The following is a 41,948-nucleotide window of genomic DNA, read 5'->3' as shown; positions in this document are numbered from 1 at the left end:
GTAATCCTATTGGTCAGTTTTTTATTTGTTCTATCTTTTTTAAGCATTTATCCACTGATGGTTAATATGGTCACGTCCTTTAAGTACTTGTGTCTTAATAGTTTTAAAGTAGGTTTATACAAAATTCATTTATCGATTTTTTGTATGATTATTCTTAGTGCATGGACCATTCTTTCATTACGCTTTTCCTTTTTAATTTTCTTTTTCTTTTTCAGTGTTTCTGCTTATCTGATTTACTGGATTGCTGATCTTAAATTTAAAAACTTAATACCACAGAAAGAATCGGGAAATCGGTTCAATAATACGCCTGCATAAAAAAGACAGATGGGAGCCCATCTGTCTTTTTCTGTGAATCTATCTAATTTACTAAATATATTGACAATTAAAAATTGATTTGTTATTTTAATGTTATCGATAACAATCAAATTACCAGTTAGGAGGGATAGGTATCAAAATCATTGATTCACACCAACACTTTTGGAAGCTGGAGCGAGGAGATTACGACTGGCTTACAAAAGATATGGGTATTCTTTATCAAGATTTTCTTCCAGAAGATTTAAAACCTTCATTAGAAAAATACTCGATCTCAGGAACGGTCCTTGAACAAATCGGTGAACTCCAGAAGCCGAACTGGTCGGCGCTGGATCGGGATTAGTTCCAGGCTTTACGAAGGTGGGTGGAAAAAGTGGAAGATGGCTTGATTACGTTACGGTTCCGCCTCTAAAAGGTCCTGGGGGTGTTCAAGTTGCTCCAGTTGCTCAAAGTGTCAAAGGCGGCTTTTACCTGATCACGAAATCATGTAAACACCCGGAAGTTGCATTCCGCCTGGCCGACTTGTTATATAACACGGAGATGACCCTCACTTCCATTTATGGGGAGAAAGAAAAGCGATGGACTTGGGCGAATGAATCCGAAATCGGAGTTAACGGCAAAAAGGCAATATGGGAAGTCCTCCCTAACCCGAATGAGGCTGCCGTACAAAACGACAGCTGGAAGCAGCTTGCTCCGACATTGCGCACGAACGAGCTGCGACTCGGAACAGCCACGGATCCGACAAAACCGTCGCTTGAAATCGTTTTGTATAAAGAGACAATTGAAAATTACGAAAAATATAAGCAGGATGCGGCGTCGATCATTCCTGAACTTTATATGACGAACGAACAGGCATCCGAGCTTGCTGATTTGGAGAAAACGATCGGAGACTTTGTTAAAGAAATGATTGCCCGGTTTGTGACGGGAGACGCAAGTCTCGATAAAGATTGGGATTCTTATATCCAAACGTTAGACGGCATGAATTTGAAGCGCTATCTGGAAATCTATCAAAGAGCATACGACGCGAAGATGTCCAAAAAGCAATAAATTCCGGATGAGTAGTTATGCTGGCCACAGAACCGTTAATAAGGATTCTGGGGCCAGTCTCAGGGAGGGGAACGATATGAAAAGTTTATTATACAGCAAGCCTGCGTTGCACTGGACGGAGGCATTGCCGCTTGGCAACGGAAGAATAGGTGCTATGCATTTTGGAGGCGTGGGGGAGGAGCGTTTTCAGCTGAACGAAGATACGCTGTGGTCTGGTCCCCCAAGTCGATATAAGCCGCATGACGATCGGGAATCGCTGCAGAAAGTGAGGCAGCTGCTTCGCGAGCATAAATATGGCGAGGCAGACGAGGAAACGAAAAATATGTTCGGCCCTTATGCGCAAGTGTATATGCCTCTTGGGAACTTGGGAATACGCTTTATGCACGGCGAGGAAGGCCAGCGGTATAAACGGTCGCTGGACCTGGAACGCGCTCTTTCTTCGGTAACGTACACGATTGGCCCGGTCGAATATACGCGCGAGGCTTTTATTTCAAGCCCTCATCAGGTGCTCGCAATACGGCTGACAAGTTCCATTCCCATGCAGCTTAACTTCGAGGTAACCTTGGACAGTCTGCATAAATCCTATGCGCTGCAGGACGATCATGCATTGTGTTTGCAAGGGATTTGTCCCGAATACTGTGCACCGGGTTATTATGAGGAGGATTTGCAGCCGATTGTATACGGAGATTTCGGCAATACGAAATCGATTCATTTTGAGGGAAGATTGGGTGCTTCGATCGAAGATGGCCAAGTTGTATATCGGAATGGCAAGTTATGTGTTCAAGACGCTACGAAAGTTGTTCTTTACTTTGCGGCCGCGACGTCCTTCAACGGCTACGATCAATTGCCAGGCACCGATTTTGGCCTATTGGCCCGACATAATGAGTCAATACTTTCGAAAGCGATGGAAATTTCTTACGATCAATTGAAAGAGGAGCATATACGCGATTATCGGGAGCTGTTTGATCGAGTCGATTTTACTCTAGAGGATGGTGCCCTGGAGGACGAAATGCTTGATACCGATAAGCGGATGCAGAAATATGGTGCTAACGACCCAGCAATGGTTGCCTTGTTGTTTCATTTCGGACGCTACTTGCTGATCGCCTCTTCCCGGGAAGGGACTCAGCCGACCAACCTGCAGGGGATATGGAACGATATGGTGCGGCCGCCTTGGGGATGCAATTATACGCTGAATATTAATACGGAAATGAATTATTGGCCTGCGGAAGTGACGAATTTATCCGAATGCCACCGTCCGCTGCTGAAGGCGATTCAGGAGCTTTCGGTAAACGGCAGGAAAATGGTCAAGGAGCGGTATGGGCTAAATGGCTGGGCGGCGCATCACAATTCGGATTTATGGAGACATGCACAGCCTGTAGGCGCCGAGCGGCACGGAGATCCGGCCTGGGCATTCTGGCCGATGTCCGGGGTTTGGCTGTGCCGCCACTTATGGGAGCATTACGAGTACACGCAGGATAAACAATTTCTTGCAGAAGAAGCGTATCAAATTATGAAAGGCGCGGCTGAATTTTGCTTGGATTGGCTCGTGGAGGATGAAAGTGGATATCTGATTACATCGCCTTCGACATCGCCGGAGCACCATTTTTATTCGAATGACGGTCAGCTGGGAGCGGTTTCACAAGGTGCGACGATGGATCTCCAACTTATCGGCGACTTATTTGAGAATTGTTTGAACATGGTTGACATTCTTGGAGTTGAAGATGAATGGGTGAAGCATATGGCTGCAGCCAAGGCACGTCTTCATCCGATGCAAATAGGGAAATACGGCCAGCTGCAAGAATGGCTCATTGATTACGAGGATGAATATCAGGATCATCGTCATGTGTCACACCTTTACGGCGCGTATCCAGGAAATCAACTGACGGAGGATGTGATGCTGGATGCCGTCCGGCTAACGTTGATCAGACGCGGCGATGCCGGATCAGGCTGGAGTCTCGGGTGGAAGGTTTGTTTATGGGCTCGTTTGAAGGATGGGGAACGCGCTTTTCTGCTGCTTCGGCGTATTTTTAACGTCGTTACAGCATATGGGGGAAAAGGCAGCGGCATATCTCCTAATCTACTTGGTTCCCATCCTCCTTTTCAAATTGACGGAAATTTCGGCTATACGGCGGGCATTGCAGAGATGATTGTTCAATCCCACAGAGGGTATGTCGAATTATTGCCTGCAATTCCATCCGCTTGGCAGAGCGGGGCGCTATCCGGCGTTCGCGTCCGTGGAGGGTTTGAAATTTCTCTTACATGGGAGCGTATGCAAGTCAGTCAGCTTGACTTCGCTTGCCGTGTCGACAATACGTTTCGAATGAAATCCGATAAATCGGCAATTGTCCGTGAAGAAGGAAAGGAAGACCGGACCCTTGAACCGACCGAGGGTTATCTGTCCCTGAAAGTTTGCAAGGATCAAAAAGTCACACTCCAGTTTTAATAAGAATCCCCCTTGCCATATGCGAGGGCACTGAAAAAGTCCCTTTAAAGTAAAAAAGGTATAATACCTCATAATCTGAGGGAATTATACCTTTTTTGCTGTATAATTATAGAATCAATTTTAAACGGGTGGGTACTATGATTCAAAATCAACTATCAATGATTTTCAGTCCATTTATGGCTATTTATGATTTAGTTGTTCCAAAGGATAATCTGTTGCGTAAAATTAACGAACTAATCGACTTCTCTTTTGTTTTTGATGAGCTTAAAGATAAATATTGCCTTGATAACGGTCGAAATGCCACCGACCCTATTCGTATGTTCAAATATTTATTGTTGAAGTCTATCTATGACTTGTCTGATGTCGATGTGGTTGAGCGTTCGAAATATGACATGTCATTTAAGTATTTTCTAAATATTGCACCAGAAGAGGCAGTGATTGAATCAAGCTCTCTTACGAAGTTCCGAAAACTTCGGTTAAAAGATGTAAACCTATTGGACATGCTTATCAATAAAACCGTTGGGATTGCCATCGAAAAGGAAATCATAAAAACTAAATCCATTATTGTGGATGCCACTCATACAAAAGCTCGCTACAATCAGAAATCGCCTAGAGAAATTCTCATGGACCGTTCCAAAAAGCTGAGAAAAGCCGTTTATAAGATAGATGAATCTATGAAAGATAAGTTCCCAGCCAAAAACACAGTTGATGTTTTAGAAGATGAAATAGATTATTGCCAGAATCTCATTGATGTAATTAAAACGCAGATAACCTTGCCCAATATCCAAAGGTAATGGAACAGTTAAATCTTCTTAAAGAAGCAGTCGCCGATGATATCGAACATTTACAGATTTATGAAGATAAGGATGCAAAAGTAGGTCATAAAACTGCTGATTCATCATTTTTTGGATATAAAACGCACATTGCCATGAGTGCCTTTTAAAGAGGGATGTTATAAGGTAGGTGCTAAAAGTAAGACTTACTCAGTAACTATAAAATCACATGTACATACCGAACAGGAGAAATTTCAAGAAAGTGATTTTTTCATAGAAAATTCAAAAGAACGGTACAAAATAGAGGCTAAAAATAGCGAATTAAAACACAGACACGGGTACGATGTTGCAAAATCCTTGGGTTTAATTGGCATGGAATTGCAAGGTGCTATGGCGATATTTACAGTAAATTTGAAAAGAATATTGAAACTGATTGATTAAAAAACGGAATAATCCCGGGTTAAAATTAAAAAAAGACGACTTTTATTCTAAAGCATGGAATAAAAGTCGTCTTTTTTGATAAGCCAATTGTATAACTGTGAAAAACTCTTAGCTCTTCAGTGCCCTCGCCATATGCAATGGGTTGACAGGTTATTAAACGTAATGTATATTCTAATTAATCGGAATTCTTTGTACAAATCAGACAATTAAATTAAAACCAGCGGTGGTAATTCAATTTTTCAACTTGTACCTACAACCCGACAATATAAATGAAACTCATCTGTAAAAAAATGGAATTACACTAAAAAATAATTATTATTTTCTTTCTATTTTTGATGTCCTAGTAAAGAAAGATCAAGTTAATACTTAAAAGGAGATTTACTAGTGATTAGACTTAAAGATATTGCTGAATATGTTGGTGTTTCTATTTCTACAGTTTCTAGAGTGATTCAAAATGATCCAACCCGAGCTGTGAAACCGGAAACGAAAAGAAAGATCTGGGAAGCAGTAAAAGAGCTGGGGTACGTACCGAATCAGGATGCTAGAAATTTAGTAGCCAATCATCATCAAAAAAATAAAACAAGAACAATGAAAATTGGTTGGGTTGCCCAACCATATTTAGTTGAAAGAACTCCTTACTATTCAATTGTTTTCGCAGGGATTAGTGACCATATTATGAATGCTGGCTATACCTTAATAAATATATATAAAGAGGAACTTCAGAATGAAACTCAACTTCTTAAGTTTGTACATGAATCGGGTATAGAAGGGCTAATTCTGGATGATAAAATTGATGACAGCACTTTGGAGTACATTTTGCAATATATGCCTGTCGTCAGTATTGATATTCACTATACAGATAAAAATATATCCTTCATCGATTTTGATCGAGAAGCAGCTGGAAAAATGGCTGTAGAGCATTTAATTCAACAGGGACATAAAAAAATAGGTTTTCTTGGCGGAGGTATTGGTGAGAAATACGAAAATTTAGAAGGAGAAAAACGATTTATAGGCTATCAAAAAACGATGAGTGAAGCTGGACTTATTATCCTTCCTGAATGGGTCGCCAATACAAAGTGGTCTATGGAAGTTAGTTATGAATGCATGTCAAGGCTGTTAAAGGATTGTGCTCATAATCTGCCAACAGCTATGTTTTGTGCAAGTGACATGATGGCACTCGCTGCAATGAGGGCAGTAGTTGAAAATAAATTGAGAATTCCAGAAGATATTGCATTTGTAGGTTTAGATAATCTTGAGATGTCCAAATACTCATCACCACCACTTACAACAATCGACATTCCAAAATATGAAATAGGTGAGCTGGCAGCTAAAACGATAATTGATCGGGTTGAAGAGAAAACAAAGCTGGATGTTAAGATTTTTGTTCCTTTCCAATTGGTTATGCGTGAATCATCAAAGATTCAATGAACATGGGCTGTCCCTCTTGTCCCTTTTAGGAAAATCAAAGAAAATTTCGGTATGTTTTTTTTTGGAATTTTGGAGAACGTTTGGACGGTTTTGCAGAGAACAGATGGGGTGAATTTAAGGAGGTGGTCACGGTGGTGCAGATCCGAAAATATGCAACGAATTTGTCGAGCTAGTCTTAAACAATAAGCAGCCTTTAACAACACCATATGCAGGAAGAATGAGTGTCGCGGTAGGATGTGCAGCAACTGAGTAGGGGGATAATTGTGTTTGTAAGGAAAATTATACCTTATCTACATATTATTTTATTTAGAAGCTCTTAGGGCTGAAAATTTTAAAGAATTCTCAATTTTTGCGCAAGTAAATAAGAATTGCACATCGGTATTCTGCATTAATGCGCACTTATCTGAAGTTTTGCTTATTTTTGCTCCATAAGGTTGCAGCTATGATGAATGTACTGGTTTTCCAGCAAGAAACATTACGGGAATCCGCAAACATCTAGTAGAGCTTAAAAGAAAGCGCAAACATCTAGTAGAGCTTAAAAGAAAGAGAGGTGTCTTGGAATGCAATTGGCACAAATGGAGATCGGTTCCGGTACGGCTGGCGGCTTTCGTTCGCGTAAGGAGTTCTTCCGACCAAGGGGATCGAGGGCAGCGAATGGTTGGACCCTAAACAGTTCGGTCGTTTCAAAAAAAGGGGATGAGGTGAGCTCTTGTCGACGACTATCGAAAAAATAACTCAATCGACGACTATCGAAAAGATATCTAAAAAGTCATTTATTTCTAAGTTAAATTACGACTGGAAATATAACCGCCTTCTATTGCTGATGTCGATTCCGGGGTTAATCATGATTGCCTTGTTTGCTTATTACCCCATGGTCGGTATCGTAACTGCTTTTCAAAATTACAGTTTGTTTTTAGGAATTCGTGGCTCTGAATGGATTGGCTTTGATAACTTTATTCGTTTTTTTAATGATCCCAACTTTTTTAGAATTATAAAAAACACGTTTGTTCTTGGTTCTGTTAACTTGTTGTGGGCTTTTCCCGCACCCATTATTCTGGCTTTGTTGATTAACGAAGTGGTGCATCCCAAAATGAAGAGATTTGTTCAAACCGCTACGTATTTACCTTACTTTGTTTCGGTTGTTGTCATTGTGGGCATTATGAAAACCATTTTTGGCGATACTGGTATTGTAAATGGATTGTTAGCAAATTTCGGTGTTGACCCGATCCAATTTTTTAACGAATCCGGATACTTTAGAAGCTTGTATGTTGGCTCAGGTATTTGGCAGGAAATTGGTTATGCCAGCATACTCTACTTGGCGGCCATTACAGGGATTGACCCAGAAATGTATGAAGCGGCTAAGATGGATGGCTGTTCTAAGTTTAAACAGATTTTTTACATCACCCTTCCCGCACTCCGCCCAACCATCATTGTTTTGTTAATCTTAGCCATTGGTGGTATTATCAGCGTTGGGTTCGATAAAATTCTGTTAATGTATAGCCCTGCTACCTATGATGTTGCCGATGTTATTTCTACCTATGTTTACCGTAAAGGTATTATCGACCAAGATTATGGATTTTCAAGTGCTATTGGGTTGTTTAACAGTTTGGTTTCCATTGTTTTTGTATTTGGAGCAAACTATTTATCCAGAAAATTTTTAAAGGAAAGTTTATGGTGATGTCATGAAAAAGAATCCTAACAAAATCAAAGAACCAATGGGAGATCGCGTCTTTCTTTCCTTCGTGTACATCATTTTGGCTATTCTTGTACTAGTTATGCTCTATCCCTTTGTATACGTTGTGTCTGTATCTATTAGCGATCCCGCAGAAGTAATTGCGGGGAAAGTTACCTTTTTTCCAAAAGGTTTTGACCTAGGTGCATTCAAGACCATGATAGACCATCCTATTTTTTTTACTGCATATAAAAACACAATTGTGTATACTGCGCTGGGAACGTCTTTCACCTTGTTTTTCACAGCCATAACTGCATATCCACTTTCCAAGGATAAGTTTCAAATGCGTCCATTTTTCTCCAAGGTGTACCTTATAACCATGTTTTTTGGTGGCGGTATGATTCCAACCTATTTGGCTTATAAGTCCCTGCATATGTTAGACACCATTTGGGTTATGGTTCTTCCGGGGGCATTGTCCGCATTTAACATTATTCTCATGAGATCCTTCTTTAGGAATATACCGGAAAGCCTAAGTGAATCTGCTTACATTGATGGGGCCACGGATTTTCAAATATTAGTAAAAGTCATTTTGCCACTCTCTAAGCCAATCCTGGCAACCATCGGCTTATTTACAGCTGTTGGCATTTGGAATGGATATTTCAATGCGTTGCTTTACTTAAATGACATTGATAAATACCCTTTGCAGATGATTTTAAGAAATATTCTGGTATCTGCAAGCTTTAATCCAGCCGAAAAAGACGCTTATTCTCAATTAAATCACTCGGCAACGGAATCTTTAAAAATGGCATCCATTGTCATCACTACCCTTCCTATTATGTGTAGTTATCCTTTTATACAAAAGTACATTGTCAAGGGTATGATGATCGGCTCAATAAAAGGATAATTTATAAAATTTATTAATAAGCCAGTGGTAATATGTCAAGCACTAAAAAATAAAGAATTGGAAATTAAGTAGACTACTAATATACGAGGAGAGATTTATCATGAAAAGATTATTGATCTTATTTGTAGCTACCATGATGTTGTTAGTTACAGCGTGTAGCAAGGAACCTGCCAAAACAACAACGTCACAGAAATCAGACAAGAATGCCGCCGGACAAAAAATTAGCGAAAAGCCCATTGAAGTTTCTTGGTTTTTTAGTGCTAATACCCCATACACTGGCGACGAGGAAATTTTTAAGACCATTCAAAAGTACACAAATATTAAAATCAAACCCGTTAGCGTAGCTCGTGCAGACTATACACAAAAATTGAGTACCACGTTAGCATCTGGATCACTACCCGATTTGATTACGTTATCAAGTAGTGAAGCGGACCGTTATGGTCCACAAGGAGCATTCTTAGATTTAACGCCTTATATGGAAGCAGGGAAGCTTGATCATTACAAAGCGATGTTGGAAAAATATTCACCTGCCATGGATCTGACTCGTTCGCCTAACGGCAAATATTATGGCTTCCCAAGAATTTATGATGTGCCATATCGTGCCGACGAAGTTATGTTGGGTAGGACTGATATTTTTGCAAAAAACAATCTATCCACGAAGTTCGAAACGTTTGACGATTTATACAAGACCTTAGTTCAACTAAAGAAACTTTACCCAGATTCTTATCCCTATTTTGTAAGATGGGGCTCGGGTCACCTAATAGGCAACCAAGCTTACTATAGAGGAACGAGTAGCACTTTCTATCTTGACCCAGAAAAAGAAAAGTATCTATTCGGTCCAACAAGCCAAGCCTACAAGGATACGTTGGTTTACTTGAATAAATTGTATTCCGAAGGCTTATTAAATCCCAACTTTGCTACGATTTCAGATGAAGAATGGAATGAACTCTTAGCTACAAACAAAGGTTTTGTTACCATTGACTACCCGCAAGTTGGCGACGAGATTGTTCAACAAATGGGAAGCAAAATTCCACAGGGCTTTGAATTTACGGCTATGCTTCAACCAGCTTACAAGAATAATAGAGTTGGTACCCCTGTTTTAAGTGGGTATTTCCAAAGCTACAAAGTGATTTCAAATCAAACGAAATACAAAGATGAATTGGTTAATTTGCTGAATTGGATGTACAGCCCAGAAGGTATCGATGCCATGCAATTTGGTATCGAAGGCGAATCTTATCAAAAGAATTCCGATGGTACTGTGAAATTTTTAAAGGATTTTCAAACTCCTGCTACACCAAATGGTTCCATCACGAATGCGGGGCTAAATACCCAAGAGCTTTTCACCGTTGTAAATCAAACTGCTATTAATACTTTTGAGTTAAATGGTGCTGCCATGAAAAAATCGGTATCATTTTTGGAAGAAAACCAAGCATTTGGCAAGGCGGTCCTTGATGCAAAATTCAGCGATACGAATGCGAAAAAAGAATATACCGACCTCAAAACGGCTATTGATACCTATGTAGAGGAAGCTTCGGTAAATGTGATTATCGGTAAGAAAAGCATTGATACCTGGGATTCTGAAGTTATTCCACAGGTTAAAAAACTTGGCTCTGACCGAGCTCTGAAGCTAATCAATAAAGCCTATGACGAGACTTTTAAGAAATAATGGATATAACTTGAGTTGAACGAAGGAGCGTGATATTCTCACGCTTCTTGTTGTAATTGGAGGAAAGTATGTTTAGCAAACTGACCTGTATCCACTTTCCTCGATATTACGTTTTCGGTTTAGATAAAAATTGATGATTTCTAAAAATGGAGGTCTACGAACAATGAAAAGAAATGTTACAGAAACTGCAAATGGATGGATTTCCGACAATGGAAATAGCACCTATACGAATCCAATCATGTGGGGGGACTATCCGGATAATGATGTGATCAGAGTTGGCGATACATATTATATGTCTTCAACAAGTATGCATGTTTTTCCAGGCTGTCCTATTATGAGCTCCAAGGACTTGGTGAATTGGGAATATGAAAGTTATGCCGTTGAAAGAATGGAAGGCGACGAGTACGACCTTATCAACGGCGATGTTTATGATGAAGGTCCATGGGCAACGAGTCTAAGATATCATAACGAAAAGTTTTACCTCATGTTTAATATTAATCGAGATGCTGCATATGTAAGTATTGCAGATCAAGCAAGCGGGCCTTGGTCACTCTATAAACTAGAAGATGAACTTTATGATCCGGGCTTATTGTTCGACGATAACGGAAAAATATATGTAGTCCATGGACAAGGAGAACTGTATCTTAGCGAGTTAGAGATCGTGGATGAAGAAACAGGCCAATTATCGATCATATCTAAGCGAGAACCCGGCGCCAAAAGAAACGGCAAAAAGATCTATTCTTACCCATGTCCGGGTCATCGTTACAATGGGTATAACGAGGGAGCCCATGTATATAAAATAAATGGCACCTACTATATTCTAACTACGCCGATTTGGAAGCATGGTTCAAAAAAAGAAGTGGCGGTTCGAACCAAAGATTTAGCGAACGGGCCTTATGAAGTCGAGGATATTATGGCAAGCTTTATGAATTTCTGGGGGAATGGAATTCATCAAGGGGGGATTGTCGATGTTCCTCAGGAAGACGGTACCTTGGAATGGTGGGCAATCATATTCCAAGATCGATCTAAACTTGGAAGAGTACCGACCCTGCAGCCAGTTATATGGAAGAATGGCTGGCCATACATGGGGCTGGTAGATGGCGAAAAAGCTGTTGTTACATATAAAAAGCCTAATATACCGAATCTGGAGCATATTGAACCGAAGGCACTTCCATCTTCTGATGACTTTATCACGAATAAGTTAGGGTTACAGTGGCAATGGAATCACAATCCGGATAACAGTAAATGGAGTCTTGAAGAAAGACCAGGATATATTAGACTTAAGACTTCAAGTGTAACGGATAACTTAACCTATGCGCGAAATACGCTTACGCAGAGGGTAGTTGGCCCAGACTGTATTGGAACTGTTAAGTTAGATGTGAGCCATGTGGCCGATGGTGATACGACTGGTCTATGCTTAATGCAAAGAGATTTTACCTTTATTGGGATCAAAAATGAAGAGGGCCATAAATCTATCGTTATTAATGATAATACGACTGAACATGTATCCGTGAATTTGTCTGCAGGTATTAAGGACGTATGGTTAAGAGCAGAGACTCCAAGGCACGAATATAGAATGGAGTTTTCATATAGTTTAGACGGTATCCGTTTTACACAGCTTGGTGGAAGATACGATATGCATTACGGTACCTACGTCGGAATGAGATTTGGAATTTTTAACTATGCAACAATAAAGCTTGGCGGATATGTAGATGTAGATTCCTTTGAACTGACAACCTCAGAAAATCAAGGCAATCTATTTGGGATAAATAGAAGAATCGATGCTGCACGCTACGATGATCAAACGTTTGTTTCGGATAAGGAACTCCAAATAAACCCAAAAACAGAATGGATAAGCGATGATCCAAACCGTGAATATGATCTATGTATATCGAATCTAAAAGACGGAGATTGGTTGCAATATGATCAAGTCGATTTTGGTGCCGGCGATGCGGCATGGTTCAATGCAAGAGTAGCAAGTTCATTAACCGGAGGAACGATTGAGGTAAGAATTGATCACATGGATGGTGAATTAATAAGTACACTTCATATTCCCAATACGGGTGATATAAATAAGTATGTAAATATGAAGAGTGACCTTGCAAAACAAGTTACTGGAAAGCAAAAAGTATATCTTGTGTTTAATGGTGCAAGTCAAAATATGTGTAAACTTAACTGGATTATGTTTGGTTCGGGAGAATTTCCTCAGATACCTTCTGTTCCGGAAAATTTGACTATTGTGAGCAAAAGCGAGTCCATTCTAAATATAAAATGGGACAATTCACCAGGAGCACTGCATTACGACATTATGTTTGATGACAGAGTAATAAGTAATGTTACTAGTGAATTTTCGCAGTTAGGTCTAGTACCACGCTCTAGTCATACTGTAAAGGTAAGAGCTAGCAACTTTGCAGGGTATAGTGAATGGAGCAATGAAGTTAAAGTTGAATCCGCAATGTATATTTCCTAAAGTTAACCAGTAAAAGATTCAAATCTAAAATAGGAGTGAATTACAAATGGAAACTGTAAGAATTGGTATCATCGGTGCAGGACTTCGAAGCGGAATCGCGAAGTACTGGCACAATCCTGGCGGGAAATCGGTGGTTGTCGCAGCTGCCGATGTTTCACTGGAAAGATTGAAGACATTTCAAGAAAAAATTAATGAACATGCCTACATTACTACAGATTATAAAGAGCTTTTAGCCCGTAAGGATGTTGACGCAGTGGCTATTCTTTCGCCCGATTATTTGCATGAGGAGCATGCCATCGCAGCCCTTCAAGCAGGAAAGCATGTCTATTGTGAAAAGCCGTTAGCAATCACAGTAGAAGGCTGCGATCGGATTATCGAACAAGCAGAAAAATCAGGAAAACATTTAATGGTTGGTTTCAATATGCGATATATGAGCATGTATCAGACGATGAAAGAGATTATCGACTCGGGTGTGATTGGTGATATTAAAGCCGTTTGGGTAAGGCATTTTGTCGGATTAGGAGGCTATTACTACTATCATGACTGGCATGGAACCGCAAAAAACACTACTTCACTATTGCTGCAAAAGGGTTCCCATGATCTCGACGTCATCCATTGGATTACAGGAAAATATACAAAACGAGTTTCTGCTTTTGGGAGCCTAGACTATTACGGAGGGGATAAACCTAATCACTTAACCTGCCCAGCTTGTGAATTAAAAGATACATGCCCGGAAGCTAGTCTACATACGTTAACACAATGTGCTTTCCGTGAAGAAATCGATGTTGAGGATAATAATATGCTAATCATGGAGTTAGAAGGCGGTATTAAAGCATCGTACTTACAATGTCATTTTACGCCAGAGTATTCTAGGAACTATACCTTTATTGGGACAAAAGGCAGAGTTGAAAATGATGATGTAAATGATAAGGTATACGTCAAGACAAGAAAATCCAACTCCTGGAACGAATTTAGCGATATTACCTATGACATGAAAAAAGAACAGGGCAGTCATGGCGGCGCCGATCCGAAAATCACGAATGATTTTGTTAATCTCGTGTTGTACAATAAACAGCCTTTAACTTCACCAATTGCAGGAAGAATGAGCGTTGCAGTTGGCTGTGCAGCAACTGAATCCATCCGCTCCGGTGGAAAAGTGGTAGAAATCAGTCAAGATCCAAGCATAACGATTGTATAAATTTCTATCCTTAAGAAAAGGAGAATGATAGTTGGAAAGTAATAGAATGATGGGGAAAATCAATCATTTTGCTGAAAAGGTCATGAGAATCGCACAATTTCAAATACTCTGGGTAGTATAAAAGCAATTAATAGCATTGAAAAAAATTTTACATTTTTAAATGGGAAAATGGAGTAATACGTTTTGAAACAGAGAAAAATTAGAGAAGTATTAAACTTTAATACGGAATGGTTATTTCATAAAGGTGAGTTTGAGAGTGCTTTGAATTTAGAATGCGATGATAGAAATTGGGAACGAGTTGCTTTACCGCATACGGTTCAACTAGAACCTAAAGAATGGGTAGATTCACCAAGCTATCAGGGGATTAGTTTTTATCGCAGATATTTTACTTTAGCACCAAAATATATGGGAAAAAAAATATTTATACGTTTTCAAGGTGTCATGATTAATTCAGAGGTTTGGATGAATGGTCAACTTCTTTGTACACATCAAGGTGGGTATCTTCCATTTACTGTTGATATTACGAAATCTGTTGTATTTGGAGAAAACAATGTAATTTCGATTAAAGTGGATACCAATGATGATTGGCAAACACCGCCAGGAAAACCACAAAAAGAGTTGGATTTTGTTTATTTTGGTGGATTATACAGAAGTGTCGAAATGATAATAACGGAGAATGTATACATTACAGATGCAATTCATGCAAATAAAATTGCAGATGGTGGTGTATTTATAACGTACCCTGAAGTAGGAACTGACAAAGCAGTGGTTCGAGTTCAAAGTAATATTCAAAACGATTTTAAAATGATGAAAAATGTAAGCGTAGAAACAATGATTATAGACGAAGAAGAGAATAAAATTGTGGCATCTGAAGAAAGTGTACCAATAGAAATAGAAGCCAATTCAGATCATACCTTTATACAAAAGGTAAATGTGAACTTGCCTAAATTATGGAGTATGCGTAATCCAAACTTGTATACCCTTAACATCAAAGTAAAAACAGGTAATCAAGTTGTTGATGACTATCAAACTCGGATTGGAATTAGGAAAATTGAATTTACCACAGATAGAGGTTTCTTCATCAATGATGAGAAGGTTTTATTAAATGGAGTAAATTCCCATGAGGATTATCTATATGTAGGTAATGCTGTTTCGGATTCTATGCTATACCGCGACGTAAAAAAAATAAAAGAGGCTGGATTTAATTTTATTCGTACAGGTCACTACCCACATAATCAGGCATTCATGAATGCTTGTGATGAGCTAGGGATTGCGACGATTGTACCTACCCCTGGATGGCAGTATTATACGCCTAAAGGTGAGTTTTCCGAACGTTCTTTTCAAATGACACGAGAAATGATTAGACTATTTAGGAATAATCCTTCCGTTATTCTATGGGAGCCTATTTTAAATGAAACATGGTATCCTGAAGAATTTGCGAAGGAAGCCTATAAAATTGTTCATGAAGAGTTTCCTACAAATCAGGCGTTTGCCACTTCCGACTTTGGAGCCCCTTTTGGAGACCAATTTGATGTAGTTTATAAAGAAGCTTATAGCGAGACAAAGCCTTTAATTACTAGAGAATGGGGCGATGCTAATCATAATCTTCAGGATGGAGAACGTTCTGCGAGAAAACATGGGGAGAGCGGCCTTGCAAATTCTAGTTACCATCGTCAAAACTCTTTAAAGGGGAATAAGTGGAAAGATGCAAATGAAGAAGATGGTTATTGGGATTGGTCGGGTTTAAATGCAAATCCACGGATTTCTGGATATGCACTTTGGAGCTATAATGATTATAATCGAGGTTCTGAAAGAGAAATTTCTTATTCTGGTATCGTAGACCGTGATCGATATCCTAAGTTCAATTATTATTGGTTTCAAAGTCAGTGTCCCCCAGAAGAAAATAACGGACCGACACTATTTATAGCAAATTATTGGACTAAATCTTCACCAAAAGATGTACATGTATATACAAATACTGAAAAAGTTAATTTATATGTAAACGAAAAGCTTGTGGATACAAGAAGTCCTGAAAAGGTAGAATATATAGCTCATCCAATTATTATCTTTCCAGAAGTTCCTTGGGAGCCCGGGGTGTTAAAGGCAGAGGGTTTAATTAATGACAAAGTAGTAATATCGAATACGGTTACAACACCTAGTGAAGCAACTCATTTATGCGTGGAATTCCAAATAAATGAAATGGAGGATTTTATCGCTAATAGTTCTGATATGGTAATGGCCTATATAACCATAAGAGATAAATTTGGAAACATTGTGCCAACAGCAAATCAATCTATATCCTTACATTTATCAGGGCCTGGTATTCTGATTGGAAATGCAGAGGAACGGACGAAGGCCAATCCCGTTATGGCGGAAGCTGGAATAGCTCCTGCATTAATCCGTTCAACCTCAATGGCAGGTGAGATAACACTAACAGCTACATCACCTGGTTTAGAACAAGGGAGTGCTAGTATAACAAATGTTCCCTATCACGGGGAGTTTGTACCGAAAATTACTAGCGATGAAATGAATATAATCAAAAATAATCATTTAGCATTACCTTATTCTATAGTGGGAAGCAGTGAGGATGCTGATTACAATGTCAATAATCTAAACGATGGAAACCCAAAGAGTTGTTGGAAACCTTGTAAAATAGATCAGCAACCATCGTTATTGCTAGATTTAGGAGAAAGCCTCAATGTTACAGGTTCAAAGCTGATTTGGAATTCAGAGGGATATCCGAAAGAATATAAAATGGAAGTCAGTAATAATAAAAGAGACTGGATCACTTTGGTGAATCGGCTCGATGTAGATTCTAGCAATCTAATAATGTATGAATATTTCGCATCAAATGCAAGATATATACGAATTCATTTTTCAAGCCCATTTATGAATGCTGGAATTGTTGATTTGCAAATTTTTGGGGCGAAAAAGGTTCATACACTGTCTACACAAAATATCCAAAATGAAAATATAGCATGCAATAAAATAGCGTATGCAAGTAGTTTTTCAGAAGGAAATGAGCCACTTATGGCTATTAATCAAGATCTGAAAACGATGTGGCAGGCAAATAGTTTTGATACTCCACAGTGGCTTCTTATTGATCTTGAGGATGAAAACCTAGTTGCAGGTGCAAAAGTAATATGGGGGAAGGACAGTACGCATTATTCATATAAGATTCAGGTCTCTAAAAATGGGCATGATTGGATAGATGCTATTGACCAAACGACAACAGGATCTTATTATAAACCAATTAATTTTAGTAGTTCTTGTTCGGTTAGATATGTTAGATTCTGGATTTATGATCTTATGGCCGGTGGCGGCTCTGAAAAGGTAGCAATTAAAGAAGTCGAAGTTTATTGTAATTAAGACTCTGGCTTCAAAGAGCAATACTAGTCAAGCTTTATCTGAAAGCAAATTTAAAAACCTGAAAAAGCATAAAAAGGGAGAGAAGTCATTTGTCTAATTTAACGGTAAAAGGAAAAGATTTATATTTGAATGGAGAGCCATTTCAGCTTATTTCTGGAGCAATTCATTACTTTCGAATCGTTCCAGAGTACTGGGAGGATCGGTTGCTAAAGCTGAAAGCATGTGGCTTTAATTGTGTAGAGACATATGTGGCATGGAATTTGCACGAGCCGAAAGAAGGGGAATTTAACTTTTCAGGAATCGCAGATATTGAAGAATTCATTCGGATTGCTGAAAAAGTGGGCTTGTATGTCATCGTCCGCCCAAGTCCTTATATTTGTGCGGAGTGGGAGTTTGGCGGTTTGCCAGCTTGGCTGCTTGCTGATCGAAATATGCGCGTTCGTTCATACTATGAGCCATTTTTAGAAAAAGTGGATCGTTATTATGATGTATTGTTAGAAAAAATGCGTCCGCTGTTATCGACAAATGGCGGCCCGATAATTGCGATGCAAGTAGAAAATGAGTATGGAAGTTTTGGTAATGACAAGGCATATTTAAGGCATTTGCGAGACGGTATGATTTCACGTGGCATTGATGTGCTATTGTTCACATCAGATGGTCCATTAGATTTAATGCTAAAGGGTGGAACAGTCGAAAATGTTTTGGCAACCGTAAACTTTGGTTCGAGGCCAGAACAGGCTTTTGGAAAATTGCAGGAACATTTCCCGGATACCCCTAATATTGTTATGGAATATTGGAATGGATGGTTTGACCATTGGGGTGAGGAGCATCATAAACGGGATCCTCATGAAACAGCTAAAACCTTTTTAGAAATGATTGAACAAGGAAATTCAGTTAATTTTTACATGTTCCATGGAGGAACGAACTTTGGTTTCTATAATGGTGCGAATTATGACGGCAAGCTTTTACCTACGGTTACCAGCTATGACTATGACTGTCCAATCAGTGAGGCAGGAGAGATTACTCCAAAATTTTATGCTGTCAGAGAGGCGCTTGCTAAAATTCACGACATTGGTGAACTTGTATTGCCGGCACCGATACCGAAAATCAGTTATGGTTCCGTAAAAATGGAAGAATCTATTAGTCTATTCGATGTACTAGAAAATATTTCTCAGCCAATTCACCGTGCAAATCCGGAAACAATGGAGGAATTGGGTCAGAATTACGGATTTACATTGTATCAGACTTTTATTAATGGACCACATGAAAAAACTCCATTAACTATTAAGGATGTGAAAGATAGAGCACTTGTATTCGTTAATAGACAATATATCGGTTTAATTGATCAGTGGGACAACCATTCGCTTGATATTGAGATTCCTAAAGAAGGGGCCACTTTGGAAATCCTCGTTGAAAATATGGGGCGAGTGAATTATGGACCGGAGTTATATGATAAGAAGGGGATTACCCGTGGTGTTCGATTCCATTACCAGTTCCTATTTGATTGGACAATTTATACATTGCCTCTCGATAATATTGAACAACTTGTCTTTAAGAAAAACGCCGTTAAGCATAATGGTCACCCGACCTTCTACCGTGGAAAGTTTGATGTTGAGGAGATTGGGGATACGTTTGTTGAGTTGCCTGGCTGGAAAAAAGGGGTTGTATTCATTAATGGATTTAATCTTGGGAGATATTGGGAAATAGGCCCACAGGAGACCTTATACTTACCTGGTCCACTGTTGAAAAAAGGTGAAAATGAATTAATTGTCTTTGAACTCCATGAACATGAAAATGATAGCATTTCACTCATTAATGAACATAAATTAGGCTAAACAAGAAACACTAAGAAATCGATTATTCATGTCGATTTCTTAGTGTTATTTTTGTGGATAATCACAGGGTTACTGCTCTAGTCCGTCAGATAGATTACAATAAAAGGAAAATGGTTTATTTTTGCTGCTTTTCTTAGTTATCTTGATAGTAGAGGTTTCGTTTAATACTATGAATTAATCTTGATTTCCTCGTATAAGTCACTATTCAATAGTTACGTTAACAACTGTTTCGGTTTTGATTTTTTCCCAATCCCAATCTATTCCTATCCCAGGCGTTTGGGGTGGGTATGCAAAACCATCTTTAATTGTTACCTTTGATTTTGTAATGTCATCTAACTGCGGAATATATTCTAGCCATTTACTATTATTGATTGCACAGCATAATGAAACATGCAGCTCCATTAAGAAGTGCGGGCATACTATTTTGTTAAAACACTCTGTCATATGCGCAACTTTTAGCCAAGGTGTAATTCCACCAATTCTTGCCACATCCACTTGAATGATATCAGCTGCATTACTTTGTAAATACTCTTTAAAATGCTGCATTGAATAAATGGATTCACCAACCGCAACAGGTATAGTTGTAGATTGACATAATTCTCTATGAGACGATACATCATGTGCTAAGAACGGCTCCTCAATCCAGGTTAAAACTACCTTTTCTAGCAGATTGGCTCGCTGCTTTGCATCTGCTAATGTAAAGGCTTGATTACAGTCTGTCATAATCATATAGTCTGATCCTACAGCTTCTCGTAAAGCACTTAATCTCTGCACATCACGTTCAGCGTTTAGTGAGCCAATTTTAACCTTAGAACCACCAAAGCCCTGCGCTTTTACTGCTAATGCATCATAGACCAGCTCTTCCTGACTCAGATGCAACCAACCACCTTCAGTTGTATAGAGACAGATTTTCTCCTTTGAGCCACCAGCAGCTTTATATAATGGTAAATTCATAGTTTTGCACTTCAAGTCCCATAATGCAGTGTCAATTGCTGCTAGCGCTAATGAAGTAATTGCCCCTACAGACGTTGCGTGTGTAGACATCAATAAGTCATGCCATATACTTTCAATCATGGTAGCATCACGTCCAATGAGTTTCGGCAATAAGTGATCCTTTAGTAAGGCTACAATTGAAGAACCGCCTGTTCCAATTGTATATGTATAGCCTTCACCAAATTGACCGGATTCTGTGGTTAGACGCACAATTGGAGTTTCTTGATTTTCAAAGGATTGAATAGCATCTGTTCTTTTTACCTTTGGTTTTAATACAATCATAAAAAGTTCTGCTTTAACAATTTTCATTTTCACTCATTACCTCTTTTATATTATTTTTTATTCCGATATCGACTTATTCCTTCAGAAGCGTAATCAATCCATCATTATCGTTTTCTTCATAAATGGTTAACAGGTTGGAGATAGGTAATAGTTTGAACTGTTTTTTTAAACATTATGTTCTTAACTTCATTAAGTAATAAGGCAATAATAATTGGCGCAGGGAATGCAAAAATTAAGCCCCAAAAATTGATCAAAAAGGTATTAACTAAATTCCTGACAAAATATTAACTTTTAAAGAAACGTTCGAAATTTCAAATCCTACCCATGGACTCCCTGAAATCCCTTTAAATAAGCTATAATCTTTAAAGGCAATCAGCAATCCATACAGCGGCTTGTAGGCAAATATTAAATACCAAAGAATAAAAGGGATCAACATTAAGTACAGGTATTTATCTCTCCAGGATTTAGTTTAGTAGTATCAGTATGTCCAAGTTTAAGAGTTTACTTGCAGATATTTTGAAGTTTTTGCACCAGAACCATAAATTTTTCAAAAACTATCAAAGCTGATTTAAAATTTAAAGGAGCATTGTTAGTAGGCATTAGATTAGAAAGTGCTGGCTTTATGTGTATCCGCGCACCATCTGGATGAACGGCAAAATCTTATTAAAACATCTATGGAATCTTCTGTACGAAGATGGGATAATGCCTCAGCAACATACGCTCGAATATAACGGTCTTTGCTATTCAAAGCTCTCTCCAGCGACTGTACTACGATGTTCGCAGAGTCTTCCTTTCCAGTGCGTAACAGTGAAAGGGCTGCGGTGTATCCAATTTTGTTGATAATGTATGGTTGATTTATGTCATTTAATTCGCGCGATTTTGCAGAATTCGATGATTCCTCTAGTACTGATTCTTCCAAAGCTTTCACCAATTCGGGTACAATATGATCGGCAGGATGCACAATCATCCCAAGAGATTCGATAATATTACGACGGACCAATTGACTTTCATCTTTTAAAGATTTGATTAATGTAGGTACAGCTTCTCTTGCATGTGACCCAAGCATACCTAGAACGAATGCGGCTAAAGCTCTCTTTTTTTCTTCTTTGTGATGAAGCGTCTCGATGAGCCCTGGAATCACTATGCTACCTGCTCCCTGTAATCCGTAAGCTGCGCGTTTAGAGATCAAATTTGATCCTACTGCTAATTGGTCGAGAAGCTCTTGAGCTCCGAGTTGACCTATATGCCCTAGAGCATATGCGGCATTTAAAGCTACTCCTTCCACTGTATCGCTAAGCAAGCGACCGAGCTCCGAAGCAAGTGAAGCTCCCGCCTCACCCATCAAACCAATTTGATCTGCTGCACGTCCCCGAACAAAGGCGTCCTCTGCATTTAATTCAGCTTTAAGTTGCGATAAATCGGAATCATCTACCATCTTTATCCCTGTGCTTTTCGTTTTCTCGCTTCTCAGCCAATCCCATACGTCTTGCCAGAGGTTACTATGCACGAAAGGAACATCCTCTGGTACCACCATATCCTTACTCTTATGATTCCAACTCGGATATTCAGGTTCTTTGAGCCTCGCAAATTGGAACTTTAACATGTAACGATCAAATTTGGACACATTAAGAGATGCTTTATGCCAAAGGTCGAAGTGCACTAGTACCATCGTACCCGCCTTTCCCGTCGGAAGAAGCGTCTCTCCTTTATCTCCAAGAAACTTTTCGTAATATTGGGTACCCGGCATAATGGCGGTTGGTCCTAAATCTTCAGTAATATCATGCGTGTAATAGAAAATCATTGCCCACCATGGCCGGTGACTCCGCATGGACGACCAATATCCGTCTTTGTGCCATTGTCCACCGCCAGGAGTCTGATTCCCCGGCTGATTATAATGGCAATGCCTATGAGGATGCATGTAGTAATCCGGTCCCAGCACACTAGTTAACGCACCTTTTACAGTCGATGTTTCAAATAATTGTTGGATTTCTGGAACCCGAGGTAAAATATTATTTCCGGGGTTCCCCTCCTCATGCATAACGTAATAAATTTTATTCATAACATCTTGATGAAGCTGCTCCGGCAGGTCGTTCTGAAGCACAAGAAATCCTTTCGAAATGAACTCAATCATTTGTTCATCCGTCAACAAATATTCAGAATTTAGCAATGTAAACACTCTCCTTTTTGATATTTAGTGATGTTTTATGATCATTACTTTATCAAATCCATCGCATTATGTATTTACAGAAAAATCGAAAATTTGTACAATAGTCAGGTGAATTACAAAAATTGTCTTGGAGGTGAGTATTGTGGATATTTCTAGTTTTCATCCATATGTCTATTATGCGACCAAATATCATTTTTCCAAAGGACAGACCAGCTTTCCAAGGATCTGTTATGCTAGTTCAATTTATTTGATCAGCGAAGGCAAGGGAATTATCAATACTTGCGGACGGACACACAAATCTATCCCTGGATCCCTTGTCTATATTCCGGCAGGGCAGCCTCATGAATGGATTGCGGACGAACAAGATCCTATGGTTCATATTTGTTGTTATTTTGACTGGTGTTACACCAAACGCAAGCAAGTATTCGAGACCGCGAATACCATTTGCTATGATTTTTCACAACTACATACATCTCTAATTGGACCAAACTTTCCTTTTCCTATCCCAGAACATTCAAAAGTAGAAACTCTTCGGTTTTGGATAGAATTATTCGAAAGCTTTTATACATCTAACGAATATACAAATGAGCGGACCTTTATAAGGAGTATGAAGATTCAAAGTCATTTTCAGCTTTTTATCGAGTATTTTTTAAACTACGTCTTGAATGAAGAAAATATTCCAGACCCACGTATTTACAAACTACTTGGCCAAATAGAGCAGGATCTTATGCAAGACAGCTTGGAGCCGTTGGAAAATTACTGTAAAAAGCTACAGGTTAGTAGAGGATATTTTTTTGAACTGTTTAAAAAAGCAACGGGTCTATCTCCTATGCAATATATTAATCACTTTCGGATCAGCCGAGCGAAGGATGATTTACGGTTTACTAAATTAACCATTACAGAAATTGCAGAAAAAAATCACTTTTCATCCATTCATTATTTCTCAAGAATGTTTCGTAAACTAACTGGACAAACTCCTCGAGAATTCAGAGAGTCAGAACGTTCAGTATGAAAACCTCAAAAATGTGAAGCAACTGATTCTGGTGCAAAATTAAAATAAAAGAGAATAAAGCGTATATATTCCTAGTGGAATCATCTTTTATGCTGCAAGACCAAACAATTGATGGATGAAGGAGTATGAAGAGGTAGCACAAAAATAAACATATATAATAGAAGAAACTCGTCAAAAAAGGAGCACCTGCTGCTCGAACAGGTCGTAACCCACAAACTGGTGAAGAAATTCAGATTTCTGCTTCTAAAATTCCAGCTTTTAAACCAGGCAAGGAACTAAAAGAAGCTGTTAAATAAGTTTCTATAGTTCTTAAAGAATTGGCTCTAAGGAATGATCCCTAGAGCCTTTTTGTGTATTGAAATAGAGTGATATAAACGGAGGGAGGCATTATTGACATACGGCAATATTATTGAAGAAATCAGGTGGAATTAGAATACTTATCAAGATAGATTGTGAAAAATTTCGCTTAAACTAAAGGGAGGTTAGTTGAAGAGTGTTATTTAACTTTTGTTCAACAATCGGGCCATATTGTTGAATAACAAACTAAAGGATTTTTTAAATTTAAAAGAGAATTAACATTAGAAATAAAATAAGGGGTGTGTTTAAGAGGGATGTCTGATTATTATAAAAATCTTCGAGAAAAGGTAGGAAATGAATTAATATTTATGCCAAGTGTTGCAGGAATTGTTCGTAATGAAAGGGGAGAGATTTTATTTCAGAATAAAGGGAATGGAGAGATGTGGAGTCTTCCAGCTGGAGCAATTGAAGTTGGGGAAGCACCTGCAGAAGCAGTTGTTCCTGAAATCTGGGAAGAGACAGGACTCATTGTTATTCCTAAGAAATTATTAGGGGTATTTGGTGGTAAAGATTTTCGTTATGAATATCCAAATGGTCATAAAGTAGAATATAATGCCTATGTTTTTGATTGTGAAATCAAAAGTGGTGATCTAAACCCAAAAGATAGCGAAACTGCTGAATTACGTTATTTTAGTCCAGAGGATATGCCTGAATTAGCTGTACCATACCCAAAATCTTTATTCTTCCAAAAGGGAAATAGAGAAGTATATTTTCAGTGGAATGAACAGTGGTTGGATAATCTCTCCTAAATTAACAAAAATGGCTTGTTCGATTAAATGCCCTGAATTTTCCAGAATGGAGTTGCATATATGAAAAGGTTAGTGATTATTACAGTCGGAAAAACCCATAGTGGGAAAACTACATTTGCTAAAGCTTTAGAACTCCAGTTACACTATTCACTTGTAATTGACCAAGATAACCATGCTGAATTTATAAATACATATTACAAATCCTTACTGCCTAAAGAAGGACCTAATACTTTGAAATATGCTATCACTCAAACACTTGTTGATTATGCAGTTAATCAAACTAATTTTCATCTTATTCTTTGCAACTCAAATCGCAATCAAAAAGGTCGCTCAGATCTTCTTGAACAATTTCATAATAAAGGATTTATCAACATCCTAGTTAATTTTGATATTCCAGACCATGTTCTTCAGGCGAGAGTTGCAAAAAGTCAGCGTAGTACAACTATATTTAGAAGTACTTCTACTTTTAAGGAAGTGTTAGCAAGACAACAGTCTGAGTCTCATATAGGGGATGTAAAAGCACCAAAAGAAGGAGAAGCAGATCATTTGTTTTTAATAAAAGACAATGATGAAATTCAGTTTGTTACTCAAAAAATAGTCAATATTGCTCGAAATTTATAATAAGTTAGAAGTTTAATAACTTCTTTGTGTGTATTCTTTATTCAGTAAAATGACTTTTAAAGAGAATAGCCTTTCTTATTGAAGTAAGAAGCAGATTAGTCAATAAGGTGGTCAAACTATGTATGGAATAATAGCTATCTTTGATGAAAAGACGGAGCAGATAATAAAAGATATTTGGAAGGATTTAAAGGAACTTTCTATTTCCTATTATGCATATGAGGTGGAAAATAGAAAACCACATATTACTTTAGCCAGTTATAATAGTATAAACATAGCTGAGTATGTACAACAAATGGATGTTTTTTATAAAGATAAGCTAACTATTGACATCACTTTTAATTCAATCGGTTCATTTATGAATTCAGGGACATTGTTCTTCTCACCTACTGTTACTAAGGACTTGTTTGATCTTCATTTTAACCATCATAAAGAGTTCGAACAGTTTAATGATGATCCAAATTCATTATACTTACCTGATCGCTGGATACCACATTGCACAATTGCGAATAGGTTATCGCTTGAAGAATTATCTGAAGCATTTAATTACTGCTCCAAAAGAAATAAAACTTTGTTTGCTCAGATAAAAGAACTAGCTTTAATTGATGTATCTGATAAAAGTACAGCCCCAATTAATTTTTCAAAGGAATTGAAAAAATAAAGTGCTTTATTCAGCAATAGGGCGCAATTCTGCAGCAAGAATTGTGCTCTATCTTATATTAAGGACCCTTTTCTGGAGTATGGAAGGAAAATACATGGTGCGTCTTGAATTTGAAAGTTATGTAAGAAAAGGGAAGGGTTGTTAAAAGAGCAATACAAGAATTTGAGGTTATTAGGGACAAAAGAAAAAAAAATAAAAAAGGTGGTATGGTAAAATGTCTGGTCCTAAACACTCTCTTTCTGCTGGGGCAGTTGTCTTAAATGATGAAGGAAAAATCTTACTTATTAGAGGTCCTCGTAGGGGATGGGAATTTCCAGGTGGAATAATTGAGGTAGGGGAAACCATTCAAGATGGAGTTGTTAGAGAAGTCAAAGAAGAAACAGGGATAGATATAGAGATAACCAAGTTCTGTGGTATTTATCAAAATTTAAAATCAAGTGTTTGTGCGACTTGTTGGCAAGGAAAAGCAATAGGAGGAAAATTACAAACCAGTAGTGAAAGTTTAGAGGTGGGTTTCTTTTCCGTCGAAGAAGCCTTGCAAATGGTTAAATGGTCAAACTTTAGAGAAAGAATTATCAAAATATTAGATGAGGAAGAACATCCTTTTTGTATCTCGTTTTAACAAATCTTATTCAAGTAAAGGGGGCGTTGATCTAAGAGGTTACGCCTCTATTTGTTTAATTTGTAACAAGTGGCTGTTTTATGGAGAATTGATAGGGGTGAATTAATTGGGAGCAATAAATGACTCTTTATCAAGTAAAAGAGTTTTTCTGAGAGAAATGATGGAACATGATTGGATTGATGTTCATAAATACGCATCACAAGATATAGTTTGTCAATATCAACCTTGGGGACCTAATACAGAGGAAGATTCAAAAGGATTTGTTAATCAAGTGATTGAAGACGCAAACCAAGAACTAAGAACAAGGTTTGTTTTTGCAATCGTTTATAATGCTTATATGATTGGAGCTGGTGAGCTAAACATTAGGGACTTAACTAACAAGGTTGGAGAGATTGCCTATATTGTCAATCCGAGCTATTGGGGAATAGGGATAGCCACCGATGTTGCTATGTTATTGATTGATTTTGGTTTTGAAGAACTTAAACTTCATCGTATATATGCTACTTGTGATCCTAGAAACATTGGCTCATCAAAAGTTTTGGAAAAAGTCGGAATGACAAAAGAAGGAAGAATACGTGAAGATTTGTTAATAAAAGATGGTTGGCGGGACTCTTTGCTATATAGTCTTTTGGAACACGAATGGAAGAAAATTTAACGCGAATCTTCCTCCATATAAGGGCGCTATCCTGGAACAAGGATAAGCGTCATTTTCATTTTAGGTGCAGGATAATCTAATACCATAACGAATATTAAAAGCTTATCAGAGTTCTATTTAGGGGGAGTCTTACTGAAGATGAATGAACAAAGCATAAAAAATAAAAAGGCTTGGGAATATCGAGCATATGAATTTTGGAACAAAAGTAACGGTAATCCAAAGGATTTGGCTATTCATTTATTAGAAAACCCTAGAGCATGTCTTAAAAAGCACAAACAATACTTTGAAAATATTGTAGGAAAGAAGATTGCAAACATTTGCGGTTCAAATGGCAGAAAAGCAGTACCATTAGCATTATTAGGTGCTGAAGTAACAGTATTTGATATTTCAGCAGAAAACCAAAAATATGCCTTAGAATTAGCAGAATATGCAAATACCTCTATTAATTATATTGTCACTGATATTTATGATATTGACTTAAAAAAGTATAGAAGTCATTTTGACATGCTTTATTTAGAAGGTGGCATATTGCACTATTTTAATGATATTGATAAATTCATGTTTATTCTGTTTTCATTACTAAAAGATGGTGGGGAAATGATTCTAAGTGATTTTCATCCCTTAAGAAGATGTATAGTTAAAGGTCCTAATGCTGAAATCCAATATCAAATCCAACAAGGTTATTTTGACAAGGAATTACAAAATGGAGACTTAGCGTATAAGCATTTTTTTGATGAGCATGAACAAGAGGACTTTCCTGATGTGTCTATAAGATTATATACACTTAGTGAGATAATAAATTCTGTAATCACATCTGGTTTCAAATTAAAGAAATTTGATGAGCATCGTGGTTGGAACAATGAAAATATACCATGGGAATTTACTATTTTAGCTTTTAAATAGCTAAATCTGTTTTTAATTAAATTTAAGAATGGGGGTTAAGGTATGGCACCACCAAAACATATTGTATCAGCAGCAGCTATTTTATTAAATGACCATAACGAAATTTTGTTAATTAAAGAACCTCGAAGAGGATGGGAGATGCCTGGTGGACAAGTTGAAGAAGGTGAATCCTTAAAGGATGCAGCAGTTAGGGAAACAAAGGAAGAATGCGGATTAGATATTGAAGTTACAAAATTTTGTGGTGTTTTTCAAAATGTCAGTGATTCTATATGTAATACATTATTTTTAGGAAGACCAATCGGAGGAGAATTAACCACGATATCAGAAGCCTTGGAAGTCGGTTTCTTTCCTATTGAGAAAGCATTAGAAATGGTAACTTGGAAAAATTTCAAGCAAAGAATTGAGTATAGTTTAAATGAAAAATTCCAACCTTTTTATGTTGAATTTTAATAATATTCTGTACTCCAATTTTAGCTAATTAATATTTTACAAAACCAGCTGATAGAAGCTCCATTGTAGTGGTGAACTAGAGATAATTAAATAATTTACTGTATTGTAGGGATTAGATGCAATTATTTATTAGAAAAATGAGCGAGGATTTTGCTGTACAAATATTAAATTGGAAATACCAGACACCCTATGACTTTTATAACAATGAATTGAATTCTGATTCTATAAAGGAAATGTTAGAAAACCCCTATTACGTAGTGCTTGATCATAAAGATAGATTAGTTGGCTTTTTTTGCTTTGGAAACTCTGCAAAAGTACCTATTGGTGGTCAATTTGGTGCCTATACTGATGAACTAATTGATATAGGGATTGGAATGAAACCAGAATTAACAGGTCAAGGATTAGGTTTCACATTCTTCTCTTTTATTCTTCAATATATCCAAGATAATTTTAATGATATTTCAATTCGTTAACGGTAGTATATTTTCTCGAACAAGGCTCTCATAATATTTTGATAAATAATTCCATATTTGATGTTACTAAATATGATGTTGTATTATTTAAGCCCAATATATTTCACAAAAGCCACAGAACGCATGGTTGCGAAAGGACATGTATCTATTTTACAGAGCGTTTTTTGAGTTTATTTTTTACAGAACGTTCAGTCAACTCATTATTACGTTGTTTTAAAATGAGATTATCTCTCTTAACGAAGAGATCTTTCCAAAAGTAAAAAAACTCATGCTTTTATTAGAAAAAGAAAATCTAACTGACTCTAATAATCGTATTTTTATTTATTTGGCAGATATATTAACTATATTAAATGACAACATCAGTTCCCCAAGATCAGAGCCTATACCTTCAGCTTACGCGAACTTTGAACCTATATTATCCTATATAAATCAAAAATTTAATAAAATAAACAACATAGAAGAAATAGCAGAAACGTTTTACATTTCAAAATTTCATTTATGTCGTATCTTTAAAAAAGCTACCGGCCTTACGATCTCACAATACATAAATAATATTAAAATACAAAACGCCTGTAATATGCTAATAACTACCAATTTATCCATTTTAGAAGTAGGAACTGCCTGCGGTTTTAATTCGTCTATGTACTTCTGCAAAATCTTCAAACAAGCTATATCTGTAACACCAAGCGAATTTAGAAAAAATGCACATTAAATTTGTATTTCAAACAGTTACCATCGGTAGATGGGATTTAATTTTATTATTAATTTTTAATAGAAAAAAGCTGACTCTATAATAAAAGTCAGCTTTTTTGGACTAGACATCTTATAAGGTTAAGTAATTTCATTGACAGGATACAAATCAATAAAAGGCTGGGACTGCTTTTCTCGGTATTCTTTTGGTGTACATAATTTTATTTTTACAAAGTTGCGATTGAATGAACGTATGTTTTCGTAACCACAAAGATAAGCAATTTCAGTAATATTTTTTTCTGTATATCTTAGTAGATAACAAGCATAGTTTACCCTAGTTTCATTTAAAAAATCCGCAAAAGACATTCTAATATTATCATTAAAATACTTCGATAAATAATTGTAACTATATCCTAATGTACCAGCGATACTTTTTAAAGAAATAGATTCTGTAAAGTGTTCCTGAATAAAGGTTATTAACTTGTGGAGCAAATCTTGTTCTTGTTTTTTGCCTTTAATTATGCTGGTTTGCCCCATTAGCTCTGATAATAATAGATAGAGACTTGCTTTTTGTTCTAGGAGACTTGAGTTATCTTTGAAAAGTGTTCTAGAAATAAGTGTTTTTGCTTCCAAAGATAGGTTGAAAAATGGCTTTTCAAGTGAACTATTTTCTATCATCCTTTGAAATGTTGGAACATAGTCTGGAGAAAAAATACAAATTTGTGCTCGAGATTGTGATTTTGTAATAAAGGAATGAATTTCATACGGCAATATTAGTAAGAATTGTCCAGTTTTCAAATGAAAACATCTTTGACTAATAATGACTTCCATTTCCCCATCGTCAAGGAATAGTAATTCAAAACAACGGTGGAAATGGCTTGGAAAGTTTAAATTCATCGTATGAAAGTTTGAGATTAGATCAAAATGGTTGGATTCGTATATTAACATATTTAGAATATTCCTCAATATAGAGTAAATTTTGTCTAGGATTATATAAGTTTTTTCTTGTTGTGTCAAACGAATAAATGATAGATTTATCGATAATAGGAACAAATCGTGTCCAATGGCATGACCTGGGATTTGTTTTTTTATCTAATACTCCCTCTTGTTCTAATCATGATGAAATTCAAAAGGAGATAAGAGCTATGGAAAAACTTAGAATTGGAATGGTCGGCTATAAATTTATGGGTAAAGCACATAGTCATGCTTACCGGGATCTTTCCCTTTTTTTTTCAAATACGGTTCATCCTGAAATGAAGGTTATATGCGGCCGCGACCTAGACGGTGTGACAACTGCAGCCAAGCAATTTGGCTGGGAGGAATATACAACTGACTGGAAAAGCCTTTTAGAAAAAGACGATATTGATTTAATCGATATCAATGCCCCAAGTAACTTCCATAAAGAAATAACGATTGCTGCTGCACAAGCTGGCAAACATGTTTTTTGCGAAAAACCGTTAGCGCTTACATTGGAGGACTCCAGAGAAATGCTTAGTGTTGTTGAGGCTGCCGGGGTTAAGCATATGGTTGGGTTTAATTATCGTTTTGCCCCTGCAGTCATGCTAGCTAAAAAGCTTGTTGACGAAGGGAGTCTTGGGGATATCTATCATTTCCGTGCTTGGTTTTTACAGGATTGGCTTGTCGATCCAAACTTTCCTCGTGTATGGAGACTTGAGAAGGATATTGCCGGTTCAGGTTCTCATGGAGATCTCGGTGCACATCTTATCGATTTGGCGCACTATCTCATTGGGGATATTACTGAAGTCATTGGAATGAACGAAACCTTTATTAAAGCTAGACCAATTCCTTCGCATATGACTGGTCTATCAGCAAAAGGCAGCGATACGGATGAAAAAGGAGAAGTAACGGTCGATGATGCTACCTTATTTTTAGCTCGATTCGCTAACGGAGCTCTAGGAAGCTTTGAAGCTACTCGCTTTGCGGCTGGACACCGCTGTACAAATTCTTTTGAAATCAATGGTAGTAAAGGCAGTGTTATCTTTGACTTTGAACGGATGAATGAACTGCAAGTTTATTTCGTTGATGACAGAAACGATGTCCAAGGCTTCCGGCGCGTCTTAGCGACTGATCCTTCGCACGCATTTGCCGAAGCCTGGTGGCCGCCAGGACATACAATCGGTTATGAACATACCTTTATTCATGAAGTTGTTGAGCTGATGGAGTCTTTCCGGGAAAATCGACAGCAAGTTCCAAACTTCCGTGATGGCGTAAAGTGTCAGGAAGTTTTAGAAGCGGTTGATTTATCAATTGAAAAGCGCCAATGGATCCGAATTTCTGACGTTTAAATTTAAAAAATCTAAGGAGTGTTTCAGCGATGCAAAAAAAGGCATTAATCGTTTGGGGCGGATGGGACGGCCACCAGCCAGAACAGGTAGCAGAAATCTTTAAAGGGATTCTAGAGGAAGAAAACTTCCAAGTAGAGGTTTCCAATTCACTTGACTCATATGCGGACAAGGAAAAGTTAAAGCAATTGGATTTAATCGTTCCCCACTGGACAATGGGTGAAGTTGAAAGAAAGTATGTCTTAAATATCTCTGAAGCAGTTTCAGAAGGTGTTGGTTTAGCAGGGTGTCATGGTGGGATGTGTGATTCCTTCCGAAATAATGTGGACTGGCAATTTATGACCGGCGGTAATTGGGTTGCCCATCCTGGTAATGATGGTGTGGAATACATGGTCAACATCAAGCATACCTCAAGTCCAATATTAGAGGGTCTGTCTGATTTTAAAGTTGTAAGTGAGCAATATTACCTTCATTACGATCCTGCCGTTGAAGTGTTAGCTACTACTCGCTTCCCAGTTTTTCACGGACCACATGCTGCTAATAAAGCGGTTGATATGCCTGTTGTCTGGACCAAACGCTGGGGGCTGGGAAATGTGTTTTATAGTTCATTAGGCCATCAAGCTAATATCATCTCCATGCCCGAAGTCTCGCTGATTATGCGCCGCGGATTTCTATGGGCTGCTGAAGGAAAGCAACGCGCCAAAGAATTAGAGGTAGAAACTATTTATGGTAATATCCGAACCTACACTGGCATGGGAGACAGTCAATAGGCAAAGCGGAAGTCGCAGCTATTCGGTATTAATAAACGGGAGGTTCCATGATGAAACAACTCAAAATCGGTATCATTGGTTGTGGTAATATTAGTTCTATTTATATGGAAAATTGTCAGAAGTTCCCTCACCTCGAGCTAATTGCCTGTGCGGACTTAGATGTACAGCGAGCACAGTTACAAGCTGAAAAGTTCGGTGTTCCTAAGGCTTGTTCGGTAGAAGAGCTGCTTTCTGACCCAACGATAGAGCTAGTTATTAATTTAACTATTCCAAAAGCACACGCCTCTGTTTGCATCCAGGCACTTGAAGCAGGCAAGCATGTCTATACGGAAAAACCACTCGCTGTCACACGCGAGGAAGGAAAACAAATTTTAGAAACAGCTAAGAAGAACAATCTTCTTGTTGGAAGTGCACCTGACACCTTCTTAGGTGCAGGTATTCAAACGGCGATCCATTTAATTGAACAAGGTGAAATTGGTATACCGATTGGTGCATCTGCCTTCATGATTTGCCGCGGGCACGAACATTGGCATCCAGACCCAGCATTTTATTATGATACTGGCGGCGGACCAATGTTTGATATGGGACCTTATTACTTAACTGCCTTAGTGGCACTTTTAGGTCCGATTAAACGTATTTCTGGTTCCACTCGTATTAGTTATGATGAAAGGACAGTGCTTAGCACACCGAAAGCAGGTACTAAAATTAAAGTCTCCATCCCTACTCATATCTCAGGGGTGATTGATTTTGCATCTGGCGTAATTGGAAATATAACAACAAGCTTTGATGCCTTTGGCGGTACATCACTGCCCCCGATTGAAATTTATGGCAGTGAAGGAACTTTACTTGTTCCAGATCCAAATACGTTTGGCGGTCCTGCCCGAATAAGGAAACGTGACGAAATTGAATTTAGAGAGGTACCTCTAGATTATGGGTATTCTCAAAACTATAGAGGGCTAGGCGTTGCCGATATGGCAACAGCTATTCTCGAAGGAGGAAAATTTCGAGCAAATGGCCAATTAGCGTATCATGTTTTAGAAGCAATGCATGGCTTCCATGATTCCTCGGACAGCGGTAAACACTATATAATGGAAAGTACCTGTGAGCGCCCTGAAATTGTAGACAGCGCATACATAGTGTAATAAAATAACGAACCTCACAATTCACCAGATTGATCGATTTGTGTCTGAGAAAAAAAGAGCAATCGGGTGCTTGAACCCAAAGGGAAGAGCACATGGGGATGGGAACAAAATGCCATGATTACGATTGATCCTGCGACGCGGGAAATCATCTGGACTCCGGAGTTTTACGTCATGAAGTACTTTGCGCATGCAGTTCAGTCGGTTGCTGTGCGGATCGGGCTGCCGGGCAACTGGTCGTCGAACGCCGTAGCGTTCCTCAATCCGAATGGCCAAACCGTCATCGTCGCTGCGAATTCAACCATCAATCGTATTCTTTTACACTGGAACCTGAATCTTTCCATACGATCATCTTTGAAAAGCAAATATCAATTATAGATACAAATGTGATAATTTCATCCATTGTTGAACGACAGCAGGTGAAGTATGCTTGAAGTAAATAAATTTCAATAATCTCACATTGGAAAGGGGAATACCGGCATGATTACAACGAAGGAAAACCGCTTGTCGCCTATAAAGGATGAGCAATATAAACAATTTGAGAGAGACGGCTACCTCCTCATCAAAAAAGGCTGCAGCAGCGATCTGATCGATGCGTTCAATGGACACATCTACGATATTCGCAATCAATCCGAGGTACCGGCATGGGCAGCATGCGAGGAAAGTAAAAAATACTCTCTTCGCCTGTTCAACCCGCACAAACACGACAGCTTCTCCCGACAACTGATGAAGCTCCCGATCATCCGCGGCGTCCTTGCACAGTTGATGGGCAAAGAAGCGAACTGCGTGCAGAGTATGTATTTCTACAAAGAACCGGGATCGCCGGGACAAGCTGCTCATCAAGACTATTACTATATCAAAAATGATCCGATGACGATGATTGCTGCCTGGATCGCGATGGAAGAGAACATCGATATCGAGAACGGATGCTTATGGGTCATCCCAGGAACGCATAAGCTCGGGCTGCTCCCTCACGGCGCCGTCAAAAATCTGGAAGAGCACGAATCATGGACGGAAGAGACAGAAGGCACAGATCTATCCAAACAAATTCCTGTTGAAATGGAAAAGGGAGATATCCTGTTCTTCAGCGAACTGTTGATTCATTCTTCCAATAAGAACCGCAGCCAAAACCGCTGGCGCCGTTCCTATGTGTGTCACTACATCCGTGAGGATTCCTTTGTGACGCAGCGTGAGGATTTGAGAGTCAAATATCCGCTTTACTAGAGGAGGCAAGGATTATGGAGTGGAATCGGATAACAGACGGTACTGCAAACCCGCCGAGGCTTGAACTCCAGCAATCATGGTGGGCCATGGGTGGGTTAGGCGAGAATGGGAAAGAATGGACGCTTGAGCAGAAGTTTGAAAAGATCGCTGAAGCGGGGTTCAAAGGCATCTGCGGCTTTTTACCTGCTCAGGAAGAGATGGATAAGTGGCATCGGCTGCTCGATCACTATCGGTTGAGCTTTAGCACACTAGCGTTCCCCAGGAAGCTGGAGAATATGGTAGAATCAATCCGATTGGCTAAACAATTCGGCCGTGTGCAGTATATCAATACACAGGTTATGGAACCCTTCGTCATTGATCAGGAGGCCATCCGGTTACTGGAAGAATTGCTTCAGGTGTCAAAGGAAGCCGGCATCCCGAATTTCATTGAGACGCATCGCGGGACCATAACGCAGGATTTAATCCGCACGGCGAACTATGTAGAGGCTTTGCCGCAGCTGCAGTTGATGATCGACTTGTCTCACTACGTCGTAGCCGGCGAATTGAACGGCACATGCGCGAAGACAGAGGCTCTATTTGAACGGCTGCTGGCGCGCAGTGCGGGGATGCATGCCCGCGTATCCAACGGTGAGCAAGTGCAGATCGATATAGGCGAGAACGGCGAGCATCCAATGGTGTCCCACTTCGCCCGCTGGTGGCGGAAGGGGATGAAGAGCTGGCTGCGTCAAGCAAAGTCGGGGGATGTGTTCCCGTTCTGCACCGAGCTTGGGCCTCCAAAGTACTACGCGATTACACGACGGGATGGAAGCGGTCGCGAGATCGAAATCTCTGACCGTTGGCAGCAAGCTTTACTTTTCAAGCGAATGATTGAACAATTATGGCAGCAAGCTAATCTAGAAGAGTAAAGGAGGGATCAGCTATGTTGTCGGGTGAGCAGGTACCGTCATTTCATCAAATAGGTGCCGCACATGCCGGGACGGTTATTTATCCACCCGGCGGTTGCTGCGGCCCACGCATCCAACCGGACCTGCAGCTCGTATTGCTGCATACGGGCGAGATGAAAGTTGCCGTTGACGGCAAGTCCTACGCCATCAAGGCCGGCCATGCGATTCTGCTGGCTCCCGGCCATCATGAGATGTTCGTTTTCGCGGAAAAGCAGGAGACTTGGCACCGCTGGATCTCCGTTCATTGTGGGGAATGGCCTTCCTCGGCGAGCGGCGATTTGAAGGAGCTTCCGTACATCATGCCGATTCCCGAAGAAATCAACCGGATCACGGACTTGATGCTGATCCTGCAAGCCGAACATGCCGCTGAGAGTGAAGTTATGCGCAGCTTAGGGTATGCGGCCCTACAGCTGTGCAAGTCAAAGCTCAGCCTCAGCAAGCAGCAAGAGCTGCATCAGTCCGTGAAGCTGGCCAAGCAGGTCATCCATCAGAATTATGCGCAGGACCTCAATTTACAACAAATCGCAGACAGCTCCGGCGTTTCGCCGGAGCATTTGGTCCGTTTGTACCGTATGCACGAGAACACGACTCCGATTAAATATGTGTGGCATTACCGGGTTTTGAAGGCTGTTGAGCTACTGTCCCATACAGGGCTCACCATTGCGGAAATCGCTGAACGTTGCGGCTTTAAGACCACCTTTCATTTTGCGCGTCTGGTCAAGCGGCAAACGGGCTGTACGCCTTCCGAGATCCGGAGAACATGCTGGACAGGGGAGTAACTGTTGGGGGAATTGATATAAGAAAACAGGGCTGTCCTAACAGCCAAGTAATATGGCTATGTGACGGTCCGTTTGTTCATTGCGTTTTTTTGGTTTGTCTTGTTGACGGAATCCCCCCTTTTCAGTAAGATAAGCTCGATTCCTACATGATTCCATGAACGACAAGGAGGCCGTTATGCTCAGAGAACAGACTTTGGTGGTTCTGGTATTGGTAATCCAGCATATGATTTTGCAGGAATATTATCAAGTTACGGTGAGGATTTCTTCAACAAGTGTATAGATCTTTATCCAAATGGTGCAGAAATATCTAAGCGTGTTAAATTTTTTAAGAGTACCTTTGCTTTACAAGAGGCATTGCACGGTTTAGTAAATAACGATAATAGGGCATTTGAAAACGGTATAAAAAATTATCAATAAAAATTTCCAACTAATAGTATGGTTGTTCAAGAAAAGGGCACTTTAATTGAAGAAGCATCACAGAAATGGATATAAGAATGATTCAATTGAATATTTTAAGAGCGTGTTTTGATCAAACTTTTTTTCAAAACACGCTCTTTCTTTTTGTTCGTTTATCAAGGTTATTAGTATCAAATTGATCAAACATTATTCCAAAGCTACAACAGGGTTATGCGTGTTTGAGGTTTTAAAATTAAATAACTTTATTGTCATTCTACATGAGCAATGATGGATTGTTTCATCAGTCCATTTCCTTTTTTATAGAAGGAGGAAAGTTAACTAGAAGAGAAGTATTTTTTTACTAACAATAGATTCTTTGAATATAAGAAATGGTAAAATAATGTAGATATTAATTTAAAAAGGAAATTGTTATTTGGCTATCCGGACCCTTCTATGAAATGGATTTTACTTCAACTATTTGAAAAAAGTCGATGTTTATTGTCGTATCTAGTTCATTATTCGGTTTTTTTCTATTTATGTAAGAATAATAGAAAGAGAGTGGTAGAATCAGATGGAGAATCAGGCAGGAACATTTTTTGGGAAAAATCTTGCAAATGTACAATTGGATGTATCTATTGCGGCTTATACAAAAGTCCCCAAATCTTGGCGTGATGAAAATTATACAACTGATTTTAATAAGTTTTATTATATTATGGAAGGTGAAGGTTACGTCAAAGTGAATAACGAGACGTTTTATCCTAAAGCTGGTGAGCTTTATTTACTGCCTTCAGGCTCAGTTCAATCATATGGAACGATAAACGACAATACATTCGGAAAATATTGGTGCCATTTCACAGCTAAAATCGGTGATTTTCATTTGTTTCAGCTAATGAAGACGCCTGTTTTTATTCGGCCGGATGAATTTGAACTAGAAGAAAAATTCCAGCAGCTTATTACGAACATGCATAGTGATCGTCTTTCTAGCACCTTCCGTGTTCATTCAATCCTTCTCGAAATCATTGCCGTATTCATTGAGAATAGTCAAACCATTCATTTTAAAATGAATGCATCCCCTTCGTTTGATAAAATGGATGCCATTTTAACCTATATCGAAGAGCATTTGGATGGAAATTTGTCTGTAGAAGCTCTTGCACAAATAGCTAATTTCCATCCAAATTATTTTATTTCCGTTTTTAAAAATTTCACTTGCTTCTCGCCGATTCAATACATAAACCGCCGAAAAATTGAAAAAGCAAAAGAGTTACTTGCCGTTAGTGAACAAACTGTCTCGTCAATTTCTGATTCAGTAGGCATGGAGCTTTCCTATTTTTCTAGAGCCTTTAAAGAACTTACAGGACTTTCTCCAACTTCATTTCGTGAATTATCAGTAAAATCACGGATAAAGTGAGACTTCCATCAGTGGGGGGTCTCGAAGTACAGGTTGAACAAGTGCCGACTTTGCCACAGGACTTGACAAAGTTAGTCGGCCATCCTCCGATGATGGTTGTGCTGAGACTTATCACGCTTAAACCGCCACGGCCTTATGTCTCGCCTGACTTGGACAACAATCCCACGTCGGATCTTTACAGGCAGATACCCCCACTTATTTTCTTTGCTTCTCTTGAATCTTGAAGTGGGGGTTTTACTGTCTGTTAAGATGGGGGTAAATCCGAAGTAGGTTTATGGATAAAACGTATTTGCAGGTGTCGTAGTCGGACACCATCTGGAATTAAACAAAAACGTAATTAATGCTTTGTTTGCTTGTTCTGTTCCAATATAACGAAGAGCTTCTGCTGCATGAGCCCGCACATATCGGTTTTCATCCTGCAAGGCGATTTCCAATTGAGGAACGGCCAGGTCTGCTGATGCACCGATTCTGGATAACGAAAGGCCTGCCATAAAACGAACTTGTGCATCCTCGTCTTGTAAGCAACCGATCAATCCTTCGACAGCTTCATCAGCAGGACTCCCAATCATTCCAAGTGCCTCTGCAATCGATCTACGAACGATTACTGAAGCATTTTCTAATAATCCCTTTAAAGTAGGAACAGCTTCAGCAGCCAGATGTCTATGTTCACTAAGAGCAAAAATAGCGTGCATCACTGTCGAGGTTTTACTATGATCCAATGCTTGAATTAAACCTGGAATTGCCTCTTTCCCTGCAATCGATAACCCGTAAGCAGCAAGCCGCGACACATGGCTATTTTCATGATACAGAGCTGATAATAGGTTTTGGACACCATCTTTTCCACAGCATGCAAGCTCATAAACAGCATTCAATGCTACTGGTTCATATTCATCTGCTAGCGAACTTAGGTTATTTTCGATATTATTTAACGAGCATGTTGCAGTCGATGCCATGCTGCCAATTTTTCCTGATAACCAGTTCCAGGTTTCTTCCCACATCACGTCATGCTGAGCAAATAACGTGCTTGTCGATTCAGGAAGGCGCCATGCACTTTCAACATTGTTCCAGCTTGGCTTAGCCGGAGATTTTGTACGCATAAACTCAAACTTAAGCATAAATCTCGGGTTTCCAAGTGTATTTGGTGTGGCACGATGCCATATATCATAGTGAATTAAAGCAAATGTACCTGCTTCTCCACATGCTAATATCTCTTGAGCCAATTCATCAGACTCAAAGACGCGGGAGTCGTAATTTTGTGTACCAGGCAGGATCCCAGTAGGCCCCAATTCCGCTGGTGTATCCTGTGGAAAATACATAATCATTGCCCACCACGGATGATGGTTCCGCATGCGGTTATAGCCCCAATAGCTGTCCTTATGCCAATCTCCTGGCACTGATGAAGCATTATAATGACCATGTCGATGGGCATGCAGCATATAATCAGGTCCCAGGACACTTGTCAGTGCTCCCGTAATAACCGGATGTTCAAATACTCTTTGGAGCTCTGTTACTCTTGGTAATAAATTATTTCCAGGATTGCCCTCTTCCTCGTAAACTTTCAATAGCTGTTCATTTAACCTTTCATGGAATTCCTTGGGAAAATCGGTTTTCAAAACGAGAAAGCCATCTGTAATAAACCTTCTCATCTGCTCATCTGTTAATAAAAGCGGATTGTTTTCTCCAGCCATCCCCTTATTGCCTCCTTTTATCATTCATTGAAGCTTCACGATTATTATAAAAGAACCAAAATTGGAAAAACATAGAGAAAACTCATTTACATTTGCACAAAACTAAGGTGTTTTTCTGAAATTTGGGGGTATTTTCTTTTTCAACAAACGGGCCATATTCCTGAATATCAGAGGGAAATTTTTAGGTAGTAAAGCTACCTCTCTCCATTGATTAAAAATACATTTAATTATATATTTATAAATAACGAGGAGGGACATAACTTGGAGGTAAAATTTGCAGAAGTATCGGATGCACTGATTATACATGACATAATGATTAAGGCATTTATGGAATATAAAGACGAAGTACCAACTTCAAGCTCTTTGGAGGAGACTGTCCAGTCTGTCTTTATTGCCTTACAAAACGGTGAGCAAGGTTTAATTAGTTATATTGATAATCAGCCAGTTGGAATGGTTCGTTTTCAATTAAAAGAATAGGGTTTATATTTTTATAGACTATCGGTAATTCCGGAAAACAAGGTCTTGGTATTACCAAAAAAATATTATGGTCTTTAGAAGATTTTGCAATAAAAAAAGGCGTAACTAATATATTATGTAAAGTTCGTATGACATTGCCTAAAAATATAAAGTTATATAGTTCAATTGGGTATACAGCCGGTGTGGCAGAGATGATTATCCAATCACACAAAGGATATGTTGAATTATTACCAGCACTTCCTTCCACTTGGTTAAGAGGGTCATTAAAGGGCGTTCGTGTTCGAGGTGGCTTTGAGATAAGTATTTCATGGGACAAGATGCAGGTAAATCAAATGGAAGTAACATGTCATACTGAGAATATATTTGTTTTCCAATCAAACAAATCTGTTATGATTCGTGAAGAAGGAAAAGATGACAAAAGAGTAGACCCTGTTGACGGCTTTATTTCACTTAGGATGAGCAAAAACAAAAAGTTTCAGCTGCTATTTAATATGCTATAATATTAAGAAATTAGTATAATATTTATTTCAGTCTTCGATGTTATGGGGTGGTGGAAATTTTTAGTTTAGATAGCCGCTTGTATCAAGTATGCTTGTGGATGTATAACTTCATGTATTTAAATATCCTATT

At 38.7% G+C, this 41,948-nt stretch carries 34 protein-coding genes and 3 pseudogenes; 33 read left to right on the top strand and 4 right to left on the bottom strand.

All coding sequences use genetic code 11. From position 1 onward, the window contains the following. The first annotated feature begins 834 nt into the window (after positions 1-834). The 12 genes and pseudogenes from TR08_RS18845 to TR08_RS18795 all read left to right on the top strand — a co-directional run bounded on the left by TR08_RS18845 (position 835) and on the right by TR08_RS18795 (position 19,558). Entirely contained in the window at positions 835-1,359 is a 525-nt protein-coding gene (locus TR08_RS18845; RefSeq protein ID WP_152597465.1) for a hypothetical protein, read from the top strand. A 76-nt stretch (positions 1,360-1,435) separates the two neighbouring features. Then, the gene (locus TR08_RS18840) at positions 1,436-3,802 is read left to right on the top strand and encodes a glycoside hydrolase family 95 protein (RefSeq protein ID WP_045520814.1); all 2,367 of its coding nucleotides are present in this window, start codon (positions 1,436-1,438) and stop codon (positions 3,800-3,802) included. Positions 3,803-3,939: 137 nt separating this feature from the next. Then, positions 3,940-5,016 (top strand): annotated as a pseudogene (locus TR08_RS18835) (transposase). A 384-nt stretch (positions 5,017-5,400) separates the two neighbouring features. Next, complete coding sequence (locus TR08_RS18830; protein WP_045520812.1) at positions 5,401-6,444, top strand: LacI family DNA-binding transcriptional regulator; 1,044 nt, start codon at positions 5,401-5,403, stop codon at positions 6,442-6,444. A 121-nt stretch (positions 6,445-6,565) separates the two neighbouring features. Next, positions 6,566-6,697 (top strand): annotated as a pseudogene (locus tag TR08_RS33295) (Gfo/Idh/MocA family protein); the annotation flags it as partial. Between the two features lie 456 nt (positions 6,698-7,153). After that, positions 7,154-8,122, top strand: a complete 969-nt coding sequence (locus tag TR08_RS18825) for an ABC transporter permease (RefSeq protein ID WP_238579186.1) — start codon at positions 7,154-7,156, stop codon at positions 8,120-8,122. Positions 8,123-8,126: 4 nt separating this feature from the next. Continuing rightward, positions 8,127-9,020, top strand: a complete 894-nt coding sequence (locus TR08_RS18820; protein ID WP_045520810.1) for a carbohydrate ABC transporter permease — start codon at positions 8,127-8,129, stop codon at positions 9,018-9,020. Between the two features lie 100 nt (positions 9,021-9,120). After that, the gene (locus tag TR08_RS18815; RefSeq protein WP_045520808.1) at positions 9,121-10,686 is read left to right on the top strand and encodes an extracellular solute-binding protein; all 1,566 of its coding nucleotides are present in this window, start codon (positions 9,121-9,123) and stop codon (positions 10,684-10,686) included. Positions 10,687-10,849: 163 nt separating this feature from the next. After that, entirely contained in the window at positions 10,850-13,156 is a 2,307-nt protein-coding gene (locus TR08_RS18810) for a family 43 glycosylhydrolase (protein ID WP_052427527.1), read from the top strand. Positions 13,157-13,202: 46 nt separating this feature from the next. Further along, positions 13,203-14,354 carry a Gfo/Idh/MocA family protein gene (locus TR08_RS18805; RefSeq protein WP_045520806.1) on the top strand — a complete coding sequence of 384 codons (1,152 nt, stop codon included), beginning with the start codon at positions 13,203-13,205 and terminating at the stop codon, positions 14,352-14,354. A gap of 183 nt (positions 14,355-14,537) precedes the next feature. Beyond that, entirely contained in the window at positions 14,538-17,723 is a 3,186-nt protein-coding gene (locus TR08_RS18800; RefSeq protein ID WP_045520804.1) for a discoidin domain-containing protein, read from the top strand. 89 nt (positions 17,724-17,812) lie between these two features. Beyond that, positions 17,813-19,558: a glycoside hydrolase family 35 protein gene (locus TR08_RS18795; RefSeq protein ID WP_045520802.1), complete on the top strand. Its 1,746-nt coding sequence runs from the start codon at positions 17,813-17,815 to the stop codon at positions 19,556-19,558. A 201-nt stretch (positions 19,559-19,759) separates the two neighbouring features. On the opposite strand, the gene TR08_RS18790 is transcribed toward TR08_RS18795, so the two are convergent. Together TR08_RS18790 and TR08_RS18785 are read right to left on the bottom strand one after the other, a co-directional pair. Next, complete coding sequence (locus TR08_RS18790) at positions 19,760-20,860, bottom strand: mandelate racemase/muconate lactonizing enzyme family protein (protein ID WP_045520822.1); 1,101 nt, start codon at positions 20,858-20,860, stop codon at positions 19,760-19,762. A 577-nt stretch (positions 20,861-21,437) separates the two neighbouring features. Further along, positions 21,438-23,009: a HEAT repeat domain-containing protein gene (locus tag TR08_RS18785; protein ID WP_238579185.1), complete on the bottom strand. Its 1,572-nt coding sequence runs from the start codon at positions 23,007-23,009 to the stop codon at positions 21,438-21,440. 133 nt (positions 23,010-23,142) lie between these two features. On the opposite strand from TR08_RS18785, the gene TR08_RS18780 reads away from it, so the two are divergent. From TR08_RS18780 to TR08_RS30390, 11 genes and pseudogenes are all read left to right on the top strand, one after another. After that, positions 23,143-24,012 (top strand): helix-turn-helix domain-containing protein, encoded by an 870-nt coding sequence (locus TR08_RS18780; protein ID WP_045520798.1) that lies wholly within the window; start codon positions 23,143-23,145, stop codon positions 24,010-24,012. A 188-nt stretch (positions 24,013-24,200) separates the two neighbouring features. Beyond that, positions 24,201-24,308, top strand: a pseudogene (locus tag TR08_RS32075) (HU family DNA-binding protein); the annotation flags it as partial. A 315-nt stretch (positions 24,309-24,623) separates the two neighbouring features. Next, positions 24,624-25,118 (top strand): NUDIX hydrolase, encoded by a 495-nt coding sequence (locus TR08_RS18775; protein ID WP_081954556.1) that lies wholly within the window; start codon positions 24,624-24,626, stop codon positions 25,116-25,118. Positions 25,119-25,178: 60 nt separating this feature from the next. Next, positions 25,179-25,739: an ATP-binding protein gene (locus TR08_RS18770; RefSeq protein WP_045520796.1), complete on the top strand. Its 561-nt coding sequence runs from the start codon at positions 25,179-25,181 to the stop codon at positions 25,737-25,739. A gap of 118 nt (positions 25,740-25,857) precedes the next feature. Continuing rightward, positions 25,858-26,397, top strand: coding sequence for a 2'-5' RNA ligase family protein (locus TR08_RS18765; protein WP_045520794.1), 540 nt, complete (start codon positions 25,858-25,860; stop codon positions 26,395-26,397). A 214-nt stretch (positions 26,398-26,611) separates the two neighbouring features. Beyond that, positions 26,612-27,019 carry an NUDIX hydrolase gene (locus TR08_RS18760; protein ID WP_045520792.1) on the top strand — a complete coding sequence of 136 codons (408 nt, stop codon included), beginning with the start codon at positions 26,612-26,614 and terminating at the stop codon, positions 27,017-27,019. 115 nt (positions 27,020-27,134) lie between these two features. Further along, positions 27,135-27,674 carry a GNAT family N-acetyltransferase gene (locus TR08_RS18755; protein WP_370576357.1) on the top strand — a complete coding sequence of 180 codons (540 nt, stop codon included), beginning with the start codon at positions 27,135-27,137 and terminating at the stop codon, positions 27,672-27,674. A gap of 138 nt (positions 27,675-27,812) precedes the next feature. Further along, on the top strand, positions 27,813-28,577 hold the full coding sequence (locus tag TR08_RS18750) for a class I SAM-dependent methyltransferase (protein ID WP_045520790.1): 765 nt from the start codon (positions 27,813-27,815) through the stop codon (positions 28,575-28,577). Between the two features lie 42 nt (positions 28,578-28,619). Then, the gene (locus TR08_RS18745) at positions 28,620-29,027 is read left to right on the top strand and encodes an NUDIX hydrolase (RefSeq protein ID WP_045520788.1); all 408 of its coding nucleotides are present in this window, start codon (positions 28,620-28,622) and stop codon (positions 29,025-29,027) included. 116 nt (positions 29,028-29,143) lie between these two features. Beyond that, a complete protein-coding gene (locus TR08_RS18740; RefSeq protein ID WP_045520816.1) occupies positions 29,144-29,500 on the top strand; it encodes a hypothetical protein in 357 nt (118 codons plus the stop codon). A gap of 268 nt (positions 29,501-29,768) precedes the next feature. Continuing rightward, positions 29,769-30,212 (top strand): helix-turn-helix transcriptional regulator, encoded by a 444-nt coding sequence (locus TR08_RS30390; protein ID WP_052427526.1) that lies wholly within the window; start codon positions 29,769-29,771, stop codon positions 30,210-30,212. A 119-nt stretch (positions 30,213-30,331) separates the two neighbouring features. On the opposite strand, the gene TR08_RS18730 is transcribed toward TR08_RS30390, so the two are convergent. Then, positions 30,332-31,087 carry an AraC family transcriptional regulator gene (locus tag TR08_RS18730; protein WP_238579187.1) on the bottom strand — a complete coding sequence of 252 codons (756 nt, stop codon included), beginning with the start codon at positions 31,085-31,087 and terminating at the stop codon, positions 30,332-30,334. A gap of 248 nt (positions 31,088-31,335) precedes the next feature. On the opposite strand from TR08_RS18730, the gene TR08_RS18725 reads away from it, so the two are divergent. The 8 genes from TR08_RS18725 (at position 31,336) to TR08_RS18690 (ending at position 39,153) form a co-directional block, all read left to right on the top strand. Beyond that, positions 31,336-32,496: a Gfo/Idh/MocA family protein gene (locus TR08_RS18725; protein ID WP_045520785.1), complete on the top strand. Its 1,161-nt coding sequence runs from the start codon at positions 31,336-31,338 to the stop codon at positions 32,494-32,496. Positions 32,497-32,525: 29 nt separating this feature from the next. Next, positions 32,526-33,263, top strand: a complete 738-nt coding sequence (locus TR08_RS18720; protein ID WP_045520783.1) for a ThuA domain-containing protein — start codon at positions 32,526-32,528, stop codon at positions 33,261-33,263. Between the two features lie 50 nt (positions 33,264-33,313). Continuing rightward, positions 33,314-34,405, top strand: a complete 1,092-nt coding sequence (locus tag TR08_RS18715; RefSeq protein ID WP_193747789.1) for a Gfo/Idh/MocA family protein — start codon at positions 33,314-33,316, stop codon at positions 34,403-34,405. Between the two features lie 114 nt (positions 34,406-34,519). Beyond that, positions 34,520-34,780, top strand: coding sequence for a glycoside hydrolase family 30 beta sandwich domain-containing protein (locus TR08_RS18710; protein ID WP_238579184.1), 261 nt, complete (start codon positions 34,520-34,522; stop codon positions 34,778-34,780). 102 nt (positions 34,781-34,882) lie between these two features. Beyond that, positions 34,883-35,626 (top strand): phytanoyl-CoA dioxygenase family protein, encoded by a 744-nt coding sequence (locus TR08_RS18705; RefSeq protein ID WP_045520776.1) that lies wholly within the window; start codon positions 34,883-34,885, stop codon positions 35,624-35,626. 14 nt (positions 35,627-35,640) lie between these two features. Next, on the top strand, positions 35,641-36,531 hold the full coding sequence (locus tag TR08_RS18700) for a sugar phosphate isomerase/epimerase family protein (RefSeq protein ID WP_045520775.1): 891 nt from the start codon (positions 35,641-35,643) through the stop codon (positions 36,529-36,531). A gap of 14 nt (positions 36,532-36,545) precedes the next feature. After that, positions 36,546-37,349 carry a helix-turn-helix transcriptional regulator gene (locus tag TR08_RS18695; RefSeq protein ID WP_045520774.1) on the top strand — a complete coding sequence of 268 codons (804 nt, stop codon included), beginning with the start codon at positions 36,546-36,548 and terminating at the stop codon, positions 37,347-37,349. A gap of 967 nt (positions 37,350-38,316) precedes the next feature. Further along, on the top strand, positions 38,317-39,153 hold the full coding sequence (locus TR08_RS18690) for an AraC family transcriptional regulator (RefSeq protein ID WP_045520773.1): 837 nt from the start codon (positions 38,317-38,319) through the stop codon (positions 39,151-39,153). 272 nt (positions 39,154-39,425) lie between these two features. Here TR08_RS18690 and TR08_RS18685 read toward each other — a convergent pair whose 3' ends face one another. Next, the gene (locus tag TR08_RS18685; RefSeq protein WP_045520771.1) at positions 39,426-40,841 is read right to left on the bottom strand and encodes a HEAT repeat domain-containing protein; all 1,416 of its coding nucleotides are present in this window, start codon (positions 40,839-40,841) and stop codon (positions 39,426-39,428) included. Positions 40,842-41,102: 261 nt separating this feature from the next. On the opposite strand from TR08_RS18685, the gene TR08_RS32660 reads away from it, so the two are divergent. Continuing rightward, positions 41,103-41,318, top strand: a complete 216-nt coding sequence (locus TR08_RS32660) for a hypothetical protein (protein ID WP_193747788.1) — start codon at positions 41,103-41,105, stop codon at positions 41,316-41,318. A gap of 191 nt (positions 41,319-41,509) precedes the next feature. Further along, a complete protein-coding gene (locus TR08_RS32655; RefSeq protein ID WP_193747787.1) occupies positions 41,510-41,818 on the top strand; it encodes a glycoside hydrolase family 95-like protein in 309 nt (102 codons plus the stop codon). Positions 41,819-41,948 lie beyond the last annotated feature (130 nt).

The sequence above is a fragment of the Neobacillus niacini genome (assembly GCF_000759675.1).
Taxonomy (GTDB): Bacteria; Bacillota; Bacilli; order Bacillales; family Cytobacillaceae; genus Neobacillus; species Neobacillus niacini_A.
Note: the sequence above shows the minus strand (reverse complement) of the source record. Positions and strands in the feature narration are given on the sequence as shown.

Excerpts from the sequence above, each read along its gene's own strand:
- TR08_RS18840 (WP_045520814.1), top strand. The coding sequence starts at position 1,436 with ATGAAAAGTTTATTATACAGCAAGCCTGCGTTGCACTGGACGGAGGCA.
- TR08_RS18820 (WP_045520810.1), top strand. The coding sequence starts at position 8,127 with ATGAAAAAGAATCCTAACAAAATCAAAGAACCAATGGGAGATCGCGTC.
- TR08_RS18815 (WP_045520808.1), top strand. The coding sequence starts at position 9,121 with ATGAAAAGATTATTGATCTTATTTGTAGCTACCATGATGTTGTTAGTT.
- TR08_RS18810 (WP_052427527.1), top strand. The coding sequence starts at position 10,850 with ATGAAAAGAAATGTTACAGAAACTGCAAATGGATGGATTTCCGACAAT.
- TR08_RS18805 (WP_045520806.1), top strand. The coding sequence starts at position 13,203 with ATGGAAACTGTAAGAATTGGTATCATCGGTGCAGGACTTCGAAGCGGA.
- TR08_RS18790 (WP_045520822.1), bottom strand. The coding sequence starts at position 20,860 with ATGAAAATTGTTAAAGCAGAACTTTTTATGATTGTATTAAAACCAAAG.
- TR08_RS18775 (WP_081954556.1), top strand. The coding sequence starts at position 24,624 with ATGTCTGATTATTATAAAAATCTTCGAGAAAAGGTAGGAAATGAATTA.
- TR08_RS18770 (WP_045520796.1), top strand. The coding sequence starts at position 25,179 with ATGAAAAGGTTAGTGATTATTACAGTCGGAAAAACCCATAGTGGGAAA.
- TR08_RS18765 (WP_045520794.1), top strand. The coding sequence starts at position 25,858 with ATGTATGGAATAATAGCTATCTTTGATGAAAAGACGGAGCAGATAATA.
- TR08_RS18760 (WP_045520792.1), top strand. The coding sequence starts at position 26,612 with ATGTCTGGTCCTAAACACTCTCTTTCTGCTGGGGCAGTTGTCTTAAAT.
- TR08_RS18750 (WP_045520790.1), top strand. The coding sequence starts at position 27,813 with ATGAATGAACAAAGCATAAAAAATAAAAAGGCTTGGGAATATCGAGCA.
- TR08_RS18745 (WP_045520788.1), top strand. The coding sequence starts at position 28,620 with ATGGCACCACCAAAACATATTGTATCAGCAGCAGCTATTTTATTAAAT.
- TR08_RS18740 (WP_045520816.1), top strand. The coding sequence starts at position 29,144 with ATGCAATTATTTATTAGAAAAATGAGCGAGGATTTTGCTGTACAAATA.
- TR08_RS30390 (WP_052427526.1), top strand. The coding sequence starts at position 29,769 with ATGCTTTTATTAGAAAAAGAAAATCTAACTGACTCTAATAATCGTATT.
- TR08_RS18730 (WP_238579187.1), bottom strand. The coding sequence starts at position 31,087 with ATGAATTTAAACTTTCCAAGCCATTTCCACCGTTGTTTTGAATTACTA.
- TR08_RS18725 (WP_045520785.1), top strand. The coding sequence starts at position 31,336 with ATGGAAAAACTTAGAATTGGAATGGTCGGCTATAAATTTATGGGTAAA.
- TR08_RS18720 (WP_045520783.1), top strand. The coding sequence starts at position 32,526 with ATGCAAAAAAAGGCATTAATCGTTTGGGGCGGATGGGACGGCCACCAG.
- TR08_RS18715 (WP_193747789.1), top strand. The coding sequence starts at position 33,314 with ATGAAACAACTCAAAATCGGTATCATTGGTTGTGGTAATATTAGTTCT.
- TR08_RS18710 (WP_238579184.1), top strand. The coding sequence starts at position 34,520 with ATGATTACGATTGATCCTGCGACGCGGGAAATCATCTGGACTCCGGAG.
- TR08_RS18705 (WP_045520776.1), top strand. The coding sequence starts at position 34,883 with ATGATTACAACGAAGGAAAACCGCTTGTCGCCTATAAAGGATGAGCAA.
- TR08_RS18700 (WP_045520775.1), top strand. The coding sequence starts at position 35,641 with ATGGAGTGGAATCGGATAACAGACGGTACTGCAAACCCGCCGAGGCTT.
- TR08_RS18695 (WP_045520774.1), top strand. The coding sequence starts at position 36,546 with ATGTTGTCGGGTGAGCAGGTACCGTCATTTCATCAAATAGGTGCCGCA.
- TR08_RS18690 (WP_045520773.1), top strand. The coding sequence starts at position 38,317 with ATGGAGAATCAGGCAGGAACATTTTTTGGGAAAAATCTTGCAAATGTA.
- TR08_RS18685 (WP_045520771.1), bottom strand. The coding sequence starts at position 40,841 with ATGGCTGGAGAAAACAATCCGCTTTTATTAACAGATGAGCAGATGAGA.
- TR08_RS32655 (WP_193747787.1), top strand. The coding sequence starts at position 41,510 with ATGATTATCCAATCACACAAAGGATATGTTGAATTATTACCAGCACTT.